We start from the raw sequence: 57,671 nt of genomic DNA, 5'->3' as shown, positions 1-57,671 counted from the left end.
ACTGCCATGGCAATAAAAATCCAAAGTGTTAAATTCCTATCAAGAAAATTTAATTTTTTTGAAGACATCTCTCTACTATTTTATACAACACTTTTTTAGAGTGCTCACTCTTTGTAATTACAAAGACTATTTTTGGGCTTGTTGAAATACATAAAGCATTTCTGTTGCGATTTGATGGCTGCGTTCTAAATAAACATCTTGCTGTTGTGGTGTGCCATCTGATATTTTAGGATCTAGAAAGGTGATTGGAATTCTTTTAATCGCTCCTGCTATGAAAGGACAGGTTTCATTTGCAGAATCACAAGTCATCACCGCGGCAAATTCTCCTTGTGGATTAAAATTATTATTCAGCACCTTGGAAAATCCTATGATAGGATGTTCATTTTCACCATATTTTATGGAGTAAACTGGATTATCGGTTTCAGATAATTTTTCTATTTGAAATCCTTGTGATTCTAGGGTTTGAGCAACTACAGGAAAGAGTGCAGTAGCCTCAGTACCGGCAGAATAGGTTGTGACTTTATTGAAACCTAAGTACGATGCAGCAGCTTGAGCCCAAATTTGAGATAGGTGACTACGTCTAGAGTTATGAGTACAAATAAAGTTAATTCTACCTTCCTTATCTGCTTGTACTCGGTCTTTGATAAAATCAATTAAAGGTTGTAGTGTTTCTTTGCGTTGCTCATCTATAGAGTTTACTTGAATATTTTTCAAGTAATCAGAAATTTCTGTAAATACCATGACTAGTTTTTAATGTTTAACAACAACCGCTTCCTGGCGCACAGGTAGTGGTAGCAGTAAGTTGAGAGAGAGACTTCTTTTCTTTTTTGACTGGAATGCTACAATTATCCTTGGCAAGACAATCCGTCTGTTTAGAGGTAAGTAAAAAATGACTGCCGTTAAACTCCAAACCAAATTTCCCTATAGTATCTCCTTGATATTCTACCTCGATTTCTAGATCTTCTATTCCTAATATTTTTTCAGAAAGTGTAATTATATCTAGGAGTTTTTCTGGATGTAACCTGTGATCATAATCATTTGCACTCCAAAGCTGGAAGTTAACAACCTCTTCATTACGCACGGTACCGCCGCAGTCAATAAAGTTTTTGGTCACTTTACCTACTTCAGTCACATGAAAATGATTGGGTACAAGATCACCATTAGGTAATTCAAAGGCTATAACATCTAGTTCTTCAAGATGTTTTTTGATAGTGGATAGTTTCATAATTATAATATTGCGATATTACGATAAATAGACATAAATTTTTTAACAACAAGATGAGTTTTCTACTACATCTTGATTAAGGAATTGGAACATGATATTCTTCATGGATTGCCAGTTCTCAACATTTATACAATAGCAAACACTTGTACCTTCAACCGTACCTTGAATCAAACCCAATTGCTTAAGTTCCTTTAGATGTTGTGAAATGGTAGGCTGTGCTAGACCTATTTCATTCACTAAATCTCCACAAACACAAGTATTAGTTTTATACAAGTGTTGTAGGATAGCTACACGAGCTGGATGGGAGAACGCTTTCGCGAAAGCGGAAATCGCATTTTGCTCATCGGTAAATATTTCAGTTTTAGCTAAACCCATATCCTTATTGTTACATTGCAATATTACGATAATAGAACTTAAACCACCAAACCTTAAGAGATAATTTTCATTGCCTTAAGAAACTTTTAAACCTTACCAACTAATAATCAAAGGCATAAGTTAAAATTTAATGGTGCATTTTAAGACCATTTGTCGTCTTAAACACGACAAAATTTTAACATCTTATAGGTTTAACATCCTGTTATAGCTGTATCTAACGAGTGCCTTAAATGTTAAAGATCATGTTACAAAAGCGATTTTGTGAGTTTTAAGATTAGGAGTTCTTTGTGAGCAGTAAGCTACTAATGCCTGTAATTTTAAAAGAAAACGAAAGAAAAAGTAAAGATTATGGCAATATTAGAAGGCGTTGACAAACAATATATAAACGGTCAATGGACAGAAGGAAGCAGCGAAACAATTATAGAGGACAAGAATCCTTTTAATCAAGAAAAACTACTATCCATTAAAGGAGCTTCTCAAGAAGATGTAGATAAAGCTTATAAAACGGCAGAGAAAGCGGCAGAGTCATGGGGAAAAGAGTTGCCCCAAAAACGTGCAGAAATAGTAAACAACTTTCATGATGCTATTGTTGACAATAAGGAAGAACTTATAGAGTGGTTAATTAAAGAGGCAGGTAGTTCAAGAGTTAAAGCAGAAGCAGAAATCCAGATAAGCTTAGGTATCATTAAGGAAGCTGCTTCATTTCCTAGCCGTATGCATGGATACATCACTAATTCTAGAGTACCTCACAAGGAAAACAGAGTTTACCGCAGACCATTGGGCGTGATGGGAATTATTAGTCCTTGGAACTTTCCACTCAATTTATCTATACGTTCAGTGGTGACTGCAATAGCTTTAGGAAATACAGTAGTATTGAAACCAGCATCACAAACTCCCATTACAGGAGCTCTTGCTATAGCCAAATTATTTGAAATTGCCGGTTTACCTAAAGGTGTTTGTAATGCCGTTGTAGGTAAAGGGTCAGATATTGGCGATTACTTTGTAGAACACGAGATTCCAAAACTTATTTCCTTTACAGGTTCTACTCCAGTAGGTAGAAACATAGGAAAACTAGCCGGACAAAAATTAAAACGCATGGCGCTTGAATTAGGTGGTAACAATGTATTTGTTGCTATGGAGGACGCTGATGTAGATCAAGCAGTAAAAGCAGCTTTATATGGTAAATTCATGCACCAAGGACAAATTTGTATGTCCATCAACAGAATTGTTGTGCATGAAAGTATAGCCGATGAGTTTGTCGAGAAATTTGTCGAAGGAACTAAAAAATTAAAAGTTGGTAATCCTCAAGATAAGGAAGTTACCATAGGACCTTTGATTGATTCCAAACAAGTGGAACGTATAAATGAAGATCTTCAAAAGAGTATTGATGCAGGTGCCAAGGTTGTTCTAGAAGGTAAAAGCGATGGTGCTCTCATGCATCCAACTGTCCTAGACCACGTAACCGATGATATGCCTATTGCTGCCAATGAAATTTTTGGTCCAGTAGCTCCTATCATTAGATTTAAGTCTAACGATGAAGCACTAACTATTGCAAATAGTCAAGACTTTGGTTTAAGTGGAGCTGTACATACTAAGGATGTCGAAAAAGGACTTCAATTTGCGAGTAAAGTAATTACTGGTATGATTCATATTAATGATCAAACTGTAAATGATGAATCTAATGTCCCTTTTGGAGGTGAAAAAGGATCCGGGATTGGAAGGTTTAATGGAGATTTTATCATTGAAGAGTTCACCAGAGTTCAATGGATATCAGTACAGCACGAGCCTAGGGATTATACACCTTTTGCATAACTGATCAAAACATACATTTAAAATTTTAAATCAAAAACAAAAAACAAAATGGATTTACAAGGAAAAACAGCAATAATTACCGGAGCTTCTAGTGGTATAGGTGAAGCAACCGCAAAAAAACTAGCAGAACAAGGAGTTAATGTCGTACTATGTGCACGACGTACTGAAAAACTAGAGGAATTAAAAGATGAAATCACTCAATCAGGAGGAAATGCACTGGTAGTAACTGCCGATGTTACTAATAAGGAAGATTGGAATACTGTGATTGAGAATACTCAAGAGCATTTTAATTCGATAGATATTTTGTTCAATAATGCAGGACTAATGCCTCTATCCTATGTAGAAAAATTAAAGACTGATGAATGGGAAAAAATGGTCGACGTGAATCTTAAGGGAGTTCTTAACGGAGTCGCAGCAACTTTACCTATAATGCAGGAACAGAAAAGCGGACACATTATTAATGTTTCATCCAGTGCAGGTCGTAAATACTTCCCAGGTGGTGCGGTTTATTGTGCTACCAAAGCGGCTGTTACCATGTTTTCAGAAGGATTACGACAAGAAATTGCTCCAGAATATGGTATTAATGTAACTCTTATAGAACCAGGTTTTGTAAGTACCGAATTACAAGATACTATTACTGATGAGGACATTAAGGACCAATTAGGCAATATGAGTAATATGACACCATTACAAGCTAATGATATTGCCCAGGCAGTTGCTTATGCCGCTGCTACACCAGATCACGTTAATGTGAACGATGTTTATATTTACCCTACTCAACAAAAACAGTAATGAAGTAGAATCTTAATAAACTCGTTATGAACCTTAACGGTTTGTAACGAGTTTTTTTTATCTTATTTTTTTTGACAAGGAATTTTAAAATTTCGCTTTCGCGAAAGCGAAATACTTCAAGCTTACTTAACTCTTAGCACTCTAATTTCAGGAGATAACAAGATAAGATTATGAATTAGCTTTTTTGGGCAACAGCATAGTCACCCCAATCTGCAATTGATTGAACAAGAGGTATTAAAGTTTTACCAAATTCCGTTAAAGTATATTCTACTTTTAAAGGTGGTTTTGTGGTAAATACCTTACGACTTACAATTCCATCCTCTTCAAGTGCTTTAAGCTGAAGGCTTAATGTACGCTCAGTAACTTGTGGCATCATCTTACGCAACTCACTATACCTCAACGTATTATTCATTAAATGATAAAGAATGACCGTCTTCCACTTTCCTCCTATTACACCCATTGTTAAACTAGCACAACAAGGATATTCCTTTCCATTGAATGTTAATTTTTTAGGCTGCTCATTTGTCATTTTGTTACTATCTAAATTGACCGTTATTGCAAAGGTATAAAACTATATTTAGTTTTGTGACTATAAAAAGTATAGTTAATTAAAAACACTATGAAAACCATTCTAATTACCGGTAGCACAGATGGAATAGGAAAATTAGCCGCCATTGATTTGGCTAAGAACGGACATACTATTTTTATTCATGGCCGTAATCGTGAAAAGGTTAGTAAAGTTGTAGAGGAAATTACAAAATTAACGACGAGCAAAACTATTTATGGTTTTACTTGCAATTTTTCTCAATTACAAAGTATTGACGACTTTGTTAATCAGATAGCTTCAAAAACAATCAAGTTAGATGTTTTGATTAATAATGCAGGTGTTTACAATTCACCTGTAGCAACTACTAATAATGGAATCGATATTAGAATCGCTGTTAATTATCTAGCTCCCTATTTATTAACTACTAAACTATTGCCCTTGCTTGAGAAATCCGATTCTGCTAGGGTTATAAATTTAAGTTCTGCTGCACAATCTAGTATTTCACCTGAATTTTTTCTAGGAAAGGAAACGGTTTCGGAAAGCGGTGCCTATGCCCAAAGCAAATTAGCTCTTACGATGTGGAGTTTCCAGCTTGCCAAAGAACAACCTGAACTTAATGTAATCGCTGTAAATCCAGGTTCCTTATTAAATACTAAGATGGTTAAAGAAGCTTTTGGTAATCACTGGTCCGATGCCAGTAAAGGTGCTGGCATATTAACTCAGCTTGCAACATCAAAACGTTTCAATGAATCATCAGGATCCTATTTTGATAACGATAAAGGTGATTTTTCTCATGCTCATGACGACGCTTATAACCACGAAAAATTAAACCAACTACACAATCTTACCCAAAAACTTTTAAAAAATAAATTATGATAAAAAGAACAATGATATTCGCAGCTTGTGCCCTGATTCTTATGGGATGCAATACCCAAAATAAAGAAGAAAAAGTAACGAGCACTACTAATAATCAAAATACTGAAGTTGTTTTGAGTTCGCAGGTAAACTGGAGTCCTTTAAATGCTGCTCGAGGTGATGCTAGTCCACAAGCTGGTGATTTATGGGGAAATCGCAAGGAAAATCAAGCCTCTGGATTCCTGGTTAAATTTAAAGAAGGGTTTTCATCACCACCTCACATTCATAATATAACCTATCGAGGAATTGTGATCAAAGGTTCCTTACATAATGATGACCCTAATGCCAAAAGCATGTGGATGCCACAAGGATCCTTTTGGACACAACCAGCTGGTGAAGGTCACATTACAGCAGCAAACGCTAGTGAAAACATGGCTTATGTAGAAATTGATAGTGGACCATACTTAGTTAAGCCAGAAGATCAAGCCTTTGAAAATGAAGAAAAACCAATAAACATTCATAAATCGAACCTAGTATGGATAGAAGCTTCTGATCTTCAATGGACCAATCTGAATACAAACGATAAATCAAGGAATAAACCAGAAATAGCCTTTCTATGGGGACAACCTAATAGTAACGATTCTAGCGGTGCTTTGATAAAGCTTCCTAGCGGTTTTTCTGGAACCTTTGAGGCTAGCGGCAAAGAGTTTAGAGCTATCGTGATAGGTGGAAATTTAGCTTATAAAGCTAGTAAATCAAAAGAACTGGATCCTGGTAGTTACTTTGGTTCAACAGATAATGCCTCGCATATAATTATGAATGAATCTAGTGAACCCGTCATTTTGTATATAAAATCAACAGGAGCCTATCAACTATTATCTGAATGATATTTAAATGTAAGCAAATAATTTAATCACAAAAAAGCAACAGGTTGAATTTAGCAATACAAAAAAAGCTACCTTGATCTCAAGGCAGCTTTAGAAAAATTGAAAAACGAATACTATCTAACAATCAGTTTTGCAGCAGTGATTTGTTCATTTATAACAGCTTTGACGATATACATCCCAGACGGTAAAGTAGAAACGTCAATTATATTATTTTCTACTCGCACATTTATTTGTTTACCAGTGAAATCGTAAAGCATTACATCATGCACGTCATCCATACTAAAGATTGTTACATGATCATTAGCTGGATTAGGGTATAACTTCAATTCAAACACATTAGTTTCATCACTTAATCCTAATGTTGAGTTATATTCATAAGCCCCTAAATCTATGGTAGTATTAACTACGCGATCATTTCCTGACAAATCTGAATTACCAAATAAAGCGACATCGTAGTAAGCGTTATCTCCCTGATCAATAATAAAAGTAGAGGCAGATGTAGGTTTGTAATCCGTACTTAAATTTAGGTTATCTGTCGCTGGATCTAAGGTTGTTACGTTTGTTGTATTAAAAGTTCCAGTTGTTCCAGCGTTTGATGATACTTTTGCAATAGAATTTCTAATAAATACATCGTATGTTGCATTAGATCCGTTGGAGATATCTCTAGTTGCTGCTACTCCGTTTGTCGTATTCTGCCAGAAGATAGAGTTATTAATATTAAGGTTTACACTTCCATCACCAGAGGCCTTAATAGAATTGCCATAAGTATTATTGTAGTTATTATTTATAAACGTGCTATTATTTATTACTACATCTAAGGTATTACCATTGTTAAAAGCATCTCGATTGATATCAAGTGCTGCAAGGTTGATATCGTTATCTGCCACAAGTACATTTGCCCAACGTGTGAAAATATATCTGTTAGTACTATCTGATTGTACAAATATCAATCCCATGTTAACAATGGTATTATTGATAAACTGGGTATTTTCAATAAGTAATCCTTGATTAAACTTTCTCATTTTTAGCAGATAACCATTTGAATAGTTGTTTCTAAATACCGAGTTTTTAATTTTTAAGTTATTAGAGTTCAGATTATTCGGTATAAATATTACGCCGTTCTCTTCCACACCACCTGATTGTGAGGTGTCGTAAATGTTCTCAAATATAATTCCATCAAAAGTGACATTACTGGTTCTTAATTCAAACAATCGTTCTGCATTATCGGCTTTGTTTGAAGAAAAATCACCTGCAATATCATCACCATTTATATCACCAGTAAAAATGGTTGCATTTGTAGTGTGAATGGCTGTTAAGTCTCTATCTGCTAAAGTTGTTTCAGTACCTGCAAAGCCACCAATGATATCTACCTCGTTTGTACTAATTGCAATTGGAGTATTTTTATCTGCTAGAGTATACGTTCCTCGTGCCACCCAAACCGCATCATTTAAACTGGTAAGAGCTAAAGCGTCTGTTACACTTGTAAAAGCATCTGCCCATGAGCTACCATCGTTAGCTCCAGTTGCATTAGCATTCACATAATAAACTACTGGTATACAGTTCTCACTATAACTTGTCTGACCATCCTTAGTCCAGCCCTGTGTAAATTGACCACTATTTGCAGGTGGTGAATATCCAACATCTACCTGGATGCACGTCAAACTTGGATTATTATATGCTTTCATAAATAGAAAATTGCTATTATTTCCATTTGAAATTAACAAAGTATCTAATGAACTGTTATCATAACAAAACAATTCATTGATATTGGTATTTAAACGAATATCTAAATTTGTTAAGTTATTGAAACCAACGTGCAAACGTGTTAGAGATAAATTGTTACTCACGTCAATAGTGGTTAAACTATTGTTAGGTACATCTAAACGTGTCAAATTAGTAAAAGCTTCAATTCCTGTTAAGTCTGCAATACCTATACCGTTCATAATTAACTCTGTAGTAGCTTGAGCTTCTGCCAATGTTATTTCAGTATCTCCATTTAGATTGATATTGTTATCACTTACTAAAAAGTTTTTAAAATTAGCATCAGGAATATTTACAACTTGATTAAGAGCAACACAATCATCGCTATAAATTGCAGTGGTACCTTTTGTCCAACCTTGACTGAAATTTCCAACATCGTTAGGTGGTGTAAAATTAGGATCTATTTGAATACAGGATAAACTATTTCCATAGGCTTTCATATAAGTAAAGTTGCTGTTATTACCGTTAGCAATATTTAATTGATCCAACACTCCATTATTATGACATTGAATATCATTAATCAATGTATTTACACTGATATCTAAAGTTGTAATTTGATTATTACTACAGTGTAAACGAGTTAATGCCAAGTTATTAGAAACATCTATAGTGGTTAAATTGTTATTGTAACAATCTAATCTATTGATGTTTACAAAAGCCTCTATACCCGTTAAGTCTGAAATTGACAACCCATTTACCAATATGGCACCGGTAAAAGCTGTGGCCTCTGCCACAGATATTTCGGAATTACCATCAGTATTAATAGCTGCAGAGTTAACTAAGTAATTTTTAAAATTTGCGTCAGGAATATTGACATTTTGAGCGTTTAAATAGGTCGTTGTTAAAAACGCACCGATAAGTAGTACGAGTAATTGTTTTTTCATTTTGCAGGATTGATTTATTAATACTGCAAATGAACAAGGTAAAAACAGCTAGTTCATCTCCACTTTTCTGTAACCGTTTAGTTTTTTTCTAAACGGTTCCTACAAAAAGGTTTCTTGTATCGCTGTTAAAAACTGGTCTCTTTTTGAACGAGAAATAGGTATTTGTTTTTTATCATCCATGACTATGTAATCCCCATCATGCTTGACAAGTTCACTGATGTGCTTTAAATTTATCATATAGGACCTATGACATTTAAAAAACAATTTATTGCCTTCTAATTGTTCAACAAAATGCTTTAATGGCTTACAAATAACATTACGTTTACCATTAATCATATACACATTAGTATACATACCATCTGCCTCTAAATAAATGATATCGTTATGAGAGGTAAAAAGATATCCTCGTGGGATTTCCATTACAATTTTATCCATTGACAACTGTTGAACAGACTGTCTTAGACGTTCTATTTGCTCACTTATTTGTTGTGAGGATTGTTGTTGTTTCGCTTTCGCGAAAGCGGACTTCAATTCATCAACATCTATAGGTTTTAATAGATAATCTATCGCATTCATACGAAAGGCATCAACGGCATACTGGTTATAAGCAGTAACAAAAATGATTTGAAAGGCTATTTCATCGTCTTTGAAATAATTCATGATTTCCAGACCAGTCTCGCCTGGCATTTCTATATCTAGAAAAACAATATCTGGCTTCAATTCTTTTATAGCTGTCACTCCATCTTTAAGGTTTGAGGCCTCGGCAACGACATGGAGCTCATTGATATGATCTCGTATCAACGTAGTCAATAAATGCCTAGCACGTTTTTCGTCGTCAATTATTATAGCTTGCATATAATCTAATTTAAAGGTAAAGTAATGGTCACTCTAGTACCTGAAGCTTGTCCGTCATTTACTAAATCCTCAATTACAATATCTACCGGTTTATTAAATTGCTCCTTGTAAAGTAAGGCTCTTTCGTTATTTACAGCGGTAGAAAACGATGTATGTGACCTTCCTCTATTCTTATTAAGCAATGCAGACTGTTGCCTGCCTATACCATTGTCTTCAATTTTGATGCTTAAGATTTTCTCATTTTTAATAACGCCGCAGTCGATCATTAACTTACGATTACTAGGTTTATGCATAAGACCATGTTTCAAAGCGTTTTCTACATAAGGTTGAACCAGTAATGATGGAATCATTATATGCTCAATATTTAAAGTATCATCTATTTTAATAGAATAATCAAGCTCATCGTCAAATCGCATTTTCTCTAATTCTAAATAGAGTTTGAGCGCAGCTATCTCCTGTCCTAAAGTAATTTCATCTTGCTGACTATAATCTAGGTACTTTCTTATAAGCCTACTAAATTTAACAAGATAATCACTGGCTAGTTCCCGTTCATTAGAAACTATAAAATCTTGGATGGAATTGAGTGAGTTAAAAACAAAATGCGGATTCATTTGAGACCTAATGTTCTCAAGCTTGAGACTTGCCATTTTCTTCTCCAGCAACAATCGATCAATCTCTATTTTACGTTGTTTATTTTTTCTCTTTTGTAATTGTTTCAAGATAAAAAAGGTAGCTCCAGCGATCCCTACTGCAATTAAAAAATAAAACCACGGTGTTTGCCAGAAGGGTGGTTCAATGGAAAACGTCACCGGACCAGCATATTTATAAACATCTGATTTACAGTTTTTTCCCCTCAACTTAAAGTTGTAGGTTCCCGGTGAAAGGCTTGCAAAATCAACCTGAGTGTTTCCTACGGGAATGGATATCCATTGTTTGTTGCTTTCAACGAGTTGGTATTCATAGGCTACATACTCTCGAGATTGAAAACCGTTTGAATTGAAGGCAATGGAAATATTATTCCTATCGTGCTTTAGATTGTAGTTTTCCTTTAACTCAAGCGATAAACTATTGATTTTTACATCTGTAATTTCGATAGGTGCAGTTTTGAGCGCTTGTGTGAACGCATACTTAGGAATGCGGTATAAAGCTTGAATAGAAGTAGAAATTATTAGATCATCATATAGTAGGTACTCGTTTATAAGTTCATTCATCCCCATCTGACCATTAAATTCTTGCACAGAATCATCGGTGAGATCATAGCGAGTTATGACTCCTTCATTGAGCATCCATAGATGTTGCTGATCTGATCTCAGCTTAGTTAATGAGGTTGAAGTTTGATTTTTATTTTTTGAAAGATTTAGATTTACGCTTTCGCGAAAGCGTAATCCATCATCTATTATCACACTTTTCAAAACTTTATTATCCTTAATGCCTACCCAGATCTCATCATCAATCTTGCTTAGGGAAGTAGCAAATACGGATTCATTACCATATTTAATTTCCCTCAATGTTGAAGAGGCTAGGTTATATAAATACAATCCATCTACAAATGATATCAAAAGCTTGTTCTCATCTATGACTAAAGCATCTTTCACACGATTTTTTCTGATGAGAATTGCATTTTCTTTAATTAAGCTGGAATCATAGAGTAAGGCCTCTTTGAAGTTTCCATAAAACAGAAACTGATCATTCAAACGCTCAATGCTTTTTGCAGAGTTGAACACAGATTTTAAAGGGGTAAGCTTAAAGGTGTCGAGATCCAGTTTGTAGGATAAATTACTTGAAATACTGATGAGCAGGATATGCTCAGTAGTGTCGTGATACAAGAAGCTTATGTTGTTCTTATCATTGAGATCTAATTTATATTTTAATGAAAGGTCGGTATTATATAAATAAAGTGTACCAACATCAGTTCCCAAAGCGAAATGATCATCGCCTACTTTTGTAACCGCAGTAATTTTTTGTTTACCTTCAGGTAAGGATTTTCGTGTAACTTCTTTGTTCGGGATTACAAAAATTCCATTGTCTAAGGTGGTCGCCCATTGATTTTTGTTGAAATCTGTAATTACTTCTGAAATTGATTGGGACTCGAGCAATTGATCAAAAATTTCTAACGTTTGTCCCTTCTTTTTGCAGACCCAAATACCATCACTGGTACAAAGCCATAATTCATTGTGATGACCTGTTATGTTGTATATATTTAATTTCTGAATGGTTTCAGGAATTGATATTTCTTTTAAAGGCTGATCCTTATCTATAGTATAAAGTTTGTTGCCACCTTTCAATTTGTAGGTCAGGAAAATGCTGTTATTAGCTTCAAATAAAGATGGAGCAACGACATCTTCACGATTAAATTCATCGACCACCGTAGACTCATTATTTGACTCTATAATAATTTTATGTATTTGGTCGGTAGAATCATCTATGGGTATATCTAAATGCCATATTTCCTCTCCTCTTGAGGTCGTAGTAAGTACTCTGTCCTTGCGTTGCAGGGTTTTCTCTTTAGAGCTTTTAGAAATGTGATAGATCCCACCAGATCGATTATAGATTATTACATTGTCCTCATCTACGCTGAAGGGGACTAACTGACCGTTTACTATGTCATGTGCATCATGAAAAAGCTTCATTTGTTCATTTTCAACATAGAAAAATTGGCCGTATATATTGTTGAACCACAAACGTCCCTTGTGATCCAGGGTCAGATTAAACACTGCATCACCATGTTGGTCTGGATGCGTATATAGAATAAACTGCTTGCCGTTATATTTATACAAGCCACTGTCTGCAGCTAGCCATACATTAAAATGATCATCTTCAATAATATCGTAAAAAGTAGCATCGGGTAATTGATCATTTCTAGAGAAGTGATGATATACTTCCTGTTGTCCAAAGATTAGATTACTGGACAAGGCTATAATAAAATAAAGTAAGTTGTATATCTTCAAAATATAGAATCGATAATTTACAAATCTAAAGAATACCTATATGTTGCGAAGCCTTTTTTGCTAAACAAAGCGACTTTATTTCTAAATAGAAAAAGCGTCTGTTTCCAGACGCTTTATCAACTTAACCAACCTAAATTATAAACTATTTCAAAGTAGATGGACATACATAATTAGTTGTCGATACTCCTGCTTCTTTAATAGCTTTATAGCCGCCTTGAATATCGATTAGATTATGAATTCCTCTACTCTTTAAAATGGATGCAGCTATCATGCTGCGGTATCCACCTGCACAATGGATATAAAATGTTTTATCATCAGGAAATTCTGATAAATAATTATTTAATTCACTTAGAGGTGTGTGTTGTGCATCAATTACATGTTCACTTTGATATTCACCTGGTTTCCTTACATCAAAAATTTCAGGTTTATCATTTTCAAGCTTAGCTTTAAATTGAGATGCAGGTATGGAACTTACTGTATCGTATTCTTTGCTAGCCTTTTTCCACGCAGCAAAACTTCCTTTTAAATATCCAATTGTGTTATCAAAACCTACTCGAGATAGTCTTGTTATTGCTTCTTCAATTCGTTCTTCATCGGCGATTAAAAGTATAGGTTGATGCACATCTTTAACAAGGTCTCCTACCCATGGAGCAAAACTACCATCAAGCCCTATGAATATTGATCCTGGAACGTGCCCAACAGCAAATTCACTTTGATGTCGAACATCGAGCATTAAAGCACCTGTTTCATTTGCAGCAGCTTCAAATTCATCTGGGGTGAGCGCAGTTTCACCTTGAGCTATTACTTCTTCTATATTTTTATAACCTTCTTTATTCATTTTTACATTAAGGGGAAAATAAGCTGGTGGTGGTAACAATCCATCAGTCACCTCTTTAATAAATTCCTCTTTGGTCATATCTGATCTCAAAGCATAATTAACTGCTTTTTGATTACCTAGTGAGTCTACAGTTTCCTTCATCATATTTTTACCACAAGCACTTCCTGCGCCATGAGCAGGATAAACTATGACATCATCGGCTAGTGGCATGATCTTGTTACGCAAACTTTCATATAAGGTTCCAGCAAGTTCCTCTTGTGTCATATTTGCTGCCTTTTGTGCTAGATCTGGTCTTCCGACATCTCCTAGAAACAAGGTATCACCAGTAAAAATCGCATGATCTTTTCCATTTTTATCTCTTAGAAGAAAGGTCGTGCTTTCCATAGTGTGTCCTGGAGTATGCAACACGACAAAAGTTATTTCTCCTAAAGAAAACTCCTGATTGTCTTGGGCGATAATCGCCTCAAAATCTGGATTGGCATTTGGGCCATAAACGATAGGAGCACCTGTTTTTTGAGAAAGTGTAACATGACCACTCACAAAATCGGCATGGAAATGAGTTTCAAAAATATATTTTATTGTTGCTCCATCCTTTTTTGCACGATCTATATAGGGTTGAACCTCTCGTAATGGATCAATAATAGCTACCTCACCATTACTTTCAATATAATAGGCTCCTTGCGCTAGACATCCGGTATAAATCTGTTCTATTTTCATAATCTTTTTTTTGCTTAAACTATCATACACTAATTCCAGTTTGTTGAAAGAGCACGCTTTCGCGAAAGCGGAATTATTTCTTATTTGATTTAAAATTAAATAAGCATCTCATCATTAACGGTAACATTTATTACATAGACACCTCTTTATAAATAATATATATTCCCATGATTAGAACAAACCACCCAAAAGCTGTTTTTAATCGTTTACCATCAATGAATTTATTGAGCCAGATCCCAATAAATATTCCAACTACGGAAACTGAAGTAAAGCTGAGTAAGAATAACCAATCGATGTCTAGGTTTTGAACATCTCCTATAAAACCAATCAGTGACTTTATAGCAATAATTAATAATGAGGTAGCTACCGCTTTTTTCATAGGCAATCTGGCCAGTAATACCAAAGCTGGAATAATTAGAAATCCACCACCAGCGCCTACAATTCCTGTAAGTACTCCAACAATAGATCCTTCTAACACAATTAAAGGATAGTTATAAGAAACCTCTTTATCGTCGTGATGTTCATTGCGCTTGTTACGTATCATTGAAATTGAAGCGACCAGCATTATTATGGCAAAAAACAGCATTATCGCAAGATTTTTAGAAACGATAAATGTTCCCACACTAAATAACTGTACGGGAATAGCTGGTATTAAATAAGCTCGTGTAAGGTAGACCGCAATAAATGCAGGTATAGCAAATATTATCGCTGTTTTAAAATCTACCATTCCTTTAAAAATGTTTCTTACAGCACCTACTAGGGCAGTGGTACCTACGACAAATAATGAATAGGCCGTTGCAACAACAGGATTAAGAGATAATGCATATACTAAAATGGGAACGGTAAGAATGGAGCCGCCACCACCAATAAGTCCTAAAACTAGACCAATTAATAATGCGCCTACATAGCCTAAAACATCCATTAACTCCATAGTCTATTGATTTTGAAATCAAAAGTAAAATGGGTAATTAAGTATTTATGTAACCCTTGTTACAGGAGTGAGAATTAATTGAAATTTGGATCTCTTTTTTACAGCATTTCAATAAAGCTGCGATGAAGTTTTATCTGTGAATTATTCTCCATTTTTTTAAGTAATCTAGAGATAACAACACGACTGGTATGTAAATCTGCCGCGATTTCTTTATGAGTAATATGGATATGTTTACTATTGAGTATTTTAACCTTGTCTAATAAATAGTTTTCTAATCGCTCATCCATATTGTTAAAGGCAATGTTATCGATACTTTCTAGCATCTCCATTAACCTTTCATGGTAACTATTCATAACAAAGTTGCGCCAGGTTCTATACTTGCGAGACCATTCTTCCATTTTACCAACTGGAATCATAAGTAGTTTTACAGAAGTCTCGGTAACTGCATGTATTTCACTTTTGGTGGTTCCTAAACAACAAGTCATTGTCATTGCACAAGTGTCACCACGTTCAAGGTGATAAAGCAATAATTCATCACCTTCTTCATCTGGTCTTAATATTTTTATGCTACCATCTAGTAATAATGGCATGGACTTGATGTATTGCCCAGGTTTAATGAGGTCTTCACCTGCATCAACCTCCATAAAGGTAGCTACTTGATTAATCTCTTCAATTAAAGCAAGTTCAAACTGAGAACCATAATGTTTATTAAGTTCTTGAATCATTTTTTACCTGTTTGGCAATCTGTCGATCATATTTAAAGAAAAAATGTGCCCAGATAGATTTTGAAACAGCTCCTATATATGGGAATAAAAGAACTAGCCCTACAAGTATTGCTATAAAGGCAATTAATGGACTAGATCCATAACCAGCTAACCACAATAAAACGTAAATAGCCACTGCTATCGCAACCCCAACTGCATAGGAAACATACATGGAACCGTAATAAAAACTAGGCTCGATGGAATATTTAAGATTACATTTTGGACAATGTTCTCGTACCTTATTATAATTTGAAATTTTATAGGGATTTGACTCTAAAAATTCACCTTGCCTACAACGTGGACATTTTAAGAATAACAGACTGTATATGGCAGATTTTTTCAATTGGATCAGATTTTAAACAAATATAAGATGTGGTCACTTTTGCTTATGTAACTCTTGTTACAATTTTAATAATTATACTTCATTTAAGTGAGTTTAAACAAGAAAGCTATTCTTACAAATTGAGGAATTAGTAATAAATAATAATCCTTGTTAGGATCTTGTTATAGTCTTCTTTAGCCTGACTACGATAGGATTACTAACATCAAAACAGCACTATACTGTAAATAAGTCACTTATAATGATTACCGCATTTTCTTTTATTTAAACCTTGAATTACTCGAGGTTACTCCATAAAAAACACGCCTATTAGACGCGGTTATTGGAGTATTGTGAACTTGACAGGAGAAAATATAGACTTTTAAATCAAGACGTAGTACCTATAAATACCTTTTGAATAGGATTGCTGCTCATCCTAACAAAACTCCGGGTTGAAAATAGAAAAAGATGAAAAGGAATTTGAGTAAACTCAACTTCTTTTCACCTTTTTCGGTTTATTCGTGACCACGGTAGGATTCAAACCTACGACCGCTGGAGCCGAAATCCAGTGCTCTATTCAGCTGAGCTACGTGGCCAGTTTTTAAGTCTAGCTAAACGCTTTAACTTAGTTTGCTTTTTACTATTGTGCTTATCGTACGACCATCGGCTTTACCGGCTAGTAATTGGTTAGATCTACCCATTACTTTACCCATGTCTTTCATTCCTTGTGCTCCAGTTTCATCAATTACTTGCTGTACAATTTTTGCAATTTCATCTTCACTTAGTTGTTCTGGTAAAAATTGCTCAAGTACTTTGGCTTGCGCTAGTTCTGGTTCTGATAAATCTGTGCGGTGTTGTTCTTCAAATATTCTTGCGCTGTCTTTACGTTGTTTAACGAGTTTTTGAACGATCTTAATTTCTTCTTCTTCAGAAAGAGTATCAGATCCGCCAGAAGTTTTTGCTAGTAACAATTCGCTTTTAACGGCTCTTAAGGCTGCAAGGGCTGTTTGATCTTTTGATTTCATGGCATCTTTCATTGCCGTCATTACAGATTTCTCTAAACTCATAACTTTACATTTAGGCATCAAAAATAATAAAATTGATAAGGGAACTACCTTTAATAAATACCAAAAAAAAGCGCTCAATACTTGGGGATGTATCAAACGCTGTAAAAAACACTTTTTAAACTAAATCTTAATCTGGCGCGTCGTGTAAAAACGAGTTGTTACTTGATCTAAACTGTAACTCATCATTTTCATCAATATTCAAGGTTGTTCTTGATCGTCCATCGTCAGTTTTTGGAGCTTCTAACTCTACACCTTGACGTTTAAAAGCTGGTTGCTTTTCCAGTTCTTCCAATCTGTGCGAACTCTTGAATTTAAAATTTAAGTGATGCATGGTGCGTTTGCGTTTTTCGGCATTACGCAACAACATTTCATTTATTGGTAATTCAGTAGGATCAATTTCTTCGTCAATTTCCATACTTGACTCCACATCTTCAGCTGGTGCTTGCACTGTTTTGGCAACTATTTCTAGCTCCGGTTCTATCACCGTATTTGTTTCCTCAACTTTTTTAACAGGTTGTGCATTGACTAGCTCATCTTCTTTTTCCATGTAGTCGTCTAGTGAATACTTAGTAACACCCGTTTCATTTACTTCAGTCACTGGAATAACGTGCACTGGATCATTAACCTCTAGGGCATTAATTTCTTCCGTATTTTCCTCGTCCATACCTAATTGTTGAGACAATGGTAAGTCAAAGTCTAGAAAGAATTGATCGCGTTCCTCTTCTATTGATTCAACTTCTGGTTGTTGTACAACAGGAGTTTCCTCTATAACAAAATCTAATTGTGATTGAGGTTTTACATCTAGTACTTCCTCGTACACCACCTCTATATTCTTAAGAACTTCAGTTGTTGGGATCATAGGATTAGGTTCATCTTCAAACAACTTTGGCATAACTGGTATAGCGTCTTCTGGATCCTCATCGCCTAATTCATGTTTAATGATTAAAGGTTCTTGAGGTTGTGATGGCTGTACTGTTTTTTTTGGTTCCGCTTTCGCGAAAGCGTTATTATCAACTGCCTGTATTTCATCTTCATGATCTTCTTCTAAATCAAGAATCAGTTTTCCTGGCACCACTTTATCAGTAGCTTCATCTAAAACACGTGAAGCGCGCTGCTCTTCCTCTAAGGTGTGAATGATGCGTTTTGCTTCTGTATTAGATATTTCGTTTTGCTGTTCAGCATTAAAGCCAGTTGCGATAACCGTTACTGCAATTGAATCTCCTAATTCTTCGTCCTCACCTACACCCATTATGATGTTTGCGCTTCCACCAGCTTCAGACTGTATGTGCTCGTTAATCTCACTTATTTCATCAAGGGTAATCTCTTCTGATCCAGACACGATAAGTAGCAACACGTGTTTTGCACCAGTAATTTTATTATCATTAAGCAATGGTGAGTCCAATGCTTTAATTATTCCTTCTTGGGCGCGATTTGATCCGGTAGCATGAGCACTACCCATTATTGCTGTACCAGAGTTTACTAGTACCGTTTTTGCATCGCGTAGGTCAATGTTCTGGATGTAGTGCTTTGTAATTACCTCGGCAATACCTCTTGAAGCAGTAGCGAGTACTTCATCTGCCTTAGAAAAACCGGCTTTAAATCCTAAATTACCATAAACATCTCGTAGCTTGTTATTGTTTATAATAATCAGGGAATCAACTGACTTTCTAAGTTTATCTATTCCTTTTTGGGCTTGTTCGTTTCTTATTCTTCCCTCAAACTGGAAAGGTGTTGTTACGATACCTACAGTAAGAATATCCATTTCCTTTGCTACCTGAGCTATCACAGGTGCTGCACCAGTTCCTGTTCCTCCACCCATTCCCGCTGTAATAAATACCATTTTAGTATTGGTATCTAAAAGTCTTTGAATTTCAGAAATAGATTCTTGCGCTGCTCTTTCTCCAATTTCTGGATTTGCACCAGCACCCAATCCTTCTGTCAAGGATACTCCTAATTGTATTTTATTAGGGATAGGACTGTTCTCGAGCGCTTGAGCATCTGTATTACAAATGACAAAATCTACACCTTTAATTCCTTGTTGAAACATGTGTTTAATGGCGTTGCTTCCACCGCCGCCTACTCCTATTACCTTAATTACATTTGATTTGTTCTTAGGTAAGTCAAAGGATAAATCGCTTCCTACTTCCATACTCATTTATGCTACTTTAAATTTTGTTCTTTCTCTTTTATTCTGCGTTATCTATAAACTCTTTTACTGATTTTACCCAGTTTGAAAAGAAGTTGTTAGATGGTTTTTTCTGTGGTTTTTCTTTAGGTTGTGGAACTTCTTCTTCCTCAACCTCTGTAGTCGATTCAGGTTGTACCTGTTGTACTACTGGTGCTACTTCTTCTATTATCTCTTCCTCTTCTTCAATAACCTCAAGCTCTTGAAGGCCTTTCATTACCAGACCAACAGCTGTGGCAAAAATCGGACTTGTGTTTTCCTTATCGCTATCACCTGCCAGATGTTCATTAGGGTAGCCTATACGAGTAGGCATTCCTGTAACATACTCGGTAAGTTGTTTTATATGCTTTAATTGACTACCACCACCTGTAAGTACTATTCCTGCGATAAGTTGTTTTTTAGGTTGGTCAAAACCGTAGTTTTTGATTTCCATAAAAACGGATTCTAATATCTCAACCACTCGCGAGTGAATTATTTTACTTAGGTTTTTAAGCGTAATCTCCTTGGGTTCTCTACCTCTTAATCCAGGAATAGAAACAATCTCATTGTCTTTATTTTCTCCTGGCCAGGCGCTACCAAATTTTGTTTTAAGTAATTCTGCCTGCTTTTCTATAATTGAGCAACCAGCTTTTATGTCTTCAGTAATGATATTTCCTCCTTGTGGTATTACTGCTGTATGACGAATGATTCCATCTTTAAAGATGGCCAGATCAGTTGTTCCACCACCTATATCGATTAAAGCTACTCCAGCTTCTTTTTCATCACTTCCCAGAACAGCATCAGCACTAGCGAGTGGTTCTAGAGTTAGATTTTTAAGTTCCAGTCCAGCGCTTTTTATACATCTACCAATATTTCTAATTGAGGCTATTTGCCCTACTACTACATGAAAATTGGCTTCTAATCTACCACCGTACATACCGCATGGTTCTTGTACATCGCTTTGACCATCTATTTTATATTCCTGTGGTAGAACATGTATAATTTCTTCTCCAGGCAGCATCACCAGTTTGTGTACTTGATTGCAAAGGTTTGCAATATCAGTTTCATTTATTACGGATTCACTATCCTGTCGAGTAATATAATCGCTGTGCTGTAAACTGCGTATATGTTGACCTGCTATTCCTACCGTTACATTTTCAATTTTAATACCGCTTACCGTTTCAGCTTGTTGAACAGCTTGCTGTATAGATGTAATTGTTTGAGTAATGTTGTTTACAACACCACGATGTACACCTAAACTTTTTGATTTTCCTACACCTAGAATCTCGAGCTTACCATATTCATTTTTACGACCAATCATTGCCACAATTTTTGTGGTACCGATGTCTAGTCCTACTGCATATTCTTGTGCTTCCATTTCTTCCCCTTTTTTATTTTATAACAACCACCTGATTATTAAATCTTAGGTCAACAGTATTTATACTTTCTAGCGTTTTATCTTTTTCAGCCTTGGCTATAAAGGCTTTATAATTAATGAACTTATGCTCTAGTTTATCAATTTTACCCAGGTTTATTTTATGCTTCATTGCCCTAGGTTTCAACTTTACATTTCCTTTATTTAGTTCAATTGCTGCAATAACCTTTTGTAACCACTTATCTTTTCTTATAAAGGAAACTAATTCAAAAACATCATTTTGAAAGTCACTTTCATATCCAAAAATTACAGGCACACGTACTGCATATTCATCAGACAATGGCATCCATTTATTATCCTCGTCTAGATATCCAGACTTCTTTCCAATGATGCGCGCTATAGGCACTCGTTGTTCAATTACTGCGTTTATTTCACCATCAATTGACATGGAAACCTCAGCCTTTCTAATCATTGAGTTTTTATCAAGACGCTTTTCACTCTCTTGTAAAGCTAGTTTTTCTATCGTGAGATAATCTATACTGTCTTGATTTTGTATCAACAATTTATTAACGTTTTCTTCAGAAATTAAAGGACTGCTATAATCTGTAAATGTGATGGTTACATCCTTTATCTCCCTATTTTTATGCCTAACAGCCCCAAAAGCATATAAACTGAAAACCAGCACAATAGCCACAATCAATAAGATCGCATTTATGTAAGGTTTTATTTTACCCATTTTGCTGCTATTTTTTTGATTTCAACTCCTATATCTCCTGCTCCTAGCATACAGATTATTCGTTTATTACTTCTATGTAACTCGTTTTCTAACTGATCCTTTGTTACCATACTTGTTATCCCAGAGGTTATTTTCTCAATCCTGTTTTGAAGAGATTGAGATGTTATACCGGGAATAGGAAGTTCTCGTGCCGGATAAATATCCAACAAGTATACCTGATCAAACTGTGCCAAACTGCTCGCAAAATCATCCATAAAGTCTTTGGTACGAGAATACAAATGCGGTTGAAAAACCACTAGTTTTTCCTCATCCAGATATAATTCACTTACCGCTTGAAAAACAGCATTTATCTCTGTAGGATGATGGGCATAATCATCTATTAACACGAGCTCATCACTATTCAATCTGTATGTAAAGCGCCTGTCAACTCCAGGGAAAGTGCCAAGCGCTTTTATTAATTTTTCTGGTTGCACTCCATACTCTAACGCCATTGACATAGCAAGAGCAGCATTTGATAGGTTGTGCTTACCAGGTAAATTCCATTTTATATTCTTGAAAAGTTGATTAGGTGTTTTGAAATCAAAATAATAAGATTCATCTTGAATTCTATAATTCAAGATTCGATAATCTCCATTGTTGAATCCCACTTTTTTACCTGGTAACGAAACCACTTCAGTAGTCAATAAATTTCCCTTAGGAACTAATGCGGCAAAGTCTTCAAAGGTTTTTTCAAACTCCTCAACATCTCCATATATGTCAAGATGATCTGCATCCATAGCTGTTACACCAGCAATTTCAGGCTGCAAGCTCATAAAGCTTCGGTCAAATTCATCAGCCTCTACGACCATTACCTCATTTCCAGTGTGGATATAATTAGTATTATACTTTTCAATTATGCCACCACAAAAAGCAGTCATAGGAACTCCATTTTCATAAAGCAGGTGTGTAAGAATTGCACTTGTTGTAGTTTTTCCATGAGTCCCTGCTACTGCTAGACATGTCATGGTTTTAGATATTTGCCCGAGTAGTTGCGCTCGTTTAAGTATGGTTATTCCGCTTTCGCGAAAGCGAACTAATTCTCCAAAATCTACTGGTATCGCAGGTGTATAAATCACTTGCGCATTATTGATATCCTTATACTGTGCTGGGATGCTATCATAGTCATCTTGATAATGGATATTAATCCCTTCACTGACTAATTGCTCTGTAAGCGCTGATGGCGTTTTATCGTAACCAGCAACATTTTTACCTGCTTGTTTAAGGTAGCGCGCTAGTGCACTCATCCCTATACCACCAATACCGATGAAATAACAATGTGATATGTGATCTAGATTACTCATTCAACAACTGTTCGATTTCATTTACAATATGACTAGTAGCTTGGGGCAAGGCTAGCTTCTTAATATTTTTACTTAATGTTTCTTGTTTTTGAAAATCCTGTATAAGCCCTTTCCAAAGGGTCATGAAATTTTGCTCCAGATCAGATTCCTTAATCATCACAGCAGCATTTTCTTGAACAATAGCTAGTGCATTTTTCGTTTGATGATCCTCAGCAACGTGCGGAGAAGGAATAAAAATGACCGGTTTACCTACTATACAAAGTTCTGATATGGTACCTGCTCCAGATCGTGAAATAATAAAATCTGCCGCAGCATATGCAAGATCCATTCTTTCCAAGAATGCTTTTACTTGCAGTTGTTTTTGCTCTTTAGCCTTGTAGGTTTCATAATAAAACTTACCGCATTGCCAGATAATTTGAACATCCTTGAGCAATTGTGCGCTGTTTTCATCTATAAGTTGATTTATACGCCTAGCACCAAGACTACCTCCTAAAACTAATAAGGTTTTTTTATTTTCATCTAAACCAAAAAACTCTATGGCTTGTTGTTTTTTACTGGTAATATCCAATAAATCTTGTCTAACTGGGTTGCCAGTCATAACCATTTTATCTTTAGGAAAAAAACGATCTAGACCTTTACTCGCTACACAAATGCGTTTAACTTTTTTTGATAGTAGTTTATTGGTTATTCCTGGAAAAGAATTTTGTTCTTGAATTAGCGTAGGAATTCCTTTTTGATTTGCCTTAAACAACAAGGGACCACTAGCATAACCACCTGTACCTATTGCGATATCTGGTTTAAAATTATTTATGATGCGACCAGCATCTATTAAGCTTTTTACAACCTTAAATGGGAATGCAATGTTTTTAAGACTTAGACTGCGCTGCAATCCACTTATCCACAATCCTTTTATAGGAAACCCGGCTGCTGGAACTTTTTCCATTTCCATGCGATCACGTGCTCCTACAAAAAGTATTTCACAATCTGGCCATCTTCTCTTGCATTCATTTGCAATAGATATAGCTGGATAAATATGACCACCGGTACCACCGCCTGATATGATAATTCTATATGGTTTCACTTAATACATCTAAAGGGTTCATATCTTCCTCTTTAGTTTCTTCAAGAGGTTCTTTTACGTCCTTACTTGCACTCACACTCAATACTATTCCCATAGCTAGGCAACTCATTAATATTGACGTTCCACCACTACTTATAAACGGAAGAGTTTGACCTGTTACAGGCATCAAATTAACGGCAACGGCCATATTAATACAGGCTTGAAAAATTATTGGAAAGCCAACACCTATCACCACCAATCGACCAAAAATATCCTTTGCTTTTTTAGTGATTACAACCAGCCTAAATAGAATTAATAAATACATAATCACAATACCAAAAGCACCAATAAAACCGAATTCCTCGATAATAATTGCATAGATAAAATCACTACTTGACTGAGGTAAAAAAGGCCTCAACATACTTTTCCCTGGACCAACTCCTGGTATGCCTCCTTCAGAAATGGCTGCAAGTGCACGTTCTGTTTGGTAATTAGTATCAGCCGTTCCAGAACCACTAAAATTCTCGATACGCGAGATCCAAGTGTCTACACGGTTTGGAAAAAGATCTGGAAAAGCTTTGGCGGTTAGAATAAAAAGAGAAAGCGCCACAATTCCCACACCTATAATACCTAGTAAGTATTTCCAGGGATATCCTCCAATGAAACACAGTGCCAGCACCATAATGAATATAAGTGCGGTAGTAGAGAAATTAGATGGTAACACAAACAACAAAGTGAGTCCAACTGGTAACCACAATGGCAGTAAACTTTGTTTAAATGTAATAGTCTTGTGAGCTATGTTTGAAAGGTACTTTGCCACATAAACCATAAGAATAACAAATACCAAGGTGCTAGTTTGCAATTGCATTCCAATACCTGGAATTGTAATCCACCTAGAAGCATTTGCACCACCCATGGTTGTTCCTTGTAATGCAGTTATTACTAATAAAACTATAGCAGGATATATAAGTAATACACTTAATCCATTAAACAATCTATATGGAGTTTTATGAACTGCCCACATGGCTATTAATCCCATTATAATATGTCCAAGATGGCGTATAAGGAAACGACCGGTATCACCAGTTCCCTTTCCTAGATAGGCCAAATTTGCACTAGCGCTATAGACCGGAATAATAGAAAACACCAGTAATGCCACTATGAGCGACCAAAGAAACAGATCTCCTGATATGTATCTACTTAATTTCAATATTATAAGTTTCTAACTGCTGCTTTAAATTGTCTTCCTCTGTCCTCGTAGTTTTCAAATAAATCAAAGCTGGCACAAGCTGGACTTAACAATACATTGTCACCTGCTTTGGCCAGTCTATAAGCTACTCGAACAGCATCTTCCATGGATGATGTTTCAACTACTGTATCAACACATTTTGCAAAGTTTTCTATGATTTTACCGTTGTCAATTCCTAAGCAAACAATCGCCTTTACTTTCCGATTTACTAACTCATACAAATCGCTGTAATTATTTCCTTTATCAACTCCACCTACAATCCAAACTGTAGGATGCTCCATACTGTCTAACGCAAAATAAGTTGCATTTACATTGGTAGCTTTACTATCATTGATATATTGAACTTTATTGATTTTAAGAACATTTTCTAATCGATGCTCTACACCTTTAAAAGACTGTAGGCTTTGACGTATAGTCTCCTTTCTTATTTTCAAAAGTGTTGCCGCGGTGGCAGCTGCCATAGTATTGGCAGTGTTGTGTTTTCCTTTTAATGCTAGTTCCTGTATAGGCATGGTGAAAAGGGTGTTGTTAAGGGTTATAATAATTTGATTATCTTTTATAAAAGCTCCATGCTTCAGTTCCTGAGTCATAGAGAACGGCACTAACTGTGCTTTTATATCTTTATTTTTTAAAGCCTGGGTTATTGCTTGGTCATCGGCGTTGTAGATGAAGTAATCGCTAGCTTTTTGTGATTGAGCAATTCTCATCTTACTATCTATATAGTTTTCAAACTGGTAATCGTAACGATCTAAATGATCAGGTGTAATATTAAGTAGTATGGCGATGTGTGGTGCAAACTCATAACAACCATCTAATTGGAAACTGCTTACCTCTAACAAGCGATGATTAGCTGGTTTTTGAGCAACTTGCAAGGCGTAGCTCTCACCGATATTGCCACCGGTTGTTGCATTTACCTGCGCAGTTTCTAGCAAATAGCTCATTAAGGAAGTTGTCGTAGTTTTTCCATTACTACCTGTAATAGCAATTACAGGAACTTCTCGTTCTTCTCTAAAAGCAAATTCAATTTCAGAAATGATTTCTATACCTGCTTGTTTTAATTTTTTAATCAAGTCAATGTGATCAGGTATTCCTGGACTTTTAATTATCACATCCGCCTCGATTAATTTTTCTAGTGTATGAGCACCTGATTCATAAGATATGCCGTATTCATTTAACGCTTTCGCGAAAGCGTCATTCACAACAGCTCTATCGCTTAAAAACACATCATAGCCACGACTAGCAGCAAGAACAGCAGCTCCTAAACCACTGACTCCACCACCAAGCACTACCACTTTCTTTGATATGTTAGTTTCACTATTCATTAACGAACCTTAAGTGTTACAATACTGATGATGGCTAGTAAAATTCCTACTACCCAAAACCTAACTACTATTTTACTCTCATGAATTCCTCTTTTTTGATAATGATGGTGCAATGGTGACATAAGAAATATTCTACGACCTTCTCCGTATTTTTTCTTTGTGTATTTGAACCAACTTACCTGCATCATTACAGATAAATTTTCCATAAGAAAAACACCACATAAAATAGGAATGAGCAATTCTTTACGAGTTGCAATAGCCAGAACAGCTATGATTCCACCTATAGTTAAGCTACCTGTGTCTCCCATAAAAACTTGGGCTGGATAGGTGTTGTACCATAAAAATCCTACAAGCGCACCTGCAAAAGCAGTTATAAATACCACCATCTCACCAGAGTTGGGTATATACATGACATTTAAGTAATCTGAAAATATAATATTCCCAGATATCCATGCAAATAAAGCTAGGGTAATTACGACGATAGCACTTGTACCTGCGGCTAAACCGTCAATACCGTCAGTAAGGTTTGCACCATTAGACACAGCGGTTACAATTACAACGACTATAGGGATAAAAATGAGCCACGCCCATGAGGCTAGGTCATCATCAATCCACGTGATCAATTCACTATAATCTAGTTCATTGTTTTTAGTAAAAGGTATCGTTGTTTTAGTGGATTTTTTTGCTGCTTCAAATTGAATAGGAATATTACCTTCCACTCTTTGCTGGGTATACTTTTCAGTCTTTAATTCTTCTTTTATGGTTATCCCTGGATGAAAATACATGATGGCACCTACAATAATTCCTAACCCTACTTGACCGACTACTTTAAATTTACCTTTTAAACCACCTTTGTCTTTCTTGAAAACCTTGATATAATCATCTGCAAATCCAATCATTCCCATCCAAAGCGTGGTAATGATTAAAAGAACTACATAGATATTATCAAGTTGGCACAATAACAGAACCGGGATCAGAGTCGCTAATATTATGATTATTCCACCCATGGTAGGTGTACCTGCCTTTTGCGCTTGACCTTGTAAGCCTAGATCGCGAACTGTTTCACCTACTTGTTGATTACGTAAATAGTTAATTATACGCTTTCCATATATAGTTGAGAAACCTAGCGACATCATGAATGCTATCGCCGCCCTAAATGTGATAAACTCAAACAGCGATGCTCCAGGCAATTGAAATTGTTCTTCCAGGTATTTGAATAAATAGTAAAGCATATTATTTATTGAGTTTATTTAATAATGATGCAATAATTTCTCTATCATCAAAATCATTACGTACTCCGTTAATTTCTTGATATGTTTCATGACCTTTACCTGCAATCAAAATAATGTCATTAGGTTGAGCCATGACCGCAGCTGTTTTAATAGCCTGTTTACGATCTACAACTGTTACGGTTTTTTTAAAATCTTGAGGTTCAACACCAGCTTCAATATCATCTAGAATAGCTTGTGGATCTTCTGTTCTAGGATTATCACTAGTAAAAATCACTTTATCACTTAATGATGCTGCAATCATTCCCATCTTAGGTCTCTTAGTAGCGTCTCTATCTCCACCGCAACCAACTACTGTTATAAGCGTTTCATTTTTAGTACGGATCGCATTAATGGTTTCAATTACATTTTTAAGTGCATCTGGTGTGTGTGCGTAATCCACAATCGCAGTGATTTTATCTTCAGCTGTTGTGAAATACTGAAATCTTCCAGAAACTCCTTCTAATTGTGAAATTTTTTCCAGAACCTCAATAGGTTCTAGACCTAGCTCAACAGCACAACCATATATTGCTGCAATATTATAGGCATTAAATTGACCTATCATTTTACACCAAACTTCTTGGTCGTTAATTTTAAGCAACAAGCCACCAAATTGATTTTCTATAATGTGCGCTCGATAGTCTGTAAAAGATTTTAAAGCGTATCCTCTTTTTACAGCCTTAGTATTTTGAAGCATTACATCACCATTCTTGTCATCTTTATTTGTAAGAGCAAATGCAGATGCTGGCAATTCATCAAAGAATCTTTTTTTAACATCTCGGTATTCAGCAAATGTTTTATGGTAATCTAAATGATCATGTGATAGATTTGTGAAAATACCACCTGCAAAATGCAATCCAGTAGTGCGCTCTTGATGTATACCGTGACTACTCACCTCCATGAAACAATAATCCACTCCTGCATCTCTCATTTCTGCTAAATAATGATTGATGGTCAAAGGATCAGGAGTTGTATGAGTGGCCTTATATTCTGTGGTGTCTACGAGTATATGTACAGTTGATATCAATCCAGATTTAAAACCGCAAGATTTAAACAAGCGATATAATAAACTAGTACATGTTGTCTTACCATTAGTTCCAGTAATACCTACAAGTTTGAGATCTTTAGAAGGATTACCGTAAAAATTAGCTGCCATAAAGGCCAAGGCCTTTTTGGTGCTAGGCACTTGAATGTAAGTAACATTTTCTATTTGATCTTCTGGTAGTTTTTCAACTACCACAGCAGTAGCACCTAGTTCAATGGCATTTTTAATAAATTTATGTCCATCAATTGCAACACCTGTAACAGCCACAAATACAGAATTCAATTCCACTTTCCTAGAATCGAAAACAATAGATTGCACTTTTTTATCGGTAGAACCAACGACAGATTCAATATTTACTTTGTATAATATTTCTTTAAGTAACATCATAACGTTAGTACTACTTTTTCTCCATTTTTAATAATTTGCCCTGGCGCCTTACTTTGATTAGATACAATTCCAGCTTCTCCCTTCACTTCAACATAGGCTCCCATATTTTCCAAAATCACTACAGCGTCCATTACTTCCATACCTTTGAGGTTAGGCACCTTTTTTTGAACAGATTGTAACTTGGAATAAAACACCTCATCAGACTTTTCTACTTCTTCTGATGCAATTTGTGGTAATTGAATCTCGTCTTTAATAGGACTGTTTGCGTAAATTTTATGAGCGATTTTTTTAAAAACCGGTCCAGCAACTATATTTCCATAATAACCTTTCTTAACGTTGGGTTTATGAATCACAACTATGCAGCTATATTTAGGCTCGTCAGCCGGGAAATATCCAGCAAACGATGCAATATAATTACCTGGCTTTATCCAATATTCTGCTTGACAGGTTCCTGTTTTACCTGCCATGGAAAAATTAGGTGAATACAGATTATCTGCAGTTCCACGTTTAACTACATTCTCCATCATCACCTTTACCTTATCAATGGTTTCTTGTGAACAAATCGACGGGTTAATTATCTCCTTATCAAATTTTTCAACAAGTCGATCTTTTGAACGAACTTCTCTAATCAATCTAGGCTTAACCATTACTCCATCATTTGCAACGGCGTTGTAAAAAGTTAATGTTTGCAATGGAGTCAATTCCACACCATAACCGAATCCCATCCATGGTAAAGAAAGACCGTTCCATCCTTGATCATCTGGATGAGGAATTAATGGCGACCCTTCACCTATTATAGGTAAACCAATCTTATTACCTAAATTCATTTCATAAAGTCTATCTACATAATCACTAGGATTAGATTTATAGTTATCGTGAATCATTTGAACTAGTGCTGTATTGGAAGAAACCTCAAATGCTTTAGCTACATTTATTTTTCCATATCCACCATACTTAGAATCTCTTACATTTCTACCGTAGTAAGAAATCTTACCACCTTTAGTGTCAAAAACGGTACTTGTATCAACCACTTTATCTTCCAGAGCGGCAATAACACTCATTAATTTGAATGTAGAACCAGGCTCATGTGCTTCCCAAACGGCATAATTTCTTTTCTCATAATATTTACCGCTTTTTGCCCTTCCTAAATTTGTGAGCGCTTTAATTTCACCAGTTGCGACTTCCATTACTACTGCAGTACCATGATCTGCTTCATAGTATTCTAATTGCTCGAGTAAAGCGTGATGTGCAACATCCTGCATATTGACATCAATAGTAGTATAGACATCGTATCCATCAACTGGCTCTACCTCATTAGCTCCATTTACGGGCTTCCATTGACTTTTGGCAATTTTTTGCTTTAATCTTACACCATCGCTACCTCTTAAATAAGGAGCAAAAGCACCTTCTAACCCAACAGGAGCTCGACCTGGTTTGTCATAACCCACAATACGTTCGGCCATTTTACCTAGAGGATGATCACGCACTACGCGCTGCTCAACAATCACTCCACCTTTATACGGCCCTTTTTCAAATAAAGGAAAATTGATTACTTCTTTATAATCTCCGTAGTCTAGATTCTTAGCTATAAGAATGTATCTATTTTTATTTGCCCTAGCTTTTCTAAGCTTGTTAAGGAAATAACTTTTTGGCTTATTTAGCTTTCGCGAAAGCGAATCACTCAACTTACCGACGTTCTCATTAAAATCTTTTTCACTAGGAGTAACGGCATCAAATCTTATATCAAACTTACTGATAGAAGTTGCTAGTAATTGCCCATTTGAATCATACAGATTACCTCTATTTGCTGGTATCGTATCATTTTTAAAGATGCGCTTCTCAGTAAGCGCACGGTATTTTTTCCCTTCAGCTACTTGAACGTGAAGAATTTTAGCCAGAATCCCTATTCCTACCAGTAATAAAATACCAGCAGCGATATAAGCTCTATTAAGAATACCCTTATCCGTTGTTGCCATCTACTGGTAGTTTTATTTTAATTTTTTGTGGCGGCTCTTGAGCAGGAGCAATACCCGATTCTTTCAACCTTTTTGCCACTTCGCTTTCCATTTGCATAAACATGAGTTTATTCTCTAAATCATAAAACTCACTGCGCAATTCATTCACCTCGTCATTTAACTTACTCAATCGATGCACTTTTTTCTCAAATGAATGACCCGTGTATATCATAATTAAAGCCAGTAATGCCATAAACAATATGAAGCGCCAATTTTTTGCCGCTCCTTCTTGTGTAAGAAAATCACCTTTTAATATTTTATGAAATCTAGACGCCATAACTACACGTTTGCGATTTTTTCTGCAATACGCAATTTTGCACTACGTGCACGATTATTTTCTTCTATTTGAGCAGCAGTAGGCACTATTAGTTTTCCAACTTTTTTAAATGGTACCTCGGCACGACCAAAAACATCTTTTTCTGGCTCTCCTTCAAACAAGCCATTACGCATAAATCTTTTAACCGGTCTATCTTCTAAGGAATGGTAAGAGATCACACTTAATCGTCCTCCAATTTTCAACACCTCTTTTGCCTGAATCAAAAAATCATATAACACTTCCATCTCACGATTAACCTCTATTCTAATAGCCTGAAAAACCTGAGCCAGCAACTTGTTTTCCATGCGTGCCGGTACTAGCGGCTTACAAATACGTTTTAAATCTCCTACTGTTTCTATAGGTTGCAAGGCACGTTCTTGCACTATTCTACGTACTAATTTTGGAGCTATTCGCAATTCACCGTACTCTTTAAAAATGCGTAACAAATCAGACTCATCATATTGATTCACTACATGAACAGCATCCACTTCACTCTCCTGATTCATTCGCATGTCCAAACGAGCGTCAAATCGAATGGAAAAACCACGATCAGCCTCGTCGAACTGGTGAGAACTAACTCCTAAATCTGCCAAAACACCATCTACCTGCGACACACCATGAAGTTTTAAAAAACGCTTCATAAAACTAAAGTTGGACTGAATCAAAGTAAATCTTGGGTCATCTATTTCATTTTGAATAGCATCGGAATCCTGATCAAATGCATACAAGCGTCCGTCATCACCCAATCGTTTCAAGATCTCGCGTGAGTGCCCACCACCACCAAACGTGACATCAACATAAATACCATCTGGCTTAATATTGAGTCCATCTATTGATTCTTCTAATAGAACTGATTTATGATATTGATTCTCCTGCATCACTTCCCATTACTTCTTCTGCGAGATCTGCAAAATCATCAGTAGCATCATCTATTGCTTCCTCATACTTTTGCTTATCCCATATTTCTATAATATTAATCGCACTAGATACGGTTACATCTTTTGTAATCCCAGCTACTGAAATCAAATCACGCGGTATTAACAAACGACCGTTAGAATCAACCTCAACCGTTTTAACTCCTGCCGTAAAACGACGTATAAAGTCATTGTTTTTTTTATTAAAACGATTAAGCTTATTCATGCGACCCATCAATTCATTCCATTCTTTCATAGGGTAAAGCTCTAAACAAGGTTGAAAAACAGCTCGCTTTATCACAAAGCCTTCTTGCATGATAGGCGCAAGCTGCTTTTTGATAGCTGCTGGCATCATGAAACGGCCTTTGGAGTCGGCTTTACAATCGTATGTCCCTATAAAATTTATCAATGGTTCATCCTCATTTTGAGGTATTCTAATCAAATATATAAATCTTTTTACCACTTTTTACCACTTTTTACCACATTGTTGATAACTAAGCTCTTTTTTGAATAACTTGAGGACTTATGAACAATTTGAAATTCTACTTAGTGCTAATGATAGAGTGTTATGAAGTGCGCTTTCGCGAAAGCGAATTCCTCATAAAAAAAGTGGGAGATCCCATTCATTTTTCACTTCAAATCGCTGTGCTGTTTAATTGTCTTTTTACTATAAGATTATAAGTTATATTTGCGACAGACAGTTTTTTATGACGAGGAAGACAATCAAGGACGGAAAATTCGAATATTACAGCGCAGGAGAAGGAACACCTATCATCATCCTTCATGGTCTGATGGGTGGTTTAAGTAATTTTGAAGGTGTTATCGATCATTTTCCAAAGGAAGGCTATCAAGTTGTAGTTCCTTCTTTACCACTATATACAATGCCGCTAATTAAAACTAGCGTAGGAACTTTTGCCAAGTTCATCAAGAAATTCATAGACCACATGGGATGGAAGGAAGTCATTCTTCTAGGAAATTCTCTAGGTGGTCACATAGGTCTTGTTACCACAAAATTATATCCAGAAGTAGTTAAAGCACTTATAATAACTGGTAGTTCTGGATTATATGAAAGCGCCATGGGCGAAAGCTACCCTAAACGTGGTGATTACGAATACATTAAGAAGAAAAGTGAAGATGTATTCTATGATCCTGCAGTAGCTACAAAGGAAATTGTGGACGAGGTTTTTGCTACGGTAAATGATCGTAATAAGTTGATTAAAACATTGGCCATTGCCAAAAGTGCAATCAGACATAACATGGCCAAGGATTTACCTAAAATGAACACTCCTACTTGTATCATTTGGGGTAGACAAGATAATGTTACACCACCTGAAGTGGCAGATGAATTTCATGAAAAATTGCCAGATAGTGACTTATTTTGGATTGATAAATGTGGCCACGCTGCCATGATGGAACACCCAGAGGAATTTAATACCATACTGGATAAATGGTTAAAAGATAGAGGTTACTAACCTTTATTTGAACTAATCATCCTAGTACTAATACCTAGCTTTACATTATGAAAATTAACAGTGCCAAGTTTGTTGTTTCCAATCAAGATGTGAAGAAATGCCCGTCTAATCATTTTCCAGAATACGCTTTTATTGGAAGGTCTAATGTAGGTAAGTCTTCATTAATTAACATGTTGACCAACCATAAGAACCTTGCCAAAACATCTGGTAAACCAGGGAAAACACAGCTTATAAATCACTTTTTAATTAATAATGAATGGTACCTTGTAGATTTACCAGGTTACGGATATGCTCGTGTTTCTAAAACTCAAAAGGCTAAATTTCAAAAATTCATTACCCGATATTTTGAACAGCGCAAGCAACTTATTTGCGGCTTTGTTCTGGTAGATATTCGACATGATCCACAACCTATAGATACTGAATTCATGGAATGGCTAGGTAGCAATGGTGTGCCATTTGCCATTGTATTTACCAAAGCAGACAAACTCAAACCCAAGGCAATTGAAAAACAGGTCAATGATTACAAAGAAGCCTTATTGCAAACTACTTGGGAAGAAATGCCTCCTTATTTTATAACTAGTGCCTCAAAAGGTATTGGTAAGGAAGAACTTTTGGGATACATCGACGAAATAAATAAGTCTCTATAAAAATACTTACTCTTAATTGTGTGGCCTACTCTTACTTGCTACGTAACTGCTTTAGGATGATTTCTAGACCGTTTATTTTAAGCTCATAAACTGATTGCATGTAAACACCTAGCTTACCTTGTGGCCAACCATTTCGTTTGAACCAAACAAAGTAAGCCTCTGGCAAATCACTCAAAAAGCTGCCTTTGAATTTACCAAATGGCATTTTATAATGCGCTAGCTCTAGAAGCTGTTTTTTGTCAGGATTCAAGAATAATTCTTTATTGAAAAATTAAAGGCTTTTATTTTTTAAGATTTAATTTTTCGGCAAAATAATCGCAAAAGTCTAGCATGGTATCGCGCATTTTTTCATCATTTGTAGCACGATGATAAGTATCGGCCATACTTACTAGTGTTTGATGAAAAAACACACGCATTTCATCTACAGGCATATCTTTAGTCCACAAATCGATTCTAAAACTCTCCTGCTGTGCACTATCCCACATGCTTACCATCATGGCTTTAGCATCGGCAGCATCAACACCACCATCTGGTGCGCTCCATCTTATTTTTTCTGGAACTCTATTTTCATCCAGTTCAATTCCTATTCTTATTTGTGATCTGTGATTCTTTGACATAATTATTGTTGTACAGGTTTATACTGTGAATTATTAAATATGGTTTCGGCTGGCAATGATACAAGTGTACTAGGATCAATCTCATTATTCTCCATGTAACTTGCTACTATTTTATATCCTATATATCTAGCGATTCCACCAGGTGTACTCGAGTCTATATCTAAATAAAATTTTGAAAATGGTGCTGGTTGTATGAATCTAGATTGAAGTTCAGGATTAGTACTATATAACAAATTTTGATCTATAAAGTAACGCCATACTTCTAATTCATTTTCCTTAGTAAATTCATATTCCTCCTTAGAGTATTTAAGAATCAGGTGATCCGGTTGGTCTGGGGCAAATAAACTTTGAAGGTAATGCAACTTACCATGATAGATTATGGATTCTAAAAAACGACGATCGTTACCAGGTTCAACAAACAACTTTGCTATTGCGTGGGCTACATCGGCCTTTATATTTTCTTTATTAAAGTGTTGGCTTTGGTAGCTGTTCATCCCTGCATACAACTCGTTATCCTTGCCTAGATAAGTGTCGATTGAAATAAGTAAATCTTCTTGAAATGGAACTACTTGCATGCGGTAGTCTACTTCAGAAATTATAGTGGTAATAGGCGTAGCTTGATATTCTGGAAAATAATATTTCACATGTTTCATTACATCAACAACCTCTTCCTTCAGTTCCTTATAATCAAAACTTGCTTTTTCCACTTCTGCCTCAAGTATTGAGTAAATAGTATCGCGACCTTGCATTTTTTCATACCAAATGGAGTCTGGCAAATGTGATGGAAATAGATAAGGATATTTTGCTTTTAATTGAGATAGATCCGTAGTATCGGCATTCTTAAACTCTTTATGAAAAGTCCTCAACTCTACATTTATCGGGATTTGTGAAATTTCCTTCTCAATTTTCGACTCAGAATTACATGAGGATAACGCTTTCGCGAAAGCGAGAACTACCAATATTTTAAATAGATATTTCATACCCTTATAACTGAGAAACAATTTGATTATTTTTAGACTCGCAAAAATACGATTATGAATGTAGAAAAAGTGACTGATCACATAGTAAAATGGTTAAAGGATTATGCTACTAATGCAGGAATTAAAGGGTATGTTGTAGGAGTGAGTGGCGGCATTGATAGCGCAGTCACATCAACCTTGTGCGCCATGACAGGTCTAGAAGTTCTTTGTGTAGAAATGCCTATTCATCAACATATGGATCACGTTACTAGAGCGCAGGAACATATTGAGCAATTAAAGAATCGGTTTTCTAATGTAAGTGATGTGCGTAGTGATCTTACACCCGTCTTTGATACATTCATTAATCAAATGCCAGATATAGAGGATAGTGCACTTGTAGATTTAACGAGAGGAAATACCAGAGCCCGATTACGCATGACCACTTTGTATTATCATGGTGGTGTTAATGGACTATTGGTCGCAGGAACAGGAAACAAGGTTGAAGACTTTGGCGTAGGATTTTACACCAAGTATGGTGATGGTGGAGTTGACGTGAGTCCAATTGCCGATTTACTTAAAAGCGAAGTTTATGCCGTAGGAAAACATGTAAATGTTCCAGAAAGTATCATGAAAGCCGCACCTAGTGATGGCCTTTATGGAGCAGAGCGTACTGATGAGGATCAAATAGGAGCTAGTTATGATGAACTGGAATGGGCAATGAAGCAAATTAAGGAAGGAAAAACTACCGCTGATTTTACAGGAAGAGAGCAAGAAGTCTTACAAATTTATCTGGATTTTAATCGTAGGAATCAACACAAGATGAATCCAATCCCAGTGTGTGTCATTCCCGACGAACTACTTGAATAACAGATTACAAGAAATTTACGTAAGGGCATACTCACAAATAAATCACAGTTTATACTGAGTAAACATTTTATCTTTGTAAAACCTCTGAAAACTTACAAAGAATGAACGTATTTTTAGCTGATCACCATCCTGTATTTAGACGTGGACTAAAGTCTTTAATGAAAGACGTTAAAGAATACACCGTTAAAGGAAAGGCGGAAAGCGGAAAAGATTTATTAGAAAACGTAAAAGCTGCCAAAGCTGATATTGTACTGTTAGAAATTGATTTGCCAGAAAGTAAAGGTATAGGAGAGGTTCGAGATTTAAGAGCACAATTTCCAAACATTAAAGTACTTGTGGTAAGTTGTCATCCCGAGGAAATGTACGCTGCAAGTGCTATTAAAGCAGGAGCCAATGGTTATATCTCTAAGGTAAAATCAAGTAAGGAAATAAAAAAAGCAATCGCCAAGGTTGCTAGAGGCGAGCAATACTTATCTGAAGAGATTCTTACTTCATTAAACAGTGGAAGAAAAAATGGAGTAATGAAATTCAAAAAACTTTCTAAAAGAGAAATTGAAGTTTTAAATTTACTTTCAAAAGGACTTAGAAATAAGGATGTTGCCAAGGAGCTTAACATAAATGAGAAAACAGTGAGTACCTACAAAAATCGTTTGCTTAAAAAGCTTAAAGCAACCAGCATTGCCGATCTTATTCATCAAGCTAGAATCATGCAACTAGCTAATTAAATCACACGATTTAAACGATTTCCTATATACTTGTGAAGCTTGTTATATTCCATAACCTCTTCAAGCGCTGAAGCGTTATCGGAAGTAGGGTCTGGCGAGATGGAGTTATACAACGCCTTGATTTTTTCTTCTATCATCAATCTTCTTAAATTAAGTATGGTATCAAGAACGTGTGGCGCGATCGTATCCTCTTTTGTTTTTACAAAAATTTGATGTTCATCCCATTTATGTAATTGGTACTTATCATCATCCATTACAAGATCTGCTACCATTTGAGCTTCTTCATCAGACAACTCGGTCATAATGGTATTAACGTCAATGCGACCTTCTAAAAGTAGAATATCAATTAGTTTTGGATAAAGATGTTTAAACGCTGGATTTGAAAATTCCATTTCATCACTCTGCAGCTCCATATATACCTTTTCATACACCACATTTTCAACAGAGATTTTTTCAGTTTCTAGTTCACCGTCTTCACTTTCTTGAAAATATTCATCGTTAAAAACCACCGTACGATCACCATATAGTAGTAAAGCTTTTATAAGAGCTTGTTCTAATATCTCTCTTCTATTGACTGAAAGACTAGGACTTTGTTTATCAGAGACTTTTTGAAGTGTTTGTTGCTGTTGTTCTCTTATTTGTTTTTTACGTTCTTCTTTAACACTTGCATTTCGATTTTGTGCTAAAGAAGAGAATAACACATCTTCACCAATTTCTAAAATTGCAGCACTTTCTCTTACATAAATTTCTCTAGATATCGCATCGGGAATTTTGCTTATGCTGGAAACAATATCACGAATCATTTCTGCCTTCTTTATAGGATCACCTGCAGCTTCCTTTTTTAATAAGTTAGATTTAAATCTTATAAAGTCAACGGCATTTGAATCTAAAAACTCTTGAATTTCCTGAGTAGTATGTTTTTTTGCGAAGCTGTCCGGATCTTCTCCTTCTGGAAAAGTGCATACTCGCACATTCATACCAGCTTCAAGAATGAGATCTGTTCCTCTTATTGCGGCCCTTAATCCAGCTGCATCGCCATCATATAAGACCGTAATATTTTTGGTTAATCGCTGTATTAATCTAATTTGCTCCTTAGTAAGTGCAGTTCCTGAACTAGAAACTACATTCTTAATACCAGCTTGATACAATTGAATTACATCGGTATACCCTTCAACCAGGTAACAAACATCTTCTTTGGCAATGGTTTGTTTAGCCTCGTAGATTCCATAAAGCACTTTGGATTTATCGTAGATAGGGCTTTGAGGAGAATTTAAATACTTGGCAGCTTTTTTATCATTCACTAGAATTCTACCACCAAATCCCAATACGCGACCAGACATGCTGCGTATAGGAAACATGACTCTACCTTTAAAGCGATCAAATTTCTTTTGCTCACCGCCGTTAATCGACTCCTTAACTATGGTCAAACCGGTTTTTTCTAAAAATTCAAGTTTATAACCTGCTTTAATAGCTGCATCGGTAAAGGCACTCCAAACATCTGGATTGTAGCCTAATTTAAAATAATTTATAGTATCATCGGTAAAACCTCGTTCTTTGAAATAACTGTATGCTATCGCACGCCCATCTTCCGTTTTAAGTTGCTTTTCAAACCATTCACTCGCAAATTTTGAAACAAGAAACATGGATTCTTTTTCATCCTGAACTTGTTTTTCTTCATCAGTTTGTTGAGTTTCTTCTATTTCAATTCCATATTTTTTGGCCAGCCATTTAATAGCTTCAGGAAAAGTAAAGTGTTCATGCTCCATGAGAAAGGTAACCACGTTACCACCTTTACCGCTACTAAAATCTTTCCATATTTGTTTAACTGGCGACACCATAAAACTAGGTGTGCGCTCCTCTGAAAATGGACTTAATCCTTTATAATTGGAGCCTGATTTTTTAAGTTGTACAAAATCTCCAATCACCTCTTCTACTCTAGCGGTGTCAAATACGGCATCTACTGTGGTTCTTGCAATCAACTTCGAATAAATTTAAAGCATAAAAATAACGAATTGCAAAGTTACGTTTCTATACACCTATCCTATGGGATATGACTAAAAAGTTTGTATTTGTTCAGTTGATCAATGCATAACCTTCTGTTCAAGTTGCTTTCAATTTTGTCCTTAAAAACAAAAACCCGTCTATTTCTAGACGAGTTTTCTAATAATTCTTCATTTACCTAAATCTAAACCCGAAACTAAAATACTGTTGTTGAATCGGTGAGTCTTTTAAGATGTCATTTAGTCCATATCTAGCAAAAATTTGAAAATCGTACCAACCTGCATACATACTAAGTCCATAGTTAAAGTTATTTATTTCAAAGTCATTGGTGACCGTTGTAGTCACATCTCTACCTTCTCTTTCAAACTTGAGCTCTTGAGTCGAGGTAGTTGTATAGCCTAAATAACCACCTAGCCCTACGACAAAGGCATCTTCATCGTGGTATCTTTTAATTCCATTTTTATAGGTTTTTAAATCCCGACGTCCTATTTCAATATGTAAAGGAGCTACTAAACTAAATTGATAAAATCTAGAACGATCTGTATCGATTCCTACAGGAACTAAATCCGTAATATTGTTGTTGGTTGCAAACTGACGATTATCAGTGATTCTTAAAGATTGAAATCTTAAATCCAAACCATAATTAAACCTAAATAAATCATCTTTTGGTTGCAACCTAGTACTAAATTCAAGTCCTATATCAAAAACACCACTACCCCAAAATCGATAGTCATCACCTATTCCGTTACCATCACCTAGTGCTTGATTCCAACCTATAGCCCAAACTAAATTAGTATTAGTGCGCACATTTTCTTTCTCTCTTCTCTCTGAATCAAACAAATCTAAAAAATCTAAAGGCGCTTTTTTTACATCTTGATCATCTTGAGCTCGAACTGCCGTAAACAGAAGAAGCAATAGAGAACTTAATAATAGTTTTTTCATAATATATGGTTTTTATAAAGTTACATACCTAAACACTGTATAATCTTTATTTTAACTCTAATTTAATTGATAAGCATCCTTATAATCGATTTATAAGGATGCTTATACTTTAAGTTATTTATGGCTAAATAAATCTAATTCCAAAGGATACATATTGCCCGTCCACTGATCCGCTTTTAAAAACATCATTTAAATTCATTCTTCCAAAGAAAGAAATATTACCTTTTCCTATATAAGCATCTAGTCCATAGAAGAACACATTATTTTCAAAAGCATTTATGGTTGTTTGTTTTATATCTCTACCATTTTCTTCATACTTCAATTTTAAACGAGAACTTAAATTTAAACCTGCAAAACCTCCTATTCCTACTTTCCAGTTATTATCACTTGTAAACCTCACACGACCATCCTCGTATTCTCTTTTTTCTGTTCCTCCAAACTCAAAATGAACAGGAACCATTAATTGGTCTTGTCTGAACTTAGCTTTCTCAACACTAAATCCTATAGGAGCCACCATTGTATCGTCTGTATTTGGTGTAAAAATTCTATTACCATTCAATTCTAGTCCATGAGATTGATATTCTATACCATATCTAATTCTTATATGATTTTTTTCATCTAATTGAGTTAACCAACTAGGCCCAAATGCTATGTAGTTATTATTTGGATAACTAAAATCATTGATTCCTAGAATATCACCATTCAAAAAGTTATATCCTAGTGACAGGCTAAAACCTCTTTGAGTTTTGATAAATTTTTTCTTTTCTCTTTGTAGATTTTCTCCATTAAGAGAAATCTCGACTCCTTTTGTAGATATAGATAACGAGCCACCTTTTTCTGCTTCGGTTACTACAAAATCTTTTTCTGCTTCAATACGCTTTTTATGAGAAGTGATAAGTGCTGCTACTTGAGCTGCTCGCTCCCTTTTCAACTCCTGAGCTTTATCAGCACTTATTTTACCTTTTTCCAGATCTTTATTTACTTTTTCTACATACTCCTTAAGTTCTGTTCTTAATTCTGATTCATATAATTGATGTAAACTATTTAAATCATCTATTTTTTTCTGGTAGTATTTAGGATATTGTTTGTCATTTGACAAACTATCTTGATACTTCCAATTATCGACGGTATTAGTTTTTTCCTGAGCAAATCCTGCTGCTGTGCATAGTAAGTAAGTGATAAAACTTATCCATAGTAATCCTGTTCTCATAGCATGAAAATTTTAAATTAATTATATGTTGATGAAAATTATTTCTTTGAAACTAAGGCAACTGCCTCTTTCTTAACTTGATTAAAACCTTTATCAATCCAGTTTTGAATTTTATTTTCCTGTTCAATTTGAATGTCCCATTCTGCTTCTCTCAGTAAGCTCTCTGGATTAACAGTATAAACAGCTTCTTCTTTATTTATATCAGACTCATTAAGCAATTCACTTAGTAGTTCATCTACTTCTTGATCGGCTGTTTTAATTGATAATTCTTTTTTATTATTTGAATTGTCGACTTGTGCAATCAACACTTGTTGTTCATTAATTTTTGGTTCTTTCACAACAGTATTCACATCTTGCTCTTTCTTATGCTGGTTATCAATTGTAGCACTTACTAAAACCTCATCTCGCTGTGAAAATTTAGGATCAAGCATTTTAACTTTTGAAACCGCTTCCTTAATTCCAGCTGGTTCATCTTTATGATTAGCTTTAACCAATTCCTCATTCATAGTAGATGAACTCATTTCACTCTCAATCTCTTCTTCAATAAAGAGATCCTTATTTATCAATGGCTGCTCATTAGACTGATCCTCTGTTACAGACCACTCTATATTTTCAACTTGATCACTTTGAACAGGTGAAAACTTTACAATGGTTACAGCGAGTAACAGCACTGCTGCAACTCCTGCGATCCAGTACCAAAGCGGAATCGCCTTTTTATCACTTGCATCCAATCGCTCCTCTAACTTAGACCAAGCTTGAGTAGATGGATTGATCTCGCGATCGTTAAACTTATTTTTATATGAATCAAGCTTCATATTGTTGTCTTTTTAAACTAATAATTTCTTGCTGAAGCTGTAATTTGGCTTTGCGTAATTGCGTCTTACTAGTATTTACACTTATATCCAGTATTTCTGCTATCTCATGATGTTTGTACCCATCGACTACATGCATTAAGAACACACTTTTATAACCTATAGGTAAAGCATCGATGACCGATTGCAATACATGCATTTCTAGATTACAATCATCCATTCCATCATCATCCGTTTCATCTTTAACTTCATCAATCGATGCAGCAAACTTGAAAGGATTCTTCTTGCGCAAGTGATCCAGGCAAGAGTTTACCATAATGCGACGTAACCATCCTTCAAAACTCCCATTGTGATTGTACTTTTTAATGTTCTTAAAAGCTTTAAAAAAACCATTTAACATGATTTCTTCTGCTGTTTCTACTGGCGAAATATATTGTCTACAAACACTTAACATTCTAGGCGCATGTTTATCAAAAATCTGCTTTTGCGCCTTGCGGTCGTTTTTAGCAGCTTTTTGAATAAGCTTTTTCTCGTTTGTATATAAGGAAATCACCTTCACAATTTACAGACTTTCTATTAACATAGACGAGACTTTTTTCAAAGGGTTGTCTGAATGCTCATTTTTTTTGAAAAATTATTTTCTTGTAAGTACGCTTTCGCGAAAGCGTAATAAAAAAACCTCTTTACCAGCAACAACTGATAAAGAGGTCATTAACCAACTTGAAAAAAAAATTACTCTGGCAAAACCACAGTATCTATTACGTGCACAACACCATTGCTTGCTTCAATATCTGTAGCTGTAATGGTTGAGGTACGACCTTGTGCATCTTCAAGAACGACCTTACCATCTACAATACTTGCATAGATAGGATCTCCTTGCACAGTTTTAGTCATGAATCCACCACCATTTCTCTTGATAGATTCAATTATGTCGCTAGCAGTTACTTTTCCTGCAAGTACGTGATAGGTGAGCACGGCTTGTAGTTTTGCCTTGTTTTCAGGTTTTAGCAAATTTGCTACTGTTCCTTCTGGCAACTTATCAAATGCTGCATTTGTAGGTGCAAAAACAGTAAAAGGACCATCACCTTGTAGGGTTTTTACCAAATCGGCTGCCTTTACCGCAGCTACTAGTGTAGCAAAATTTTTGTCGGACATGGCTACTCCTACGATATCTGGAGTTTGATTATAGTGCCAGTTTTGAACATACACTACATTTGACGTAGCGTGATCATTATTGCTGGTTGAAGCTTGATGGTTATTACACTGAGCTGTTGCAAATATTGCTGTAAACATCATTGCAGCAGTAAGTAAAATACTTGAATTTTTCATTTTATTAGATTTTTAAGTTTAAAAAGTATAATTTGATGCATCTTTAGGTTTTACGTTTGGAAATTCCTTTTGGATTTCACAGGATTGATAAAAAAACGTTAAAGTGAAAAACGCCCTTTTTCTAGAAAATCAAATAATAGAATTAATACGCGACAGAAATGATCGTGGTATGTCGTTATTATACGACCATTACAATGGTGCTCTATTTGGCTTATGTTTGAAATTCACTAAAGATCCTGATGACGCCAAAGAGGTTTTACAAGCTAGCCTAATTAAAGCATGGCAAAATATTGATTCCTATGATGCTGATAAAGCGAGACTTTTCACCTGGCTATATCAAATAACTAGGAATCAAGCTCTTGATTTTTTAAGAAAATCTCAAAGAAAACAGCAAAAGGAAATCCAAAACGATTATTCAAGCGTATCAATAGAAGAGGATAGTAGTTTACTATACAAAGAATTTAAAGAGCAATTAAATTTAAAAGTGACTTCTCTTGAATCTCAATATCAAGATGTCATTAATTGTGTGTTCTACAAAGGCATGACTCATATGGAAGCTAGTGAATACTTGAACATACCATTGGGAACATTTAAAACTAGAATACGTAATGCTCTTAAAAAATTACGAACTACTTATAGTATAATTGCTTTATTATTGTGGTCTTATATATAAATGGTCGAAAATAAAAACATACAAGAATTTTTAGAGTCTGGTGTACTGGACCGCTATGTTATGGGTAAAGCCACAGAAATTGAAATTCAACAGGCTGAACACTACATTGCAACCTTTGATGAGATAAAATTTGCGTATGACATGATGCAAATTGAATTACAGGCTCAAGCTTTTAAAACGCAAGAGAATCCACCCGAAGACTTAAAAAAAGAACTGTTTTCAACTATTCACACTAGCAATAAAGAAATAAAGAAACAAGATTCTATATCTTGGTTTCAAATAGCAGTGGCATGTATTGCTGCTGTTGGATTTGTGGGTATGCTGTATTACATGAATATTGCAAATGAAAAAACACAAAGATTGGAGCAACTAGAAGGTGAATTTTCTTCTCTAGAAAATCGAATAAAAAATTTAGAGTCAGATAATTTAACCTTTGATGAAGAGATTCAATTTTTACGTAGCCCAAAAACTCAGAAGTATATTCTTAAAAAGGACACCTCGCTAGGTAATTTAAATGTTATCACGTATCATAATAAAAAACGTAGTGTTGTTGACGTAACTTCTTTACCAAAATTGGATAAAGAACACGACTATCAATTATGGGCCGATGTAAATGGTGAAATGATTTCCTTGGCAGTACTCAATCAGGATTTCCTAGAGGTAGATACTAAAATTATTGATAAGGCTTCTAGCCTTAATATCACCATTGAAAAAGCCGGCGGCAGTGATCACGCCACTGTAGAAAATCTGGTAGTAGGTCTGTCGATTTAGATTTAATTTTTGTTCTGGTAACCAAATCTGCGCAGTTGCCTGTCATCGCTACGCCAGTTCTTGTTGACTTTTACAAATAGTTCAATGTGAACTTGCTTGCCAAAAAACTTTTCAAGATCCTTTCTGGCTTCCATTCCCACGCGTTTTATGGCACTACCTTTATGACCTATGATGATACCCTTTTGAGTCTCGCGTTCCACCATAATAACAGCTCTAATTCTTATAATATCTTCATCTTCAAGAAACTCTTCTGTTTCAATTTCTACAGAATAAGGAATTTCTTTTTTGTAATGTAATAAGATTTTCTCTCTAATGCTTTCGTTTACAAAAAAGCGCTCTGGCTTATCAGTTAAAGCATCCTTCGGATAAAAGGCTGGAGATTCTGGTAAAGTTTCTATTACCCTATTCATTAATTGAGGAATACCAAAATTTTCTAATGCGCTTATGGCAAATACCTCAGCATTGGGTAATCTATTTTTCCAATGCACTACAGCTTCTTCTAGTTGTTCAGGAGTTCCTTTATCTATTTTATTGATAAGTACAAATACTGGAACTTCTGCAAATGTCAATCTTTTTTCAAAAGCTTCGTTTTTCAACTCTTTTTCGCCTAGCTCCACCATGTAAAGAATACAATCGGCATCTTCAAAAGCATTTTTAACAAACTCCATCATGCTTTCTTGAAGTTTGTAAGCAGGTTTAATGATACCAGGTGTGTCACTAAGAACCATTTGAAAATCCTCACCGTTTACTATTCCTAAAATTCTGTGACGAGTCGTCTGTGCTTTAGAAGTAATAATGGACAATCGCTCACCTACTAGAGCATTCATTAAGGTACTTTTTCCTACATTAGGATTACCTACAATATTTACAAAACCTGCTTTATGTGTCATAATGCAAAGGTAGGACTAGAACTTAGGTTTTTTCATAAGCGCTTCATAATATTCTCGCTCAATTTGCAATGCTGTTTCTTGAAGTTGTGAAATTTTCACTTTTGCTGCAATTGATGGAAAGTCTTTATAGTGATAATCTACCCATCCCTTTTTTTCTCCTTCAACATCAATAACAGGTTCAAGATTAAAGGAAGACTGCACTTTTTTTTCAATATCGGCAAAAAAATAAACTTGATCTTCAACACTGGTGTAATAATCACTAATAATTTGTTTAAGATAAATACCCGTTGAGTTCAGGCTGTCGTTTGAAAAGAAAACGGGATTAACCAATTTATCCATCATCTCGTAATTATCTACTTCTCCAATAAAATTATCAATTTCATTCTTAACATGCTCCAGCTGTTCTACTAATTGGGTGGTTTTATAATGAAACTCTTCTGCATTTATTTGGGCCACTGCGTATGTTTCTGGATGAGCTATGGCGCTGTCCTTAAACATGACTAAGAAATCTCGGTCATATTTTGAGTTTTCAAATTCAGTCTCTTTATTAATGTTGTCAAAAACATCTAATACTTCTTGCTTTTCTTTTTTACAAGAAGTCATCATCATTAGACCTATCAATGAATACAAATAATACTTCATATTAAATTGAATCTTGATTTTCATTAAAGCAATACTTAGCACATTCAAACTGCTTTAAATTGATTATTTAAAAATACATTAAACTTTGTACAGTCTAAATTTAGACTTTTTAACATTTAAATGATTAAGAAATGTTAAATGCAAAAGGATCACGTTAACAGCCCACTATTTTCGTACTATGATTCAACAACAAACAACCCAAAAAGTACAAGAAACAACTAAACAAATTGAAGATGTAAACTCAACTGAGCTTATATGGGATCAATTAACATCTTGGTATGAAGCCATATTACGCAACTTACCAAATCTTGCCGTTGCAGTTGTTGTCTTACTTATAGCTTACATCATTTCAAAATTTGTAAATCGTGGTGTACAACGCCTACTCAAATCAAAAGTTGAACAACAGTCTGTATTGAGATTAATAGGTAGAACTGCAGCAATAATTGTTGTTATAGGCGGTATGTTTATCGCATTAAACGTACTTGATCTTAATGAAACTGTACAAGCCATCATTGCTGGTGCTGGTGTTTCTGGTTTAGTAATTGGACTTGCTTTACAAGGAACATTATCCAATACGATGAGCGGTATTCATTTAAGTTTCAGAAAAAATGTTCGTATAGGAGACTGGGTGCAGACCAACGGTTATGAAGGAGAAATAGTTGCTATTGATTTAAATAAATTTATATTAAGAGAAGCCGACAACAACACCGTAATTATACCTAACAAAATGATTCTTGAGAATCCTTTGAAAAATTTTGGATTAACTGATACTATGCGAGTTATTATTCATTGTGGTGTAGGATATGAAAGTGATTTACCAACAGTAGAAAAGATTGCAAAACAAGCTATCTTGGACAACTTTGATCAGGTAAATTCGATTGACGAAGTGGAATTTTTCTACCGCGAATTTGCAGACAGTAGCATAAACTTTATGCTTAGATTTTACTACGACATCACAAACGGAAAGAAAAAATTGGAGGTTACCAGTAAGGCGATTATGGTGATTAAAAAGGCATTTGATGAAAATGATATCAATATACCATTCCCTATTAGAACGCTAGAATTCAATAACCAATTGAATTTGCAGCAATCTTCAAACAAAGAAGCCTAATAGGTAATTCTAACAAAAGTAAAAGGCATCAACTCTAGGAGTTGATGCTTTTTTTACTTTGAGACAAGTTTCTAAACACAAGGATGATTTGACCTAAATCAAATATTAACATTAATACAATAGCTATAGGAGCAAGCAGAACTGTAATCATAAAACCACCAGCTATTAAACCTACAAACCCTAGATATTTTGCTAATCCTTCTTCATTTTTACGTTGAGAAAGGTAGCCAGCTCCCAACATCAAATATGTTATACCGCTAGCAACAATAACAAAGATGCCAAACAAAATATCTCTAGGACTTATGAGATTACTATCATAATCAATAACTGTAATGAGTAGTATACTACTTACAACATTAATTATCATAGCAAGAATTGAAGAAAACTTTAATAAAGAGTTATTTTTGATTTGAGCTATATGATATATTCCTGTATAAAAAAGTACTACTGTTATTATGCTTACCACACCTAAAGCCGTATATGAGGATTCAGGTAAAATATTATCTTGGGTAAACGAATGAAAAACATCATTAATTGTCATCAAATAATAACAGATAAAAAGAATAACACCACCAATACCTGAAAACAACAAAAGAGAATTATTAAATGAATATTTCATAGCAGAAGATTCAACCTCTTTGGAGGTTTGACTTTCTTTAGTGCCGGAGTAAACTTCATCAAAAGATTTTCCTAATACTTCCAGAATATTCTTAATAGTATAACTACGTGGAGAAACTTCGCCTGCCTCTATGCGTTGAATGGTGCGCACATTAATATTACATCGTTCTACCAATTCCTCTTGGGTAAGACCTTTTTCCTTTCTTAATTGTGCAATGTAAATTCCTAATTCCGGTTGTTTCATTATTACTGATTTTTGTATTCGATTACAAGATTACCAAACACACCTATTCTCCACCAAAATTAAGCTCGGTAAAATACCCGACATTTACCCGACAATCCCTTACAGATACTGTAAAACTTAAAATATTACTCTCTAGGTAATCTAGTAGAATGCATGAGTTCTAATTTCCAAACACTGTCGCTTTTAACTGCCACAACACTTTCTAACCAGGTTCTTTTAAATTCTAATGTATCCTTAACAAATGTCCCGTGATTCCAATAAGCTAGATAAACTCGATTCCCTTCTTGATGAGCCTTTATTCTATCAAATTTATTTGTCCTAGTAATTCCTTGATCTCTTTTGCTTGCTCTTTTACACCAATTTGCAATGGTATCATTAGTCCATAATTCACCATGCTCCAATAAAATAAAATCGTTTGTCTGATATTTTTTTATAGCATCTACTTTCTTATCAGACCACACACTGTCAAAAACTTGTTGAACTACCGCTTCAACTGCTTCAATTGCTTGTTCTGAGTTATATTCCACCTTGGACTCTGGTTTGTTGCAACTTATGATCAGGATAGTTATAAAAATTACAATTAAATTTTTCATAGTAATAGTTTTTAATTACCCCATATTCGATTCCATAACTTGTCCATGACAATGGTAACATCCATGGGTTCCTTAGGATTCTCTTTTGCTATTAGGGTTTTATTTTCTTCTTTAAGTTTATAACTAAAAACAAATTGTTCTTCGTCTTTATTAATGGGCATGGTACCAAATCTTAAGTCATTAAAATACCAACTTCCGTTCTTTTTCTCCATCAAATACCAACCTTTAGAAATATCTATAAGTCGCCTCAAATTCTCCTCAGATTGTTCGTGTTTCCAAGTAGGCTCTAGGTTTCGGTTTTTGGGATAAGATTTGAATGAAATTGGTTTAGAATCAAAGAATGAGTAATCAGCCAATAAATACGCATCGCCTGCATCTACGTTGCAGTTCCATAGCAATGTTGTCAATGGCGCAGGACGTGTTGAAATTTGTGAGTAATTAAACTTATTTACATCTAGGGCCTTTTTAAATTCTTGGGTTGCATTCCACTTAAACAATACTGTCATTAATAGATAACTTGTAGAAATGAAGATACCGGTGAGGTTTGTTCGCTTTCGCGAAAGCGAACCCTTTTTTAAAAATAAAACCACAAGTGTGCACACTAAAAAAGGAAGTGTATAAAGCGGATCTATTACAAAAATTGTATTCCATGCGATAGCCTTATCAAACGGCCAAAAAAACTGCGTGCCCCATGTCGTGAACATGTCCAATATGGGATGAGTTATCAATCCCCAAAAAAACAGCCAAGACCATGATTTCCATCCTATCCGTCTGCTGGATTCTATCCTATCTACTACAAAACCGAAAACAGGCGCAAAGAGCACACAAAACAGGATACTATGACTGAATCCTCGATGGATCTCGGTAGCTGTTATCGTATCGGTAAATGACCTTGCTAGCACATCAAGATCGGGAATGGTACCAGCGATTGCACCATATAACAATGCCTTATTCCCGACCTTGTTGCCTAGAACAGTTTCTCCTACAGCAGCACCTAGTACGATCTGCGTGAGACTATCCATCTATTCAACGTCTTTAAGTAACTCTTCGATAGCGCGCTCTAGTTGTTGATCACGACCATTATCGATTACTCCTGGCATATTTTTTACCATTATGGACGGCTCGGTTTGATTGTTTTCCATCCAATTGCCATTAATATCTTTGGCGCTAATAGGAACTACACCCCAAACTGTTCCATCAGGAAGTCGTTCCCATCCTGCAAAACTACATGTTCCAGGAACTGGCATTCCTACTGTTTTACCAATTTTAAGATCGGTATAGCCGCAAGCAAAACAGTGTCCGTCACTATACTGGGCCTCATTAATCATAGCGAGTGTAGGTTTAGTCCATCTAGAAGTAGGTTCTCCACCTACCACTTTGGCTTCTGTCTCATAAGTAATAAATGGTGTACCAGTAAAGAACATAGCTAGATCGGCTACTAGATCACCACCGCCATTAAATCGAGTATCTACAATCACACCTTTACGACTGTGATATTTACCCATCATTTTTTCAAAAATGTTTCTATATGGCCCATCACTCATTCCAGGTATATGAACGTATCCTAATTGTCCGTTACTCCTTTGATCTACTTCTTTCTCGTTTTGTTTCACCCATCTTTTATAAAGTAAGCCTCGTTCTGCTCCTGTAGAAATAGGTTTAATTGTAATAACCATGTTCTCCTTTTTATCAGGACTTGACAGCTCTAGCAACGTAAATTTATTGGCTTTTCTGTTCAGGTAATAAGCATAATCTCTATCACTTGAAATTGTTTGACCATCTATTTTTTCAATAATCATTCCTGGCTTTATATCAAATTGAGCCTTATCCAGTGGTCCTCCTTTTATAACCTCGGTAATTTTTAGACCATCGCCTTGGTAAGAGTAATCGATAAATGCACCTAATGATGCTGTTGCATCTGGATTACTCATGTCATATCCTGCAGCTCTTGCACCAGCGTGGGATACATTCAACTCACCTATCATTTCTGAAAGCAGCTCTGCCAGCTCATTGGTATTTGAAACATAAGGCAAATGTTTTTCATACTCTTTTCTCATAAGCGGCCAGTCAACACCGTGAAAATTACTGTGATAAAAAACAGCATTTGTTCTTAACCATACGTGGTCAAACATTGCTTGTCTAGCAGCTACCTCATCATACTGCATTTCTGCAGTAATCTTAACTGCTGTTTTTTTCTTTTTACTTACATCAAGTTTAGATATTCTACCACCACTTAGTAGGTATAAATTTTCTCTTTTAGGATCCCATTCTAAACTACCACTGCGAGCACCTAAGTTGATAGCCATTTTGGTTTCTTTGGTTCGTAAGTCTGTTGACCAAAGATTAAGTTTATCTTCAAACCTAGCTAGGTAATACAATTTATCGCCATCCTTGGATAAAACAGCGTCAGAAAGATTAGAAGAATGTATAGTGAGACGTTTTGTTCTTTCCTTCATATCATCCCAGTCAAAAGTAAGCGGCTTAACCTCTTTCTCTTCATCCTTTTCTTTATCCTTATCCTTACCTTTCTTTTTCTTGTCTGATTTATCCTCGTCACCGTCTTTCTTCTTTGTTTTCTTCAATTCTTTAAGTAAAGCGTAATCTTCTTTACTCAAATTAAATTCATCCCAAGCTTCTTGTGTAAAGAACATGCTGTAAACATCACTTTGAGATCGACCACTAGTAGCATATGATTTTAACCCATCTCTATTTGAAAACCATAACATTTGTTTACCATCATTAGTCCATTTAGGAGAAGAGTCATAGTAACCGCTTTCATTAAGGTTGATTCGCTTTGAACCGTCGGCGGCCATTAAAAGTATATCGCTGTTGTTAAGACTTAGAGACCAATCTACCAATAACCACTTACTATCAGGACTCCAGGTGTAATACTTATCACCGTCACGCATATGAAATAGTTCTTCTTCACTTAACAACGTTGTTTTCTTTCCTGATTTAATGTCCTTCACCACTATATTCCTACGGTTTTCCACATAGGCTAGCTTTGTGCCATCTGGAGAATATTCTGCTAGATAATTGTCATTTTCATTTTCAAGAATAGCTGATTCTTTTAACAAGGTTGAGGCAAAAAAGAAGGGCTCTTCATCACGTACCTTTTCGGTTTTATAAACGCTCCACTTCCCATTTCTTTCACTACTATATATAACAGCTTTTCCGTCATGCGACCAACTCACAAAACTTTCTGTTTGTGCTGTATTAGTTATACGCTTTGTAAAACTTTCTTCTACAGATGTTACGAATACTTCACCTTTAGAAATAAAGGCTATTTCCTTACCACTAGGTGATACTGCCATCTCTTCTACTCCACCGTTTACACTTACGAATTTATCTGTATTCTCAATATCTTGTGTCACTACCTGCACAGTTAGCATTTTAGGCTGTTGACCTTCTCTCATGGTGTAGAGCATTCCATCGTAACCAAAGCTTATTACACCATTACCTATACTTAAAAAGCGTACTGGATGCAATTTAAAATCCGTAATCTGTACAGATTCACCAGTTTCAAGATTCCATTTATGCACATTAAAACTGCCACTCTTTTCACTTAAGTAATACATGCTTTTACCGTCGCTAGAAAGCACTGGCATGCGGTCCTCTGCATTATGTGTAGTCAATTGCTTGTGTTGATTACTTGCTACATCATATACCCATATGTCACGAGTAATACTCGATGTATGATGTTTACGCCAGTAATTTTCTCCACCTTTTTTATCCTGGTAATACAATTTACTTCCATCCTTATTTGTTTCAACAAGTTCGGCAGGAATGGTAAATAATTGATCAATACGGCCACCTTTTACTGGAACGGTATAAACCTCATGTTGAGAGCCAGTTGGGAATTGTCTGTGTTCTGCAGTGTCCTGTCTAAGTCCACCAAAAATTATTTGTTGGTCGTCATAACTAAAACTATAGGGTGTCTCGCTACTTGAATGATAGGTCAATCTAGTGGCTGTTCCACCTGTCGCGTTCATAACAAATACATCAAAATTGCCATAACGATTTGATGCAAATGCTATTTTGCTACCATCCTTGCTCCATATAGCCTGATAATCATGCGCTTTATGAAAGGTCAATTGCTGGGCTGTTCCTCCATCACTAGATACTTTATAAAGATCACCTTTGTAAGTGAAAACTATTTGTGAACCATCTGGAGATATTTTACTGTGACGCATCCAACTTGCGTTTTCTTGGGCTTGAGTTAAAAGTGAAACTAAAACCACAAGAGGTAAAAGAATATTTTTCATTTTAATTTTTTATTGGTGCCTAAAAATAGTGTAGAATTACTAATGATAACCACCTATTCATGGATTTAATAGATGTAAAATGGAATGGAATGTTACATGTAGTTGTAGGTCGGATAAAAATCTCATTAAGAAATGTGTTTAGGTTATACGCTTTCGCGAAAGCGTAATCATCAACAAATCATAACTTAACATATAATTAAAAGTTAAACTATCATAATTTAATAGTCTTGCTATTAGATTTGCGAGGAGTATGAAAAATTTATCTATCAATATTCAAATACATCCAAATTTGTATTTGAAAAATCCCGAAGGTACCGATCTAGGTAGACGCATTGTTTCAAAAAGCATTGAAATGATTGAAAACCTAGGTTTTGAAAGTTTTACTTTTAGAAAGTTAGGAAAAGAAATAGGATCTAATGAAAGTAGTATTTATAGATATTTTGACAGTAAACATGCACTACTTGTATACCTGTTTAACTGGTACTGGTCGTGGATTGAATACCGCATGTACATTGCTACACTAAATTTAAATCCCGAGGAAAAATTAAGACGTGCTATTGAAATGCTCACGCAGGTAATTGAAGAGGATTCTGCCTTTTCATTTGTTAATGAAGTATTACTGCATCGAATCATTATTGCTGAATCATCAAAGGCTTATTTGCATAAAGATATTGATGAGGAAAACGAGAAAGGCTTTTATAAAACTTATAAAAGAGTCGTAAAACGAGTGAGTGAAATGGTTACAGAAGTTAATCCAGAATATAAGTACCCTAACATGTTAGTCTCATCGGTTATTGAAGGTGCTCACAACCAACGCTATTTTGCAGAACATTTACCATCGGTCACAGATTCAATTGATGGTGAAGATGCCATTTTAAATTTTTATCTAGATATGGTGTTCAACTTAATTTCAAAAAAGAATTAAAGAATCATGGCAAAAAACACTGATTTAAAAACTCCTTGGAAACGATTTATAAGCATGTTGCAGCTGGATCGTAGAGATATAAAACAAATTTTGTTTTATGCGATTTTTGCTGGACTCGTTTCTTTGAGTTTACCGCTAGGAATTCAAGCAATTATAAATTTGATACAAGGAGCTCAAATTTCTACCTCGTGGATAGTCCTAGTTGTTCTGGTTACTCTAGGTGTTGCTTTTCAAGGAGCGTTACAACTCATGCAAATAAGAATTCTTGAAAATGTGCAGCAAAAAATCTTTGCCCGTGCATCCTTTGAATTTGCGTATCGCTTTCCTAAGATAAAGATGAAAGAATTACGCAATTATTATCCGCCAGAATTGGCAAACAGATTTTTTGACGTATTGACCGTACAAAAGGGATTAAGTAAAATATTACTGGATTTCCCTGCAGCCATCCTGCAAATTGTTTTTGGTATCATTCTCTTATCTTTTTATCATCCGTTTTTTATAATCTACGGTTTATTGCTATTAATTTTAGTTTTAATCGTTTTTAGATTTACTGCTCGTAAAGGACTAGAGACTAGTTTAAAAGAAAGCAAACTGAAGTACAAGGTAGCTCACTGGATTCAAGAAATTGCTCGTTCTATTGTTAGTTTCAAAATTTCAGGCAACACTACACTTGCAATGAATCGCAATGATGATTTAACAGCCTTATACTTAAAAGCGCGTGAAGGCCACTTTAGAGTTCTAATAATCCAATTTTTACAAATGATCGGTTTCAAAGTACTTGTGACGGCTGGTCTACTGGTTATTGGTGGTTTACTAGTTCTTAATCAACAAATGAATATAGGTCAATTCGTAGCAGCAGAAATTATCATATTACTGGTAATAAGTTCAGTGGAGAAGTTGATCCTAGGATTAGAAACCTTTTATGATGTACTTACCTCACTGGAAAAGATAGGACAAGTTGTAGATAAAGAAATTGAAAATCAAGAAGGTGTAGATCCTTTTGAAAAGGAAAAACCACTTCATATAGAATTAGAAAAGTTAGGTATAACAACTCCTGAAGGTCAAGTAATTCTTAAAGACATTAATTTAATTATTAATGAAAAAGAGCGCATGATCATTGATGGACCATCAGGATCGGGTAAGACAACATTGCTTAAGTTAATCTCTACCATTGAAAGTCCAACCGAAGGAAGCATATATGTAAATGGTAATTGCACAAATGGAATATTTTTAAATAAATACCGCAAGCGAGTAGGCCAAGTATTACCAGAAAACCAAACCTTTGAAGGCACCATATTAGAGAATATTACTCTAAATGATTCCTCAATAAGTATTGATAAGGTTAATGAAGTTATTGAACAATTGGGATTGTTGCCGTTTGTCAAGAAAAACTCAGCGAGTTTAAATACTTTGATTTATTCACAAGGTAAACAAATACCACATACCATTGCTCGCAAGATTGTAATTGCGCGTGCCATTGTACACGAGCCCAAACTACTATTACTCAAAGATCCACTAGATCAATTTGATCCTGTTGAAGCAAAAGAAATTATAACCTACTTGTCATCACATGATCGTCCATGGGCGCTAGTAGTAAGTTCAAAAAATCCTTTATGGAACACAGTGTGTAGTCATACTGTACATATTGAAAATGGAACCATTAAAAACAACAAACGCGATGCTTAATATTTCTAAAGACAGCCTATCAGATAAAGTGAGTCTTGAACAGTATAAGTCACACGACATCGCTTTTCACAAAAGACATTTTAGAGCTTTTAATAAATTCCTATATGGATTTGCTATCCTAGCCGTTATTATACTTTTTCTGCCTTGGACGCAAAATGTAACCGGTAATGGTTTTGTTACCACACTTACCCCAGATCAACGACCACAAACCGTACAATCTCAAATCCCAGGTCGAATTGAAAAATGGTACGTAAGAGAAGGTGATTTTGTTAACGCTGGCGATACGATCTTGCGTATATCTGAGATAAAAACTGAATACCAAGATCCGTTATTAGTAGAACGTACGCAGCAACAAGCAGATGCCAAACAAGGTAGCGCAGGTAGTTATAGAACCAAAATTCAGGCACTAACTAATCAAATAAGCGCCCTACAACAAGAACTTCAACTCAAACTAGAACAAGGACGCAACAAGGTTGAACAAAGCAAGTACAAGGTAAGAGCAGATAGCACTGATCTCATTGCCATACGCAACAATTTTGAAATTGCACAACGTCAATATGATCGTGTAGTAGAACTTATACAAGATGGTCTTAAATCACGTGTAGACGTAGAAGATAAAAGAACCAAACAACAAGAAATGCAGGCTAAAGTCATCGCTCAAGAGAATAAACTACTTGCGAGTAGAAACGACCTGATTAACGCACAAGTTGAACTAAATAGACTGCGAGCAAGCTATGCAGACAAAATAGCTAAAGCACAAAGTGATCGCGCAACAGCTGAAGGTTCCTTATTTCAAGCACAGGCCGATGTGGCAAAACTTGAAAATCAAACCAGTAGTTATCGTATTAGAAATAGCTTGTACTACGTACTAGCGCCACAAAATGGTTATATAAATAAAGCGATA

Annotated in this window: 55 protein-coding genes and 1 tRNA gene (2 of these 56 only partly in view); 14 read left to right on the top strand and 42 right to left on the bottom strand. The window is 35.4% G+C overall.

All coding sequences use genetic code 11. The features are described from left to right. The 4 genes in view from arsB to BST93_RS05420 are tightly spaced (at most 58 nt apart) and all read right to left on the bottom strand, a layout consistent with a single transcriptional unit that may run on beyond the window. Positions 1–68: the start of an ACR3 family arsenite efflux transporter gene (arsB, locus tag BST93_RS05435; protein WP_105018369.1), read on the bottom strand. 973 nt of this gene lie to the left of the window's left edge; the window shows 68 of its 1,041 coding nt (coding positions 1–68); its start codon is at positions 66–68; its stop codon lies beyond the left edge, outside the window. A 58-nt stretch (positions 69–126) separates the two neighbouring features. Continuing rightward, a complete protein-coding gene (locus BST93_RS05430; RefSeq protein WP_105018368.1) occupies positions 127–741 on the bottom strand; it encodes an arsenate reductase/protein-tyrosine-phosphatase family protein in 615 nt (204 codons plus the stop codon). Positions 742–757: 16 nt separating this feature from the next. After that, complete coding sequence (locus tag BST93_RS05425; protein ID WP_105018367.1) at positions 758–1,225, bottom strand: DUF6428 family protein; 468 nt, start codon at positions 1,223–1,225, stop codon at positions 758–760. Positions 1,226–1,267: 42 nt separating this feature from the next. Next, positions 1,268–1,600: an ArsR/SmtB family transcription factor gene (locus BST93_RS05420; protein WP_105018366.1), complete on the bottom strand. Its 333-nt coding sequence runs from the start codon at positions 1,598–1,600 to the stop codon at positions 1,268–1,270. 348 nt (positions 1,601–1,948) lie between these two features. Here BST93_RS05420 and BST93_RS05415 point away from each other — a divergent pair, with 348 nt between their 5' ends. Further along, the gene (locus BST93_RS05415; protein ID WP_105018365.1) at positions 1,949–3,412 is read left to right on the top strand and encodes an aldehyde dehydrogenase family protein; all 1,464 of its coding nucleotides are present in this window, start codon (positions 1,949–1,951) and stop codon (positions 3,410–3,412) included. Between the two features lie 48 nt (positions 3,413–3,460). Next, positions 3,461–4,204, top strand: a complete 744-nt coding sequence (locus tag BST93_RS05410) for an SDR family oxidoreductase (protein ID WP_105018364.1) — start codon at positions 3,461–3,463, stop codon at positions 4,202–4,204. A gap of 175 nt (positions 4,205–4,379) precedes the next feature. Here BST93_RS05410 and BST93_RS05405 read toward each other — a convergent pair whose 3' ends face one another. Further along, positions 4,380–4,733 carry a winged helix-turn-helix transcriptional regulator gene (locus BST93_RS05405; RefSeq protein WP_085774168.1) on the bottom strand — a complete coding sequence of 118 codons (354 nt, stop codon included), beginning with the start codon at positions 4,731–4,733 and terminating at the stop codon, positions 4,380–4,382. Positions 4,734–4,823: 90 nt separating this feature from the next. Here BST93_RS05405 and BST93_RS05400 point away from each other — a divergent pair, with 90 nt between their 5' ends. Next, positions 4,824–5,627 (top strand): SDR family NAD(P)-dependent oxidoreductase, encoded by an 804-nt coding sequence (locus BST93_RS05400; protein ID WP_105018363.1) that lies wholly within the window; start codon positions 4,824–4,826, stop codon positions 5,625–5,627. Further along, complete coding sequence (locus BST93_RS05395; RefSeq protein WP_258150483.1) at positions 5,624–6,493, top strand: DUF4437 domain-containing protein; 870 nt, start codon at positions 5,624–5,626, stop codon at positions 6,491–6,493. Before BST93_RS05400 ends, BST93_RS05395 begins: the two co-directional genes overlap by 4 nt. 113 nt (positions 6,494–6,606) lie before the next feature. Here the strand turns inward: BST93_RS05395 and BST93_RS05390 are convergent, their stop codons facing one another. The 22 genes from BST93_RS05390 to mraZ all read right to left on the bottom strand — a co-directional run bounded on the left by BST93_RS05390 (position 6,607) and on the right by mraZ (position 33,177). Then, complete coding sequence (locus BST93_RS05390) at positions 6,607–9,138, bottom strand: T9SS type A sorting domain-containing protein (protein WP_105018362.1); 2,532 nt, start codon at positions 9,136–9,138, stop codon at positions 6,607–6,609. Positions 9,139–9,237: 99 nt separating this feature from the next. Continuing rightward, on the bottom strand, positions 9,238–9,993 hold the full coding sequence (locus BST93_RS05385; protein WP_105018361.1) for a LytR/AlgR family response regulator transcription factor: 756 nt from the start codon (positions 9,991–9,993) through the stop codon (positions 9,238–9,240). Between the two features lie 5 nt (positions 9,994–9,998). Continuing rightward, positions 9,999–12,941 carry a sensor histidine kinase gene (locus tag BST93_RS05380; RefSeq protein WP_146104978.1) on the bottom strand — a complete coding sequence of 981 codons (2,943 nt, stop codon included), beginning with the start codon at positions 12,939–12,941 and terminating at the stop codon, positions 9,999–10,001. Positions 12,942–13,083: 142 nt separating this feature from the next. Continuing rightward, positions 13,084–14,496, bottom strand: coding sequence for an MBL fold metallo-hydrolase (locus BST93_RS05375; RefSeq protein WP_105018573.1), 1,413 nt, complete (start codon positions 14,494–14,496; stop codon positions 13,084–13,086). 130 nt (positions 14,497–14,626) lie between these two features. Beyond that, complete coding sequence (locus tag BST93_RS05370; RefSeq protein WP_105018359.1) at positions 14,627–15,427, bottom strand: sulfite exporter TauE/SafE family protein; 801 nt, start codon at positions 15,425–15,427, stop codon at positions 14,627–14,629. Positions 15,428–15,525: 98 nt separating this feature from the next. After that, positions 15,526–16,152 (bottom strand): Crp/Fnr family transcriptional regulator, encoded by a 627-nt coding sequence (locus BST93_RS05365; RefSeq protein ID WP_042279894.1) that lies wholly within the window; start codon positions 16,150–16,152, stop codon positions 15,526–15,528. Beyond that, positions 16,136–16,534 (bottom strand): DUF983 domain-containing protein, encoded by a 399-nt coding sequence (locus tag BST93_RS05360; protein ID WP_235784008.1) that lies wholly within the window; start codon positions 16,532–16,534, stop codon positions 16,136–16,138. The genes BST93_RS05365 and BST93_RS05360 overlap by 17 nt, the downstream gene beginning before the upstream one ends. Before the next feature lie 498 nt (positions 16,535–17,032). Continuing rightward, positions 17,033–17,106: transfer RNA gene (locus BST93_RS05355), tRNA-Arg, on the bottom strand. A 24-nt stretch (positions 17,107–17,130) separates the two neighbouring features. Further along, positions 17,131–17,577 (bottom strand): GatB/YqeY domain-containing protein, encoded by a 447-nt coding sequence (locus BST93_RS05350; RefSeq protein WP_105018358.1) that lies wholly within the window; start codon positions 17,575–17,577, stop codon positions 17,131–17,133. Positions 17,578–17,704: 127 nt separating this feature from the next. Then, on the bottom strand, positions 17,705–19,732 hold the full coding sequence (ftsZ, locus tag BST93_RS05345) for a cell division protein FtsZ (RefSeq protein WP_105018357.1): 2,028 nt from the start codon (positions 19,730–19,732) through the stop codon (positions 17,705–17,707). A 31-nt stretch (positions 19,733–19,763) separates the two neighbouring features. After that, complete coding sequence (gene ftsA, locus BST93_RS05340) at positions 19,764–21,119, bottom strand: cell division protein FtsA (RefSeq protein ID WP_105018356.1); 1,356 nt, start codon at positions 21,117–21,119, stop codon at positions 19,764–19,766. A 13-nt stretch (positions 21,120–21,132) separates the two neighbouring features. Further along, positions 21,133–21,852, bottom strand: coding sequence for a cell division protein FtsQ/DivIB (locus tag BST93_RS05335; RefSeq protein ID WP_105018355.1), 720 nt, complete (start codon positions 21,850–21,852; stop codon positions 21,133–21,135). Continuing rightward, on the bottom strand, positions 21,840–23,192 hold the full coding sequence (gene murC / locus BST93_RS05330) for a UDP-N-acetylmuramate--L-alanine ligase (RefSeq protein WP_105018354.1): 1,353 nt from the start codon (positions 23,190–23,192) through the stop codon (positions 21,840–21,842). Before murC ends, BST93_RS05335 begins: the two co-directional genes overlap by 13 nt. Next, positions 23,185–24,273, bottom strand: coding sequence for an undecaprenyldiphospho-muramoylpentapeptide beta-N-acetylglucosaminyltransferase (gene murG, locus BST93_RS05325; RefSeq protein ID WP_105018353.1), 1,089 nt, complete (start codon positions 24,271–24,273; stop codon positions 23,185–23,187). Before murG ends, murC begins: the two co-directional genes overlap by 8 nt. Continuing rightward, the gene (locus tag BST93_RS05320; protein WP_105018352.1) at positions 24,260–25,462 is read right to left on the bottom strand and encodes an FtsW/RodA/SpoVE family cell cycle protein; all 1,203 of its coding nucleotides are present in this window, start codon (positions 25,460–25,462) and stop codon (positions 24,260–24,262) included. Before BST93_RS05320 ends, murG begins: the two co-directional genes overlap by 14 nt. Positions 25,463–25,464: 2 nt before the next feature. After that, positions 25,465–26,823 (bottom strand): UDP-N-acetylmuramoyl-L-alanine--D-glutamate ligase, encoded by a 1,359-nt coding sequence (gene murD / locus BST93_RS05315; protein ID WP_105018351.1) that lies wholly within the window; start codon positions 26,821–26,823, stop codon positions 25,465–25,467. Continuing rightward, a complete protein-coding gene (mraY, locus tag BST93_RS05310; RefSeq protein WP_105018350.1) occupies positions 26,823–28,055 on the bottom strand; it encodes a phospho-N-acetylmuramoyl-pentapeptide-transferase in 1,233 nt (410 codons plus the stop codon). Before mraY ends, murD begins: the two co-directional genes overlap by 1 nt. 1 nt (position 28,056) lies before the next feature. Continuing rightward, positions 28,057–29,523, bottom strand: a complete 1,467-nt coding sequence (locus tag BST93_RS05305; RefSeq protein ID WP_105018349.1) for a UDP-N-acetylmuramoyl-L-alanyl-D-glutamate--2,6-diaminopimelate ligase — start codon at positions 29,521–29,523, stop codon at positions 28,057–28,059. Continuing rightward, positions 29,520–31,499: a PASTA domain-containing penicillin-binding protein gene (locus tag BST93_RS05300; protein ID WP_105018348.1), complete on the bottom strand. Its 1,980-nt coding sequence runs from the start codon at positions 31,497–31,499 to the stop codon at positions 29,520–29,522. The genes BST93_RS05305 and BST93_RS05300 overlap by 4 nt, the downstream gene beginning before the upstream one ends. Further along, positions 31,483–31,815: an FtsL-like putative cell division protein gene (locus BST93_RS05295; RefSeq protein ID WP_042279917.1), complete on the bottom strand. Its 333-nt coding sequence runs from the start codon at positions 31,813–31,815 to the stop codon at positions 31,483–31,485. The genes BST93_RS05300 and BST93_RS05295 overlap by 17 nt, the downstream gene beginning before the upstream one ends. A gap of 2 nt (positions 31,816–31,817) precedes the next feature. Then, positions 31,818–32,732 carry a 16S rRNA (cytosine(1402)-N(4))-methyltransferase RsmH gene (gene rsmH, locus BST93_RS05290; protein ID WP_105018347.1) on the bottom strand — a complete coding sequence of 305 codons (915 nt, stop codon included), beginning with the start codon at positions 32,730–32,732 and terminating at the stop codon, positions 31,818–31,820. Then, positions 32,710–33,177: a division/cell wall cluster transcriptional repressor MraZ gene (gene mraZ / locus BST93_RS05285; RefSeq protein ID WP_060524998.1), complete on the bottom strand. Its 468-nt coding sequence runs from the start codon at positions 33,175–33,177 to the stop codon at positions 32,710–32,712. Before mraZ ends, rsmH begins: the two co-directional genes overlap by 23 nt. Positions 33,178–33,475: 298 nt before the next feature. On the opposite strand from mraZ, the gene BST93_RS05280 reads away from it, so the two are divergent. Then, complete coding sequence (locus BST93_RS05280; RefSeq protein WP_042279921.1) at positions 33,476–34,240, top strand: alpha/beta fold hydrolase; 765 nt, start codon at positions 33,476–33,478, stop codon at positions 34,238–34,240. A 47-nt stretch (positions 34,241–34,287) separates the two neighbouring features. Continuing rightward, positions 34,288–34,887 carry a ribosome biogenesis GTP-binding protein YihA/YsxC gene (gene yihA / locus BST93_RS05275; protein ID WP_042279923.1) on the top strand — a complete coding sequence of 200 codons (600 nt, stop codon included), beginning with the start codon at positions 34,288–34,290 and terminating at the stop codon, positions 34,885–34,887. Positions 34,888–34,918: 31 nt separating this feature from the next. On the opposite strand, the gene BST93_RS05270 is transcribed toward yihA, so the two are convergent. Genes BST93_RS05270 through gldB form a run of 3 tightly spaced genes read right to left on the bottom strand, consistent with a single transcriptional unit; the run spans position 34,919 to position 36,484 of the window. After that, positions 34,919–35,137, bottom strand: coding sequence for a DUF3820 family protein (locus tag BST93_RS05270; protein WP_105018346.1), 219 nt, complete (start codon positions 35,135–35,137; stop codon positions 34,919–34,921). 31 nt (positions 35,138–35,168) lie between these two features. After that, complete coding sequence (gene gldC / locus BST93_RS05265; protein ID WP_042279927.1) at positions 35,169–35,504, bottom strand: gliding motility protein GldC; 336 nt, start codon at positions 35,502–35,504, stop codon at positions 35,169–35,171. Positions 35,505–35,506: 2 nt separating this feature from the next. Next, positions 35,507–36,484, bottom strand: a complete 978-nt coding sequence (gene gldB / locus BST93_RS05260) for a gliding motility lipoprotein GldB (protein WP_105018572.1) — start codon at positions 36,482–36,484, stop codon at positions 35,507–35,509. Positions 36,485–36,538: 54 nt separating this feature from the next. Here gldB and nadE point away from each other — a divergent pair, with 54 nt between their 5' ends. After that, positions 36,539–37,330, top strand: a complete 792-nt coding sequence (gene nadE, locus BST93_RS05255; RefSeq protein WP_105018345.1) for an NAD(+) synthase — start codon at positions 36,539–36,541, stop codon at positions 37,328–37,330. A gap of 101 nt (positions 37,331–37,431) precedes the next feature. After that, complete coding sequence (locus BST93_RS05250; protein ID WP_105018344.1) at positions 37,432–38,055, top strand: response regulator; 624 nt, start codon at positions 37,432–37,434, stop codon at positions 38,053–38,055. On the opposite strand, the gene dnaG is transcribed toward BST93_RS05250, so the two are convergent. From dnaG to BST93_RS05220, 6 genes are all read right to left on the bottom strand, one after another. Then, on the bottom strand, positions 38,052–40,034 hold the full coding sequence (dnaG, locus tag BST93_RS05245; protein ID WP_105018343.1) for a DNA primase: 1,983 nt from the start codon (positions 40,032–40,034) through the stop codon (positions 38,052–38,054). The genes BST93_RS05250 and dnaG overlap by 4 nt on opposite strands. Before the next feature lie 196 nt (positions 40,035–40,230). Continuing rightward, entirely contained in the window at positions 40,231–40,998 is a 768-nt protein-coding gene (locus BST93_RS05240; protein WP_105018342.1) for a hypothetical protein, read from the bottom strand. Positions 40,999–41,122: 124 nt separating this feature from the next. Next, entirely contained in the window at positions 41,123–42,208 is a 1,086-nt protein-coding gene (locus BST93_RS05235) for a hypothetical protein (RefSeq protein ID WP_105018341.1), read from the bottom strand. A gap of 38 nt (positions 42,209–42,246) precedes the next feature. Continuing rightward, complete coding sequence (locus tag BST93_RS05230) at positions 42,247–43,023, bottom strand: hypothetical protein (protein WP_105018340.1); 777 nt, start codon at positions 43,021–43,023, stop codon at positions 42,247–42,249. Then, complete coding sequence (locus tag BST93_RS05225) at positions 43,013–43,573, bottom strand: RNA polymerase sigma factor (RefSeq protein WP_308736856.1); 561 nt, start codon at positions 43,571–43,573, stop codon at positions 43,013–43,015. Before BST93_RS05225 ends, BST93_RS05230 begins: the two co-directional genes overlap by 11 nt. Positions 43,574–43,752: 179 nt before the next feature. Beyond that, complete coding sequence (locus BST93_RS05220) at positions 43,753–44,349, bottom strand: fasciclin domain-containing protein (protein WP_060523150.1); 597 nt, start codon at positions 44,347–44,349, stop codon at positions 43,753–43,755. A 103-nt stretch (positions 44,350–44,452) separates the two neighbouring features. On the opposite strand from BST93_RS05220, the gene BST93_RS05215 reads away from it, so the two are divergent. Continuing rightward, the gene (locus BST93_RS05215; RefSeq protein ID WP_258150481.1) at positions 44,453–45,022 is read left to right on the top strand and encodes an RNA polymerase sigma factor; all 570 of its coding nucleotides are present in this window, start codon (positions 44,453–44,455) and stop codon (positions 45,020–45,022) included. Continuing rightward, positions 45,023–45,793, top strand: coding sequence for an anti-sigma factor (locus BST93_RS05210; protein ID WP_105018338.1), 771 nt, complete (start codon positions 45,023–45,025; stop codon positions 45,791–45,793). Between the two features lie 2 nt (positions 45,794–45,795). Here the strand turns inward: BST93_RS05210 and era are convergent, their stop codons facing one another. Further along, entirely contained in the window at positions 45,796–46,683 is an 888-nt protein-coding gene (gene era / locus BST93_RS05205; protein ID WP_105018337.1) for a GTPase Era, read from the bottom strand. A gap of 15 nt (positions 46,684–46,698) precedes the next feature. Next, positions 46,699–47,349: a hypothetical protein gene (locus BST93_RS05200; protein WP_105018336.1), complete on the bottom strand. Its 651-nt coding sequence runs from the start codon at positions 47,347–47,349 to the stop codon at positions 46,699–46,701. Positions 47,350–47,503: 154 nt separating this feature from the next. On the opposite strand from BST93_RS05200, the gene BST93_RS05195 reads away from it, so the two are divergent. Next, a complete protein-coding gene (locus BST93_RS05195) occupies positions 47,504–48,436 on the top strand; it encodes a mechanosensitive ion channel family protein (RefSeq protein ID WP_105018335.1) in 933 nt (310 codons plus the stop codon). Between the two features lie 34 nt (positions 48,437–48,470). Here the strand turns inward: BST93_RS05195 and BST93_RS05190 are convergent, their stop codons facing one another. The 4 genes from BST93_RS05190 to BST93_RS05175 form a co-directional block, all read right to left on the bottom strand. After that, positions 48,471–49,298: a helix-turn-helix domain-containing protein gene (locus BST93_RS05190; protein ID WP_105018334.1), complete on the bottom strand. Its 828-nt coding sequence runs from the start codon at positions 49,296–49,298 to the stop codon at positions 48,471–48,473. 125 nt (positions 49,299–49,423) lie between these two features. Continuing rightward, on the bottom strand, positions 49,424–49,891 hold the full coding sequence (locus tag BST93_RS05185; RefSeq protein ID WP_240919356.1) for a nuclear transport factor 2 family protein: 468 nt from the start codon (positions 49,889–49,891) through the stop codon (positions 49,424–49,426). Positions 49,892–49,902: 11 nt separating this feature from the next. Next, positions 49,903–50,913 (bottom strand): metal-dependent hydrolase, encoded by a 1,011-nt coding sequence (locus BST93_RS05180; protein ID WP_105018332.1) that lies wholly within the window; start codon positions 50,911–50,913, stop codon positions 49,903–49,905. Further along, complete coding sequence (locus BST93_RS05175; protein ID WP_105018331.1) at positions 50,914–54,156, bottom strand: S41 family peptidase; 3,243 nt, start codon at positions 54,154–54,156, stop codon at positions 50,914–50,916. It abuts the gene before it with no gap. A 250-nt stretch (positions 54,157–54,406) separates the two neighbouring features. Between BST93_RS05175 and BST93_RS05170 the strand changes: the two genes are divergently transcribed. The 3 genes in view from BST93_RS05170 to BST93_RS05160 are tightly spaced (at most 6 nt apart) and all read left to right on the top strand, a layout consistent with a single transcriptional unit that may run on beyond the window. Beyond that, on the top strand, positions 54,407–55,081 hold the full coding sequence (locus tag BST93_RS05170; protein WP_060523158.1) for a TetR/AcrR family transcriptional regulator: 675 nt from the start codon (positions 54,407–54,409) through the stop codon (positions 55,079–55,081). A 6-nt stretch (positions 55,082–55,087) separates the two neighbouring features. After that, entirely contained in the window at positions 55,088–56,767 is a 1,680-nt protein-coding gene (locus BST93_RS05165) for a peptidase domain-containing ABC transporter (protein WP_105018330.1), read from the top strand. Further along, positions 56,760–57,671, top strand: partial view of an HlyD family secretion protein gene (locus BST93_RS05160; RefSeq protein ID WP_042280063.1) — the 5' portion only. It continues 444 nt past the right edge of the window; the window shows 912 of its 1,356 coding nt (coding positions 1–912); it begins with the start codon at positions 56,760–56,762; its stop codon lies off the right edge, out of view. Before BST93_RS05165 ends, BST93_RS05160 begins: the two co-directional genes overlap by 8 nt.

Origin of the sequence: Nonlabens tegetincola (assembly GCF_002954355.1) — a bacterium.
GTDB classification, from domain to species: domain Bacteria; phylum Bacteroidota; class Bacteroidia; order Flavobacteriales; family Flavobacteriaceae; genus Nonlabens; species Nonlabens tegetincola.
This window is presented reverse-complemented; position numbering and strand designations above follow the sequence as displayed.

Excerpts from the sequence above, each read along its gene's own strand:
- BST93_RS05195 (WP_105018335.1), top strand. The coding sequence starts at position 47,504 with ATGATTCAACAACAAACAACCCAAAAAGTACAAGAAACAACTAAACAA.
- BST93_RS05180 (WP_105018332.1), bottom strand. The coding sequence starts at position 50,913 with ATGGATAGTCTCACGCAGATCGTACTAGGTGCTGCTGTAGGAGAAACT.
- BST93_RS05390 (WP_105018362.1), bottom strand. The coding sequence starts at position 9,138 with ATGAAAAAACAATTACTCGTACTACTTATCGGTGCGTTTTTAACAACG.
- BST93_RS05235 (WP_105018341.1), bottom strand. The coding sequence starts at position 42,208 with ATGAGAACAGGATTACTATGGATAAGTTTTATCACTTACTTACTATGC.
- gldB (WP_105018572.1), bottom strand. The coding sequence starts at position 36,484 with ATGAAATATCTATTTAAAATATTGGTAGTTCTCGCTTTCGCGAAAGCG.
- BST93_RS05410 (WP_105018364.1), top strand. The coding sequence starts at position 3,461 with ATGGATTTACAAGGAAAAACAGCAATAATTACCGGAGCTTCTAGTGGT.
- murC (WP_105018354.1), bottom strand. The coding sequence starts at position 23,192 with ATGAGTAATCTAGATCACATATCACATTGTTATTTCATCGGTATTGGT.
- BST93_RS05280 (WP_042279921.1), top strand. The coding sequence starts at position 33,476 with ATGACGAGGAAGACAATCAAGGACGGAAAATTCGAATATTACAGCGCA.
- BST93_RS05210 (WP_105018338.1), top strand. The coding sequence starts at position 45,023 with ATGGTCGAAAATAAAAACATACAAGAATTTTTAGAGTCTGGTGTACTG.
- BST93_RS05350 (WP_105018358.1), bottom strand. The coding sequence starts at position 17,577 with ATGAGTTTAGAGAAATCTGTAATGACGGCAATGAAAGATGCCATGAAA.
- BST93_RS05175 (WP_105018331.1), bottom strand. The coding sequence starts at position 54,156 with ATGAAAAATATTCTTTTACCTCTTGTGGTTTTAGTTTCACTTTTAACT.
- BST93_RS05365 (WP_042279894.1), bottom strand. The coding sequence starts at position 16,152 with ATGATTCAAGAACTTAATAAACATTATGGTTCTCAGTTTGAACTTGCT.
- era (WP_105018337.1), bottom strand. The coding sequence starts at position 46,683 with ATGACACATAAAGCAGGTTTTGTAAATATTGTAGGTAATCCTAATGTA.
- BST93_RS05425 (WP_105018367.1), bottom strand. The coding sequence starts at position 1,225 with ATGAAACTATCCACTATCAAAAAACATCTTGAAGAACTAGATGTTATA.
- BST93_RS05300 (WP_105018348.1), bottom strand. The coding sequence starts at position 31,499 with ATGGCAACAACGGATAAGGGTATTCTTAATAGAGCTTATATCGCTGCT.
- BST93_RS05200 (WP_105018336.1), bottom strand. The coding sequence starts at position 47,349 with ATGAAAATCAAGATTCAATTTAATATGAAGTATTATTTGTATTCATTG.
- nadE (WP_105018345.1), top strand. The coding sequence starts at position 36,539 with ATGAATGTAGAAAAAGTGACTGATCACATAGTAAAATGGTTAAAGGAT.
- BST93_RS05295 (WP_042279917.1), bottom strand. The coding sequence starts at position 31,815 with ATGGCGTCTAGATTTCATAAAATATTAAAAGGTGATTTTCTTACACAA.
- ftsZ (WP_105018357.1), bottom strand. The coding sequence starts at position 19,732 with ATGAGTATGGAAGTAGGAAGCGATTTATCCTTTGACTTACCTAAGAAC.
- BST93_RS05185 (WP_240919356.1), bottom strand. The coding sequence starts at position 49,891 with ATGAAAAATTTAATTGTAATTTTTATAACTATCCTGATCATAAGTTGC.
- BST93_RS05240 (WP_105018342.1), bottom strand. The coding sequence starts at position 40,998 with ATGAAAAAACTATTATTAAGTTCTCTATTGCTTCTTCTGTTTACGGCA.
- BST93_RS05170 (WP_060523158.1), top strand. The coding sequence starts at position 54,407 with ATGAAAAATTTATCTATCAATATTCAAATACATCCAAATTTGTATTTG.
- gldC (WP_042279927.1), bottom strand. The coding sequence starts at position 35,504 with ATGTCAAAGAATCACAGATCACAAATAAGAATAGGAATTGAACTGGAT.
- BST93_RS05250 (WP_105018344.1), top strand. The coding sequence starts at position 37,432 with ATGAACGTATTTTTAGCTGATCACCATCCTGTATTTAGACGTGGACTA.
- BST93_RS05220 (WP_060523150.1), bottom strand. The coding sequence starts at position 44,349 with ATGAAAAATTCAAGTATTTTACTTACTGCTGCAATGATGTTTACAGCA.
- BST93_RS05415 (WP_105018365.1), top strand. The coding sequence starts at position 1,949 with ATGGCAATATTAGAAGGCGTTGACAAACAATATATAAACGGTCAATGG.
- BST93_RS05335 (WP_105018355.1), bottom strand. The coding sequence starts at position 21,852 with ATGGGTAAAATAAAACCTTACATAAATGCGATCTTATTGATTGTGGCT.
- BST93_RS05190 (WP_105018334.1), bottom strand. The coding sequence starts at position 49,298 with ATGAAACAACCGGAATTAGGAATTTACATTGCACAATTAAGAAAGGAA.
- BST93_RS05405 (WP_085774168.1), bottom strand. The coding sequence starts at position 4,733 with ATGACAAATGAGCAGCCTAAAAAATTAACATTCAATGGAAAGGAATAT.
- murD (WP_105018351.1), bottom strand. The coding sequence starts at position 26,823 with ATGAATAGTGAAACTAACATATCAAAGAAAGTGGTAGTGCTTGGTGGT.
- BST93_RS05385 (WP_105018361.1), bottom strand. The coding sequence starts at position 9,993 with ATGCAAGCTATAATAATTGACGACGAAAAACGTGCTAGGCATTTATTG.
- BST93_RS05420 (WP_105018366.1), bottom strand. The coding sequence starts at position 1,600 with ATGGGTTTAGCTAAAACTGAAATATTTACCGATGAGCAAAATGCGATT.
- mraY (WP_105018350.1), bottom strand. The coding sequence starts at position 28,055 with ATGCTTTACTATTTATTCAAATACCTGGAAGAACAATTTCAATTGCCT.
- BST93_RS05430 (WP_105018368.1), bottom strand. The coding sequence starts at position 741 with ATGGTATTTACAGAAATTTCTGATTACTTGAAAAATATTCAAGTAAAC.
- BST93_RS05375 (WP_105018573.1), bottom strand. The coding sequence starts at position 14,496 with ATGAAAATAGAACAGATTTATACCGGATGTCTAGCGCAAGGAGCCTAT.
- BST93_RS05395 (WP_258150483.1), top strand. The coding sequence starts at position 5,624 with ATGATAAAAAGAACAATGATATTCGCAGCTTGTGCCCTGATTCTTATG.
- BST93_RS05400 (WP_105018363.1), top strand. The coding sequence starts at position 4,824 with ATGAAAACCATTCTAATTACCGGTAGCACAGATGGAATAGGAAAATTA.
- BST93_RS05370 (WP_105018359.1), bottom strand. The coding sequence starts at position 15,427 with ATGGAGTTAATGGATGTTTTAGGCTATGTAGGCGCATTATTAATTGGT.
- rsmH (WP_105018347.1), bottom strand. The coding sequence starts at position 32,732 with ATGCAGGAGAATCAATATCATAAATCAGTTCTATTAGAAGAATCAATA.
- ftsA (WP_105018356.1), bottom strand. The coding sequence starts at position 21,119 with ATGGAAGCACAAGAATATGCAGTAGGACTAGACATCGGTACCACAAAA.
- BST93_RS05230 (WP_105018340.1), bottom strand. The coding sequence starts at position 43,023 with ATGAAGCTTGATTCATATAAAAATAAGTTTAACGATCGCGAGATCAAT.
- BST93_RS05165 (WP_105018330.1), top strand. The coding sequence starts at position 55,088 with ATGGCAAAAAACACTGATTTAAAAACTCCTTGGAAACGATTTATAAGC.
- BST93_RS05305 (WP_105018349.1), bottom strand. The coding sequence starts at position 29,523 with ATGATGTTACTTAAAGAAATATTATACAAAGTAAATATTGAATCTGTC.
- yihA (WP_042279923.1), top strand. The coding sequence starts at position 34,288 with ATGAAAATTAACAGTGCCAAGTTTGTTGTTTCCAATCAAGATGTGAAG.